The 57281-nt window shown below is 72.6% G+C and carries 51 protein-coding genes (2 of these 51 only partly in view); 36 read left to right on the top strand and 15 right to left on the bottom strand.

Annotation, left to right across the window (positions count from 1 at the left end; translation table 11 throughout):
• A protein-coding gene (locus ACFYX3_RS22270; RefSeq protein ID WP_116161740.1) for a glycosyltransferase family 4 protein crosses the window boundary here: on the top strand, positions 1-451 show its end. It extends 629 nt beyond the left edge of the window; the window shows 451 of its 1080 coding nt (coding positions 630-1080); its start codon lies off the left edge, out of view; its stop codon occupies positions 449-451.
• 52 nt (positions 452-503) lie between these two features.
• Here ACFYX3_RS22270 and ACFYX3_RS22265 read toward each other — a convergent pair whose 3' ends face one another.
• Positions 504-2126 (bottom strand): PucR family transcriptional regulator, encoded by a 1623-nt coding sequence (locus ACFYX3_RS22265; RefSeq protein WP_116161741.1) that lies wholly within the window; start codon positions 2124-2126, stop codon positions 504-506.
• Between the two features lie 161 nt (positions 2127-2287).
• On the opposite strand from ACFYX3_RS22265, the gene ACFYX3_RS22260 reads away from it, so the two are divergent.
• Together ACFYX3_RS22260 and ACFYX3_RS22255 are read left to right on the top strand one after the other, a co-directional pair.
• Positions 2288-3832, top strand: coding sequence for an APC family permease (locus ACFYX3_RS22260; protein ID WP_376593917.1), 1545 nt, complete (start codon positions 2288-2290; stop codon positions 3830-3832).
• A gap of 25 nt (positions 3833-3857) precedes the next feature.
• Positions 3858-5492, top strand: a complete 1635-nt coding sequence (locus ACFYX3_RS22255) for an FAD-dependent oxidoreductase (RefSeq protein WP_389015923.1) — start codon at positions 3858-3860, stop codon at positions 5490-5492.
• Between the two features lie 7 nt (positions 5493-5499).
• Here ACFYX3_RS22255 and ACFYX3_RS22250 read toward each other — a convergent pair whose 3' ends face one another.
• Together ACFYX3_RS22250 and ACFYX3_RS22245 are read right to left on the bottom strand one after the other, a co-directional pair.
• Positions 5500-6882: an FAD-binding oxidoreductase gene (locus tag ACFYX3_RS22250; protein WP_389015920.1), complete on the bottom strand. Its 1383-nt coding sequence runs from the start codon at positions 6880-6882 to the stop codon at positions 5500-5502.
• A gap of 69 nt (positions 6883-6951) precedes the next feature.
• Entirely contained in the window at positions 6952-8754 is a 1803-nt protein-coding gene (locus ACFYX3_RS22245; protein ID WP_376593920.1) for a glycoside hydrolase family 15 protein, read from the bottom strand.
• A gap of 435 nt (positions 8755-9189) precedes the next feature.
• Between ACFYX3_RS22245 and ACFYX3_RS22240 the strand changes: the two genes are divergently transcribed.
• The 12 genes from ACFYX3_RS22240 to ACFYX3_RS22185 all read left to right on the top strand — a co-directional run bounded on the left by ACFYX3_RS22240 (position 9190) and on the right by ACFYX3_RS22185 (position 22909).
• Positions 9190-10839 (top strand): CTP synthase, encoded by a 1650-nt coding sequence (locus tag ACFYX3_RS22240; protein WP_352024703.1) that lies wholly within the window; start codon positions 9190-9192, stop codon positions 10837-10839.
• 81 nt (positions 10840-10920) lie between these two features.
• Positions 10921-11550 carry an NUDIX domain-containing protein gene (locus tag ACFYX3_RS22235; protein ID WP_389015916.1) on the top strand — a complete coding sequence of 210 codons (630 nt, stop codon included), beginning with the start codon at positions 10921-10923 and terminating at the stop codon, positions 11548-11550.
• Between the two features lie 225 nt (positions 11551-11775).
• Positions 11776-13761 (top strand): AAA family ATPase, encoded by a 1986-nt coding sequence (locus ACFYX3_RS22230; protein ID WP_389015913.1) that lies wholly within the window; start codon positions 11776-11778, stop codon positions 13759-13761.
• Between the two features lie 146 nt (positions 13762-13907).
• Positions 13908-15023 (top strand): alanine dehydrogenase, encoded by a 1116-nt coding sequence (ald, locus tag ACFYX3_RS22225; protein ID WP_389015910.1) that lies wholly within the window; start codon positions 13908-13910, stop codon positions 15021-15023.
• A gap of 461 nt (positions 15024-15484) precedes the next feature.
• Positions 15485-16510: a ParA family protein gene (locus tag ACFYX3_RS22220; RefSeq protein WP_030212665.1), complete on the top strand. Its 1026-nt coding sequence runs from the start codon at positions 15485-15487 to the stop codon at positions 16508-16510.
• Complete coding sequence (locus ACFYX3_RS22215) at positions 16507-16995, top strand: hypothetical protein (RefSeq protein WP_389015980.1); 489 nt, start codon at positions 16507-16509, stop codon at positions 16993-16995. Before ACFYX3_RS22220 ends, ACFYX3_RS22215 begins: the two co-directional genes overlap by 4 nt.
• A 45-nt stretch (positions 16996-17040) precedes the next feature.
• Positions 17041-18132 carry a segregation/condensation protein A gene (locus ACFYX3_RS22210; RefSeq protein ID WP_389015907.1) on the top strand — a complete coding sequence of 364 codons (1092 nt, stop codon included), beginning with the start codon at positions 17041-17043 and terminating at the stop codon, positions 18130-18132.
• Between the two features lie 32 nt (positions 18133-18164).
• Positions 18165-18722 carry an SMC-Scp complex subunit ScpB gene (gene scpB, locus ACFYX3_RS22205; protein ID WP_376593934.1) on the top strand — a complete coding sequence of 186 codons (558 nt, stop codon included), beginning with the start codon at positions 18165-18167 and terminating at the stop codon, positions 18720-18722.
• The gene (locus ACFYX3_RS22200; RefSeq protein ID WP_389015904.1) at positions 18722-19939 is read left to right on the top strand and encodes a pseudouridine synthase; all 1218 of its coding nucleotides are present in this window, start codon (positions 18722-18724) and stop codon (positions 19937-19939) included. The genes scpB and ACFYX3_RS22200 overlap by 1 nt, the downstream gene beginning before the upstream one ends.
• A gap of 248 nt (positions 19940-20187) precedes the next feature.
• A complete protein-coding gene (locus ACFYX3_RS22195) occupies positions 20188-21147 on the top strand; it encodes an AAA family ATPase (RefSeq protein WP_389015902.1) in 960 nt (319 codons plus the stop codon).
• A complete protein-coding gene (locus tag ACFYX3_RS22190; RefSeq protein WP_389015899.1) occupies positions 21144-21881 on the top strand; it encodes an NUDIX domain-containing protein in 738 nt (245 codons plus the stop codon). Before ACFYX3_RS22195 ends, ACFYX3_RS22190 begins: the two co-directional genes overlap by 4 nt.
• Positions 21878-22909, top strand: coding sequence for an ADP-ribosylglycohydrolase family protein (locus ACFYX3_RS22185; protein WP_389015896.1), 1032 nt, complete (start codon positions 21878-21880; stop codon positions 22907-22909). The genes ACFYX3_RS22190 and ACFYX3_RS22185 overlap by 4 nt, the downstream gene beginning before the upstream one ends.
• 7 nt (positions 22910-22916) lie before the next feature.
• On the opposite strand, the gene ACFYX3_RS22180 is transcribed toward ACFYX3_RS22185, so the two are convergent.
• Together ACFYX3_RS22180 and ACFYX3_RS22175 are read right to left on the bottom strand one after the other, a co-directional pair.
• On the bottom strand, positions 22917-23606 hold the full coding sequence (locus tag ACFYX3_RS22180) for a DNA polymerase beta superfamily protein (protein ID WP_389015893.1): 690 nt from the start codon (positions 23604-23606) through the stop codon (positions 22917-22919).
• A 10-nt stretch (positions 23607-23616) separates the two neighbouring features.
• The gene (locus ACFYX3_RS22175) at positions 23617-24060 is read right to left on the bottom strand and encodes a Rieske (2Fe-2S) protein (protein ID WP_376593930.1); all 444 of its coding nucleotides are present in this window, start codon (positions 24058-24060) and stop codon (positions 23617-23619) included.
• Between the two features lie 210 nt (positions 24061-24270).
• Between ACFYX3_RS22175 and aroH the strand changes: the two genes are divergently transcribed.
• The 5 genes from aroH (at position 24271) to der (ending at position 28754) form a co-directional block, all read left to right on the top strand.
• A complete protein-coding gene (gene aroH, locus ACFYX3_RS22170) occupies positions 24271-24639 on the top strand; it encodes a chorismate mutase (protein ID WP_382660488.1) in 369 nt (122 codons plus the stop codon).
• Positions 24636-25724, top strand: a complete 1089-nt coding sequence (locus ACFYX3_RS22165; RefSeq protein ID WP_389015889.1) for a prephenate dehydrogenase — start codon at positions 24636-24638, stop codon at positions 25722-25724. Before aroH ends, ACFYX3_RS22165 begins: the two co-directional genes overlap by 4 nt.
• 189 nt (positions 25725-25913) lie before the next feature.
• Positions 25914-26588 (top strand): (d)CMP kinase, encoded by a 675-nt coding sequence (cmk, locus tag ACFYX3_RS22160; RefSeq protein WP_116161761.1) that lies wholly within the window; start codon positions 25914-25916, stop codon positions 26586-26588.
• Entirely contained in the window at positions 26585-27229 is a 645-nt protein-coding gene (locus tag ACFYX3_RS22155) for a lysophospholipid acyltransferase family protein (RefSeq protein ID WP_116161762.1), read from the top strand. The genes cmk and ACFYX3_RS22155 overlap by 4 nt, the downstream gene beginning before the upstream one ends.
• Before the next feature lie 76 nt (positions 27230-27305).
• On the top strand, positions 27306-28754 hold the full coding sequence (gene der / locus ACFYX3_RS22150) for a ribosome biogenesis GTPase Der (RefSeq protein ID WP_389015886.1): 1449 nt from the start codon (positions 27306-27308) through the stop codon (positions 28752-28754).
• 68 nt (positions 28755-28822) lie between these two features.
• On the opposite strand, the gene ACFYX3_RS22145 is transcribed toward der, so the two are convergent.
• Positions 28823-29143 carry a hypothetical protein gene (locus ACFYX3_RS22145; protein WP_389015883.1) on the bottom strand — a complete coding sequence of 107 codons (321 nt, stop codon included), beginning with the start codon at positions 29141-29143 and terminating at the stop codon, positions 28823-28825.
• A 146-nt stretch (positions 29144-29289) separates the two neighbouring features.
• Positions 29290-30072 carry a hypothetical protein gene (locus tag ACFYX3_RS22140; RefSeq protein ID WP_382660481.1) on the bottom strand — a complete coding sequence of 261 codons (783 nt, stop codon included), beginning with the start codon at positions 30070-30072 and terminating at the stop codon, positions 29290-29292.
• A 247-nt stretch (positions 30073-30319) separates the two neighbouring features.
• Between ACFYX3_RS22140 and ACFYX3_RS22135 the strand changes: the two genes are divergently transcribed.
• The gene (locus tag ACFYX3_RS22135) at positions 30320-30985 is read left to right on the top strand and encodes a transglycosylase family protein (RefSeq protein ID WP_389015880.1); all 666 of its coding nucleotides are present in this window, start codon (positions 30320-30322) and stop codon (positions 30983-30985) included.
• Positions 30986-31184: 199 nt separating this feature from the next.
• Here the strand turns inward: ACFYX3_RS22135 and ACFYX3_RS22130 are convergent, their stop codons facing one another.
• From ACFYX3_RS22130 to ACFYX3_RS22120, 3 genes are read right to left on the bottom strand one after another with little or no spacing between them, the layout of a single operon-like run.
• Positions 31185-31841: an ATP-binding cassette domain-containing protein gene (locus ACFYX3_RS22130; RefSeq protein ID WP_389015877.1), complete on the bottom strand. Its 657-nt coding sequence runs from the start codon at positions 31839-31841 to the stop codon at positions 31185-31187.
• Positions 31838-34471 carry an ATP-binding cassette domain-containing protein gene (locus tag ACFYX3_RS22125; RefSeq protein WP_389015874.1) on the bottom strand — a complete coding sequence of 878 codons (2634 nt, stop codon included), beginning with the start codon at positions 34469-34471 and terminating at the stop codon, positions 31838-31840. Before ACFYX3_RS22125 ends, ACFYX3_RS22130 begins: the two co-directional genes overlap by 4 nt.
• Complete coding sequence (locus ACFYX3_RS22120; protein ID WP_389015871.1) at positions 34459-34857, bottom strand: hypothetical protein; 399 nt, start codon at positions 34855-34857, stop codon at positions 34459-34461. The genes ACFYX3_RS22125 and ACFYX3_RS22120 overlap by 13 nt, the downstream gene beginning before the upstream one ends.
• 99 nt (positions 34858-34956) lie before the next feature.
• Here ACFYX3_RS22120 and ACFYX3_RS22115 point away from each other — a divergent pair, with 99 nt between their 5' ends.
• The 3 genes from ACFYX3_RS22115 (at position 34957) to ACFYX3_RS22105 (ending at position 38091) form a co-directional block, all read left to right on the top strand.
• Complete coding sequence (locus tag ACFYX3_RS22115) at positions 34957-35472, top strand: hypothetical protein (protein WP_389015868.1); 516 nt, start codon at positions 34957-34959, stop codon at positions 35470-35472.
• The gene (locus ACFYX3_RS22110) at positions 35450-36742 is read left to right on the top strand and encodes an ABC transporter substrate-binding protein (protein WP_389015865.1); all 1293 of its coding nucleotides are present in this window, start codon (positions 35450-35452) and stop codon (positions 36740-36742) included. Before ACFYX3_RS22115 ends, ACFYX3_RS22110 begins: the two co-directional genes overlap by 23 nt.
• A 74-nt stretch (positions 36743-36816) precedes the next feature.
• Complete coding sequence (locus ACFYX3_RS22105; RefSeq protein WP_376594411.1) at positions 36817-38091, top strand: glycosyltransferase family 4 protein; 1275 nt, start codon at positions 36817-36819, stop codon at positions 38089-38091.
• Between the two features lie 269 nt (positions 38092-38360).
• On the opposite strand, the gene ctaD is transcribed toward ACFYX3_RS22105, so the two are convergent.
• The gene (gene ctaD / locus ACFYX3_RS22100) at positions 38361-40037 is read right to left on the bottom strand and encodes a cytochrome c oxidase subunit I (protein ID WP_389015862.1); all 1677 of its coding nucleotides are present in this window, start codon (positions 40035-40037) and stop codon (positions 38361-38363) included.
• Between the two features lie 308 nt (positions 40038-40345).
• Here ctaD and ACFYX3_RS22095 point away from each other — a divergent pair, with 308 nt between their 5' ends.
• On the top strand, positions 40346-40561 hold the full coding sequence (locus tag ACFYX3_RS22095; protein WP_116161772.1) for an I78 family peptidase inhibitor: 216 nt from the start codon (positions 40346-40348) through the stop codon (positions 40559-40561).
• Positions 40562-40623: 62 nt separating this feature from the next.
• Here ACFYX3_RS22095 and ACFYX3_RS22090 read toward each other — a convergent pair whose 3' ends face one another.
• Complete coding sequence (locus ACFYX3_RS22090) at positions 40624-41493, bottom strand: phosphatase PAP2 family protein (protein ID WP_389015858.1); 870 nt, start codon at positions 41491-41493, stop codon at positions 40624-40626.
• Positions 41494-41899: 406 nt separating this feature from the next.
• Between ACFYX3_RS22090 and ACFYX3_RS22085 the strand changes: the two genes are divergently transcribed.
• On the top strand, positions 41900-43867 hold the full coding sequence (locus tag ACFYX3_RS22085; protein ID WP_389015855.1) for an MFS transporter: 1968 nt from the start codon (positions 41900-41902) through the stop codon (positions 43865-43867).
• Positions 43868-43910: 43 nt separating this feature from the next.
• On the opposite strand, the gene ACFYX3_RS22080 is transcribed toward ACFYX3_RS22085, so the two are convergent.
• Positions 43911-44345, bottom strand: coding sequence for a cell division protein SepF (locus tag ACFYX3_RS22080; RefSeq protein ID WP_015032577.1), 435 nt, complete (start codon positions 44343-44345; stop codon positions 43911-43913).
• A 322-nt stretch (positions 44346-44667) separates the two neighbouring features.
• On the opposite strand from ACFYX3_RS22080, the gene ACFYX3_RS22075 reads away from it, so the two are divergent.
• Entirely contained in the window at positions 44668-45939 is a 1272-nt protein-coding gene (locus ACFYX3_RS22075) for a DUF5685 family protein (RefSeq protein ID WP_389015852.1), read from the top strand.
• A 58-nt stretch (positions 45940-45997) separates the two neighbouring features.
• Here the strand turns inward: ACFYX3_RS22075 and ACFYX3_RS22070 are convergent, their stop codons facing one another.
• Both ACFYX3_RS22070 and ACFYX3_RS22065 read right to left on the bottom strand, forming a co-directional pair.
• Positions 45998-46975, bottom strand: coding sequence for an ABC transporter substrate-binding protein (locus tag ACFYX3_RS22070; protein ID WP_389015849.1), 978 nt, complete (start codon positions 46973-46975; stop codon positions 45998-46000).
• A complete protein-coding gene (locus tag ACFYX3_RS22065) occupies positions 46972-47451 on the bottom strand; it encodes a GNAT family N-acetyltransferase (RefSeq protein WP_359511236.1) in 480 nt (159 codons plus the stop codon). The genes ACFYX3_RS22070 and ACFYX3_RS22065 overlap by 4 nt, the downstream gene beginning before the upstream one ends.
• 434 nt (positions 47452-47885) lie before the next feature.
• Between ACFYX3_RS22065 and ACFYX3_RS22060 the strand changes: the two genes are divergently transcribed.
• The 9 genes from ACFYX3_RS22060 to ACFYX3_RS22020 all read left to right on the top strand — a co-directional run.
• A complete protein-coding gene (locus tag ACFYX3_RS22060; RefSeq protein ID WP_382660457.1) occupies positions 47886-48734 on the top strand; it encodes an amino acid ABC transporter permease in 849 nt (282 codons plus the stop codon).
• Entirely contained in the window at positions 48731-50536 is a 1806-nt protein-coding gene (locus ACFYX3_RS22055) for an FAD/NAD(P)-binding protein (RefSeq protein WP_389015844.1), read from the top strand. The genes ACFYX3_RS22060 and ACFYX3_RS22055 overlap by 4 nt, the downstream gene beginning before the upstream one ends.
• Positions 50537-50569: 33 nt before the next feature.
• A complete protein-coding gene (locus ACFYX3_RS22050) occupies positions 50570-51454 on the top strand; it encodes an amino acid ABC transporter permease (protein WP_389015841.1) in 885 nt (294 codons plus the stop codon).
• Positions 51451-52239 (top strand): amino acid ABC transporter ATP-binding protein, encoded by a 789-nt coding sequence (locus ACFYX3_RS22045; protein WP_376594420.1) that lies wholly within the window; start codon positions 51451-51453, stop codon positions 52237-52239. Before ACFYX3_RS22050 ends, ACFYX3_RS22045 begins: the two co-directional genes overlap by 4 nt.
• 35 nt (positions 52240-52274) lie before the next feature.
• Entirely contained in the window at positions 52275-53249 is a 975-nt protein-coding gene (locus ACFYX3_RS22040; protein WP_389015837.1) for an ABC transporter substrate-binding protein, read from the top strand.
• Positions 53250-53428: 179 nt separating this feature from the next.
• Entirely contained in the window at positions 53429-54436 is a 1008-nt protein-coding gene (locus ACFYX3_RS22035; RefSeq protein ID WP_389015834.1) for an LLM class flavin-dependent oxidoreductase, read from the top strand.
• On the top strand, positions 54433-55737 hold the full coding sequence (locus ACFYX3_RS22030) for an LLM class flavin-dependent oxidoreductase (RefSeq protein ID WP_389015831.1): 1305 nt from the start codon (positions 54433-54435) through the stop codon (positions 55735-55737). Before ACFYX3_RS22035 ends, ACFYX3_RS22030 begins: the two co-directional genes overlap by 4 nt.
• Positions 55734-56522, top strand: coding sequence for a DUF1684 domain-containing protein (locus ACFYX3_RS22025; protein ID WP_389015828.1), 789 nt, complete (start codon positions 55734-55736; stop codon positions 56520-56522). The genes ACFYX3_RS22030 and ACFYX3_RS22025 overlap by 4 nt, the downstream gene beginning before the upstream one ends.
• A gap of 202 nt (positions 56523-56724) precedes the next feature.
• Positions 56725-57281, top strand: the 5' portion of a protein-coding gene (locus tag ACFYX3_RS22020) for a S1 family peptidase (protein ID WP_389015825.1). The gene runs 298 nt beyond the window's last position; the window shows 557 of its 855 coding nt (coding positions 1-557); the start codon lies at positions 56725-56727; the stop codon falls past the right edge of the window.

The following is a 57281-nucleotide window of genomic DNA, read 5'->3' as shown; positions in this document are numbered from 1 at the left end:
GCGGGAGCTCGACCCGCAGCCGCTGCTCGTCATCGCCGGGGAAGGACGCGAACGGGCCTTCCTGCAACGGCGGATCTTCGAGGAGGGGCTCGCCGTGCGGCTCATCGGGCGCCGGGACGACGTCGCCGAGCTGCTCGCCGCCGCCGACGTCGCCGTCCTGCCGTCACGGTGGGAGGCCCGCTCCCTGCTCGCCCAGGAGGCGCTCCGGCTCGGGGTGCCGCTCGTCGCGACGGCCGTCGGCGGCGTACCGGAACTCGTCGGGAACGCGGCGGAGCTGGTGCCGTACGGGGACGCGGGGGCCCTCGCGGGGGCGGTGCGGGGGCTGCTCTCCGACGTGGACCGCCGGATGGACCTGGCGGCGGCGGGGCGGGTACAGGCGGGGTCCTGGCCCACGGAGGACGAGACGATCGCGCATGTGCTGGCGGTGTACGACGAGTTGACGGGGCGGTAGCCCTTCGTCGTGGGTGGTCGCCCCGCTCTGCGGGACGACCACCCACACCGGGTCACGGCGTGTGCCGGCGGGCTCTCAGGGCCAAGGAGAGGGCCAGGACCGTCTGGGGGTCGTCCAGGTCCGTGCCGAGGAGTTCGGAGATGCGGGCCAGGCGGTTGTAGAGCGTCTGGCGGTTGAGGTGGAGCTCGCGGGCCGTCTCCGCCTTGCGCCCCGCGTGCGCCAGGTACGTCTCCAGGGTCGGGAGCAGCGGCGGGCGGGACGCCTTGTCATGGTCCCGAAGCGGGCCGATCGCGCGGTCCACGAAGGCCGCCAGGTCCGGGTGGTCGCGCAGCCGCCACAGGAGCAGGTCGATGTCGAGGCGGCGCGCGTCGTACCAGGGCAGGTCCGACAGGCCCTGCGCCGCCGTCGCCGTCTCCGCCGCGTGCCGCAGGCCCGCCGAGGCCGCCGCCCAGCCGCCCGCGACGCCGACCACGACGACCGGCGCGTGCACCCCGGCGCGTTCCAGGCCGGCCCGTTCCACGCCCGCGCGCAGCGCCGCCGCGACCCGGTCCGCGACCGCCGTCCGTTCCGTTTCCGAGCGCAGGCCCAGGAGCAGGGGCACTCGGCCTTCTACCGGGCGGACTCCCAGGAGGGCCGGGACGCCCACCGAGGACAGTTCCTCCAGGACCGCGCGGGCCAGCAGGGCCCAGTTGCCCGAGGGCGACAGTTCCGGGGCCAGGCGCATGACCACGGGGAGCAGGGGGCCCTCGCCGGGCTTGAAGCCGAGGACGCGAGCCTGCGCGGGTGCGTCCTCCGCCGAGATGCGGCCCTCCGCGAGGTCCGTCAGGAAGTCGCCCCGGCCGCGCGCGGCCAGCTCCTCCTCCTGGCGGGCCTGCATGAGGACGACCGCGAGGAGTCCCGCCGCCCGCTCGGCCGCCATCCGGTGCACGGGGGAGAGGGCGCCGGAGACCGCCAGCAGGACGAGGCGGGCGCGCACCGAGCCCGTGCCGGGGCCGCCGCCGGGCACGTCGACGAGGACCGTGCCGGTGGGCGGGCCGGACTCGCGGGCCGCCCGCTGACCGCGCAGCCCGTCCCACACCTGGAGCGGGTCGGCGGGCGCGGACTCGGTGCCCGCCGCGTACAGCAGCTGTCCGTCGGCGGTCTCCAGGAAGACCGGGTTCGCGGCGAAGTCGGAGAGGATGCGCAGCACCTGCGGGACCCCGCCGCCGCCGAGCAGCGCCTCCGTGCACTGCCGGTGGACCTCCTCGGCCTGCCGCTGGAGGGCGTAGTGGCCGTTGACGATCTCGGTGTGGATCTCCTCCGTCACGGCGACGAAGGGAACCTCGCGGTGGAGCTGCACGAGCGGCAGGCCGGCCGCCCGCGCGGTCTCCACTATCGTCGCCGGGAGGCGGGCGAAGCGCGGGCCCAGCTCGACGACGAGCGCGGCGATGCCCCGGTCGGCGAGCCGGCGGACGAAGGCCCGCTGCTCGGCCGGGCGGGTGCCCAGGCCGAGGCCCGTCGTGAGGAGCAGTTCGCCGCCCTTGAGCAGCGACGCGATGTTCGGCACCTCGCCCGCGTGCACCCAGCGCACCGTGCGGTGCAGCCGGTCCGCGCCGGCCACGACCTCCGGGAGCCCGCCGCGCAGTCCGGGGAGTTCGAGGGCCCGCTGCACGGTGATCCCGCCCTGATTGTCCATGGAGCCGGACGCTACCCGCGTCCGTGTTTCCGCGACATCACCCCACGGTCACGGGACCGGACACTTCGTACACCAGGGCGACAACTCGTCGTCCCGTGGCGGGAATTGTGCGACCGCATGTCGATTGTGGCCTACGTCACTCACGAGGATCCTCTCGGCCCATGGCAGAGAACCCCATCCCAGGGAATCCCGCGACAGGGAACACCACCCCCGAGGTCCACCGGCTCAAGGCGAACTCGGTCGGACTCGTCGGCGTCGTCTTCATGGCCGTCGCCACCGCCGCCCCGATCACGGCGATGACCGGAAACCTCCCCATCGCCGTCGGCTTCGGCAACGGCACCGGCGCACCCGCCGGATACCTCTTCGCGACGCTCGTCCTGACCGTCTTCTCGGTCGGCTACGTCGCCATGGCCAAGCGGATCACGGCCGCCGGCGCCTTCTACGGCTACATCTCGCACGGCCTCGGCCGCATCGCCGGCATGGCCTCCGGCATGCTCGCCGTCCTCGCGTACATCGTCTTCGAGGCCTCGATCGTCGGCGTCTTCTCCTACTTCGCCAAGACCACGGTCGCCGACCAGCTCGGCGTCGACCTGCCGTGGGTGCTGTATGCGGCGGTCATGCTGGCCGTCACCGCCGTCCTGTCGTACTTCGACATCAACCTGACCGCCAAGGCGCTCGGGGTGATGCTGGTCGCGGAGATCGCCGTCCTCTTCGCGGTCGCCACCGCCGTCCTGATCGCAGGCGGCGGCCCCGACGGCATCCCGGTCGAGCCGGTCAACCCCAAGAACGCCTTCACCGGCACCTCCGCCGGGCTCGGTCTCTTCTTCGCCTTCTGGTCGTGGGTCGGCTTCGAGTCGACCGCGATGTACGGCGAGGAGTCCCGCGACCCCAAGCGGGTCATCCCGCGCGCCACCCTGATCTCCGTCATCGGCGTCGGCCTCTTCTACATCTACGTGTCGTGGATGACGATCGCCGGGAACGGGCTCGCCGGGTCCGTGAAGCTGTCCTCGTCCGCGAGCCCCCTCGACCTGTTCTTCGCTCCCACCCAGACCTTCATCGGCGCCTGGGCCGTCGACGCCTTCCAATGGCTACTGCTCACCGGCTCCTTCGCCTGCGGCATGGCCTTCCACCAGTGCGCCTCGCGCTATCTGTACGCCATCGGCCGGGAGGGCTTCCTCCACCCGGCGCTCGGCCGGACGCACGCCCGGCACGGCTCGCCGTACATCGCCTCGTACGTGCAGAGCGCGATCGCCGTCGCCCTCGTCGCCGCCTTCTGGCTCGCCGGCGAGGACCCGTACATCCACCTCTACACGCTGCTCGCGATCCTCGGCACGATGGCGATCCTCATCGTGCAGACCCTCTGCTCCTTCGCCGTCATCGGCTACTTCCGCAAGAACCACCCCGAGGACCGGCACTGGTTCAGGACCCTCACGGCCCCGCTCCTCGGAGGCATCGGCATGATCGCCGTCGTCGTCCTGCTGGTCATGAACATGGAGACCGCAGCCGGTCTCGCCGCCGACTCCCTCTTCTTCAAGGCGATCCCCTGGATCGTCGGCGCCGTCTTCTTCGGCGGCCTCGGCCTCGGCTTCTACCTCAAGGCCAAGCGGCCCGAGCGCTACGAGATCATCGGCCGGATCGTCCTGGAGGACGCCGCCGAACGCCCCGACGACACCCGCACGGAGACCGTCCCCGTACCCCAGAGCTGATCCCTTCCACCTCCAGGAGCGCCCCATGGCACGCACCAACCCGATGCACCTCCTGAAGAACCTCGCGGCCGAGCACGCCGCCGCCCGGCGGCTGAACCTCCCCGTCGACGAGCTGCGCGGCCTGAGAGCCGACGCCCTCGGGCGCCGGTCCCTCCTCAAGTACGCCACCGCCGCCGGCATCGCCGTCGGTGTCGGCTCGGCCGTGCCCGCCGCGGCCGTCACCCCGACCCCACCCGTGAAGAGCACCGCCCGGGTCGCCGTCGTCGGTGCCGGGATCTCCGGCCTCACCGCCGCCCTCACCCTCCAGGACGCCGGCCTGAGCCCGGTGCTCTACGAGGCGAACCCGTCCAGGGTCGGCGGCCGCATGTACACCCAGCGGGACCACTGGGCGTACGGCCAGACCTCCGAGATCGGCGGCGAGCTGATCGACACCAGCCACAAGAAGATCCTGGAACTCTGCCGCCGCTTCGGCCTCGTCACCGAGGACTTCCTCGGCGGCGGGCCCAACGGGGCCGAGGAGGTCCTCTGGTTCGGCGGCGCCTACTACCCGCGGGCCCAGGCCGACGCGGACTTCAACGCCGTCTACCAGGCCCTCCACCGCGACCTGCTCGACGCGGGAGAGGTGTACTGGAACCAGACCACCCCCACCGGCACCGCCCTCGACAACATGTCGCTGTACGAGTGGATCGAGAGCCGCGTACCCGGCGGACACTCCTCACCGCTCGGGAAGTTCATCGACGTCGCCTACAACGTCGAGTACGGCGCCGACACCACCGAACAGTCCTCGCTCGCCCTCGTCCTGCTCATGGGCTACCAGACCAATCCGGGCAACTTCAACGTCTGGGGCCTCTCCAATGAGCGCTACCACGTCGTCGGCGGCAACGACCTGCTCCCGAACGCCGTCGCCGGGGCGCTCGCCCCCGGCACCCTGCGCATGGGCTGGTCCCTGACCGCCGTACGGGCCAACGCCGACGGCACCCAGACGCTCACCTTCACCGAGGCGGGCGCCACCAGGACCGTCACCGCCGACCACACGATCCTGTGCGTCCCGCTGCCGATCCTCCAGCAACTCGACCTCTCCCAGGCCGGGTTCGACCCGCTCATGCGCAACCTCCTGCGGGACGCGCGCATGGGCTACTGCACCAAGCTCAACATGCAGTTCGGCACCCGCCCCTGGCGCGGCACCGGTCCCTGGCCCGGGGTCTCCGCCGGCGACTGCTTCACGGACACCGAGGTCCAGCAGACCTGGGACACCACCAAGGTCCAGGGCGGCACCGGCGGCATCCTCCTCCAGTACGGCGGCGGCAGCCTGGCCCGGAACCTGAACCCCGCCGGGCCGTTCTCCACCGAGTCCGACCCGTACGTGAGGAACCTGGTCACCCGCTACCTGGCCGGCATCGACGCCTTCTTCCCCGGCACCTCCCGGGCGTACACCGGCCGCGCCCAGCTCTCCGCCTGGCACAAGAACCCGTACTCCCTCGGCGCGTACTCCTGCTGGCCCGTCGGCTACCTCCACCGGTACGCCGGATACGAGGGCGTCGCCCAGGGCAACGTCCACATCGGCGGCGAGCACTGTTCGTACGACTTCCAGGGCTTCATGGAAGGCGGCGCGACCGAGGGCGAGCGCGCCGCCCGGGAGGTGATCACCGCGCTGCGCTGAGCCGGGGTCAGCCGGCCGGCACGATGTTCTGGTTGAAGCGGAACACGTTGTCGGGGTCGTAGGCGGCCTTCACGGTGGCGAGCCGGCGGTAGTTCCTCTCCCCGAAGGAGGAGACGATCCGCTGCTCGCCCTCGGCGCCGACGAAGTTCAGATACGTCGCGTCGAGCGCCCACGGCCGCACATCGGCCCGCACATCGCGCACCCACTGCACAGCCGGCCCGTCCAGCGCCGGGTCCTCCCAGGTCGCGAACGGGTGCACCGCCCACGGCGCGGTGCGCCACGGCTGCGGATACCCGGAGGGCCCGGCGGCCACGGCCCCGCCCATCAGGAACAGCACCTGCTGGATGGCGGTCCCCGCCGGGATCGCCGCGCCGCGCTCGCAGAAGACGTCCACGGCCTCGTCGGAGAACTCCCGCAGGTACTCGGCCGACCAGTAGTTCCGCAGCCCCGGCGGGTCGTCCATCATCGACTGCAGGTCCACGTACGGGATGTCCGTGACGATCTCCACCACGGGCTTCAGCGCGAACAGCGGCGCCGCGAACTCACGCAGCTCCTCGACCGGCCCGGTGTACGTGAACAGCGCCCCGCACACCAGCTTGCCGACCAGCTCCTCGGGTATGAACGGCTCCGGGGGCGCCGGCAGGTAGATGGCGCCGCCACCCATCTCGTCGGGCGCGCTCAGCCCGAGATCGCGGAAGGTCCGCACCACCTCGGGCGCGTTCTCGGGCAGGAAGAACAGCATCGACATGCTCATCCGGGGCAGCGGGTGCAGCCGCATCGTCAGCGCGGTCGCCACGCCGAAGTTGCCGCCGCCGCCGTGCAGCGCCCAGAACAGCTCCGGGTTCTCCTCCGCGTCCGTGTGGACGTGCTTGCCCTCGGCGGTGATCAGGTCGGCCGCGAGCAGGTTGTCGCTGGCCAGGCCGAACTTCCGCTCAAGCCAGCCCGATCCGCCGCCCAGCGTGAAGCCGCCGACGCCGGTGGTGGACACCCGCCCGCCGGTGGTCGCCACGTGGAACGGCTGGCAGGCGTGGTCCAGATGGGCCATGGTCGCCCCGCCCTCGATCCGTACCGTCATGTCCTCCGGGTCCACGACGACGCCGTGCATCCTGCGGAGGTCGACGACCAGCGCGCCGTCGATCATGGAGGTCCCGGCGACGCTGTGCCCGCCGCCGCGCACCGCGATCGGCAGGTCGGCCTCGCGGCCGAACAGGATCGCGTTCGACACGTCGGCCTGGGTGGCGCACTGGGCGATCACCGACGGGCGCCGGTCGATCATGCCGTTGTGCAGGGCACGCGCCTCGTCGTACCCCGGACCACCGGGGATGATCACCTCACCCGCCAGGTCGTCGACGAGCCCGGCCAGGGCGCTTTCGGAGATGTGGGGAGCCATGGGAGCCCCCCTTTCGCGAGGGGGGACAAGGACCCTTTCATCGTAGGTCGGGGCCCCCACGGGCGCTCCTCAGCCGCCGTACGCCCCGCTCGCCGTCAGCCGCAGCGCCGTGTCGATCAGCGGGACGTGGCTGAAGGCCTGCGGGAAGTTCCCCACCTGCCGCTGGAGCCGCGGGTCCCACTCCTCGGCGAGCAGCCCGAGGTCGTTGCGGAGCGCGAGGAGCTTCTCGAAGAGCGTGCGCGCCTCGTCGACGCGGCCGATCATCGCCAGGTCGTCCGCCAGCCAGAAGGAGCAGGCGAGGAACGCGCCCTCGTCGCCCTCCAGGCCGTCCACCCCGCACTCCTCGCCGGCCGTCGGGTAGCGCAGGACGAAGCCGTCCTCCGTGGACAGCTCGCGCTGGATCGCCTCGATCGTGCCGATGACCCGCTTGTCGTCCGGCGGCAGGAAGCCCATCTGGGGGATCAGCAGCAGCGAGGCGTCCAGCTCCTGGGAGCCGTACGACTGCGTGAACGTGTTCCGGTCCTTGTCGTAGCCCTTCTCGCAGACGTCCCGGTGGATGTCGTCGCGCAGCGCCTGCCAGCGCTCCAGCGGGCCGTCGGCGTCCCCGGACTCGATCAGCTTGATCGTGCGGTCGACGGCCACCCAGGCCATCACCTTCGAGTGGACGAAGTGGCGGCGCGGGCCGCGGACCTCCCAGATGCCCTCGTCGGGCTGGTCCCAGTGCGTCTCCAGGTAGTTGATCAGCTTGATCTGGAGCAGGGAGGCGTAGTCGTTGCGGGAGAGACCCGTCATGTGCCCGAGGTGCAGGGCCTCCGCGACCTCGCCGTAGACGTCCAGCTGGAGCTGGTTCGCCGCGCCGTTGCCGACCCGGACCGGGCCGGAGTTCTCGTACCCCGGGAGCCAGTCGAGCTCGGCCTCGCCGAGCTCCCGCTCGCCCGCGATGCCGTACATGATCTGCAGGTTCTCCGGGTCGCCCGCCACCGCGCGCAGCAGCCAGTCGCGCCAGGCGCGGGCCTCCTCCCGGTAGCCGGTGCGGAGCAGCGAGGACAGGGTGATCGCCGCGTCCCGCAGCCAGGTGTAGCGGTAGTCCCAGTTCCGGACGCCGCCGATCTCCTCCGGCAGCGAGGTCGTCGGCGCGGCGACGATTCCGCCGGTCGGCGCGTACGTCAGCGCCTTCAGAGTGATCAGCGAGCGGATCACGGCCTCCCGGTAGGGGCCGTGGTACGTGCAGTGCTCGACCCACTCGCGCCAGAAGTCGGCCGTCGCCTCGAGCGAACCCTCCGGGTCCGGCAGCGCGGGCGGCTCCTTGTGCGAGGGCTGCCAGGAGAGCGTGAACGTGATCCGCTCGCCGGGCGTCACGGTGAAGTCGGAGTACGTCGTCAGGTCCTTGCCGTGGGTCTCCGCCTCGGTGTCGATCCACACCGAGTCGGGGCCGGCGACCGCGACCGTGCGCTCCCCGACCTTGTGGACCCAGGGCACGATCCGGCCGTAGCTGAACCGCATCCGCAGCGAGGAACGCATCCGCACCCGGCCCGAGACGCCCTCGACGATCCGGATCAGCTGCGGCGCGCCGTCGCGCGGCGGCATGAAGTCCGTCACCCGGACCGTGCCGCGCGGGGTGTCCCACTCGGACTCCAGGATCAGCGAGTCGCCGCGGTAGCGGCGCCGGTCGGCGGGGGCAGGCTCGGCGTCCGCCGGACCCGCCGGGCCCACCCGCCAGAACCCGTGCTCCTCGGTGCCGAGCAACCCGGCGAAGATCGCGTGCGAGTCGAAGCGGGGGAGACACAGCCAGTCCACGCTGCCGTCCCGGCAGACCAGGGCGGCCGTCTGCATGTCTCCGATGAGTGCGTAATCCTCGATACGCCCGGCCACGTGCTTCACTCCAGTCGTACGGCCACGTCCGCCCCGTGGGGCGCTTGCTACGGATGTGCGTGATGTGCGTGATGTGCGCGAAGGGTCGACCAGGCCAGTGTGCGGGATGCGCCGACCGATCGGGCGGGCGATGTCCGAGCAGAATACGTCGCGGCCCCCTGCCCGGAGTGATCACACGGGCGGGCGCGCTGCTCCACCCGGGTGAGCTGCGGCTTCCCCCTCCCCGACGGCCCCGTCGCCGTCCGTGAACACCCGACTGCCGCGTGTGGCCGGAAGCGGTCTCCCGATGTCGCTGATACCCTGGTACCCCGTGGACCGGTGGGAAACGGCGACAGCCGAGGACACCGAAACCGCAGCGACGGCACCCCCCGATTCTTCCGGAGGGGACGCCGGTACGCACCTCCAGAACGCGACCACGGGAGCCCCCTCTTGGCGATGCCGCCCAACACCACGACGACCAAGCACATCTTCGTCACCGGGGGTGTCGCCTCCTCCCTCGGCAAGGGCCTCACCGCCTCCAGCCTGGGTGCGCTCCTCAAGGCCCGCGGACTGCGGGTCACGATGCAGAAGCTCGACCCGTACCTGAACGTCGACCCGGGCACGATGAACCCCTTCCAGCACGGTGAGGTGTTCGTCACCAACGACGGCGCCGAGACCGACCTGGACATCGGCCACTACGAGCGCTTCCTCGACGTCGACCTCGACGGCTCGGCCAACGTCACCACCGGCCAGGTCTACTCGCAGGTCATCGCCAAGGAGCGGCGCGGCGAGTACCTCGGCGACACCGTGCAGGTCATCCCGCACATCACCAACGAGATCAAGGGCCGCATCCGCCGCATGGCGACCGACGACGTCGACGTCGTCATCACCGAGGTCGGCGGCACGGTCGGCGACATCGAGTCGCTGCCCTTCCTGGAGACCGTCCGCCAGGTCCGCCACGAGGTCGGCCGCGACAACGTCTTCGTCGTGCACATCTCGCTGCTGCCCTACATCGGCCCCTCCGGCGAGCTGAAGACCAAGCCGACCCAGCACTCCGTCGCCGCCCTGCGCAACATCGGCATCCAGCCCGACGCGATCGTGCTGCGCGCCGACCGCGAGGTCCCGACCGCCATCAAGCGCAAGATCTCGCTGATGTGCGACGTCGACGAGGCCGCGGTCGTCGCCGCCATCGACGCCCCGTCGATCTACGACATCCCGAAGGTGCTGCACACCGAGGGCCTGGACGCCTACGTCGTCCGCAAGCTCGACCTGCCCTTCCGCGACGTGGACTGGACCGTCTGGGAGGACCTCCTGGACCGCGTCCACAACCCGGAGCACGAGGTCACCGTCGCGCTCGTCGGCAAGTACATCGACCTGCCCGACGCCTACCTGTCGGTCACCGAGGCCATGCGCGCCGGCGGCTTCGCCAACCGCGCCCGGGTCAAGGTCAAGTGGGTCACCTCCGACGACTGCAAGACCCCGGCGGGCGCCGCGAAGCACCTCGGCGACGTCGACGGCATCCTCATCCCCGGCGGCTTCGGCGACCGCGGTGTGTCCGGCAAGGTCGGCGCGATCCAGTACGCCCGCGAGAACAAGGTGCCGCTGCTCGGCATCTGCCTCGGCCTGCAGTGCATCGTGATCGAGGCCGCCCGGAACCTGGCCGACATCCCCGAGGCCAACTCCACCGAGTTCGACCCGGCCACCGCGCACCCCGTCGTCTCCACGATGGAGGAGCAGCTGGCGTACGTCGAGGGCGCGGGCGACCTGGGCGGAACGATGCGCCTGGGCCTCTACCCGGCGAAGCTCGCCGAGGGCTCGGTCGTCCGCGAGACCTACGGCGACGAGCCGTACGTCGAGGAGCGCCACCGTCACCGCTACGAGGTGAACAACGCGTACCGCGCGGAGCTGGAGAAGAAGGCCGGCCTGGTCTTCTCCGGCACGTCCCCGGACAACAAGCTCGTCGAGTTCGTCGAGTACCCGAAGGACGTCCACCCCTACCTGGTCGCCACGCAGGCGCACCCGGAGCTCAAGTCCCGCCCGACCCGCCCGCACCCGCTCTTCGCGGGCCTGGTGAAGGCGGCCGTGGAGCGCAAGACGGGCAAGTAGTCCTCTGGCGTTAACGTTGCCGGGGTACGAGTCCCTTTCCGGGACCCGTACCCCGGTTTTCGTACGAGAGGACTACTGCTGATGCGCGTGCAGGACACCCCCGAGGAATGGCAGGTCGTCGCCACCGCCACCCCCTTCAAGGGCAACAAGACGAGTGTCCGCACGGACGACGTGGTCATGCCCGACGGCTCGGTCCACCGCCGTGACTACCAGGTCCACCCCGGCTCGGTCGCCGTCCTCGCCCTCGACGAGGAGGACCGCGTCGTCGTCCTCCGCCAGTACCGGCACCCCGTGCGGCAGAAGCTCTGGGAGATCCCCGCCGGACTCCTCGACGTGCCCGGCGAGAACCCGCTGCACGCCGCCCAGCGCGAGCTGTACGAGGAGGCGCACGTCAAGGCGGAGGACTGGCGGGTCCTGACGGACGTCTACACCACGCCCGGCGGCTGCGACGAGGCCGTACGGATCTTCCTGGCGCGGGGCCTCGCGGAGGCGGAGGGCGAGCGGTTCGAGGTCTCCGAGGAGGAGGCGGACATGGAGCTCGCGCGGGTGCCGGTGGGCGAGCTCGTGCGCGGCGTCCTCGCGGGCGAGCTGCACAACAACTGCCTGGTGGTGGGGGTGCTTTCGCTGGCGGCGGCGCGGGCGGCCGCGGGCGGCCTGGAGGCCCTCCGCCCGGCGGACGCCCCGTGGCCGGCAAGGCCCTTCGAGGGCTAGGCCCTCGGCCCCCCCGTGTGGGCAATCGCCCCGGCGGAACGCATGCCCACAACGGCGGGGCGCGGGACCGCAACGGGTGGCGGTGTGACGATCTGCTGATCCGATCGGGGGAAAGCTTCGTCGTGCTCCGCCGGGAGCGCCTCCTGGGCTGAACTACGCTCGGAATCGCCCGTGCGGAGTCCCCCGCGGGATCGGCTCGTGCGCAGGTGGACGGGAGCGTGGCCCGTGACGGATCAGGCTGTGGCGGCGGCCGGCAGCCGGCGGTTCTTCGGTCGGCAGCGGGAGTTGAAGGCCCTGCGCGCCGACATCGAGCGGACCGGCCTCGACACCCTCACCGGCCGCAAGGCGCCCCGCGCCCGGGTCCTGCTCATCGCCGGCAAGCCCGGCTCCGGACGGACGGCTCTCGCCGAGGAGCTGGCCGCCGGGCTCGCCGACCGCTACCCCGACGGGGTCTTCCGCGCCCGGCTCACCGAGCCCGGCGGCGACCCCGTCCCCACCGCCCGGGTCGCGCAGGAGCTCCTCGCCGCGCTGGGGGTCGCCGAACCCCCGGGGGCGGGGGAGGACGAGCTGACGGAGCTGGTCCGGAACGCCCTCGCCGACCGTCGCGCCGTCCTCGTCCTCGACGACGCCGTCGACGCCGAGCAGGCCGATCCGTTGATCCCCGACAATCCCGACGCCCTGGTCGTCGGGGTCGCCCGTGGGCCGCTCACCGGCATCCCCGACGTGCGGCCCTGCACTCTCGGCGGGCTCGACCCCAAGTCGGCCATCGAGCTGCTGACCTCCTTCACCGGCTCCGTCCGCATCACCGTCGACCCGCAGGCCGCCGAGACCCTCGTCGAGGAGTGCGGAGGACTGCCCGCCGCGGTCGTCCTCGCCGGCGGCTGGCTGTCCGTACAGCCGAAGGCCTCCGTCGCCGACCTCGCCAAGCGGCTGCGCGGACTGAGCGGCGATCCCCTCACCCGGGCCTTCCTGCTCGCGCACGAGGCGCTGCCCGCCACCGCCGCCCGGATACTGCGATTCCTCGCCCTCGCCCCGCTGGGCCGGGCCGACGCCCACACCGCCTCCGCCCTGGCCGGCTGCTCGGTCTCGGCGGCCGCGACGACCCTCGCCGACTTCGCCGCCCTGGGGCTGGTCTCGGGCGGCGAGGACGGACAGTACGAGGTGCGCGCGCACCTCGTCCCCCTCCTTCGTGCTCAGCTGGAGGAGCACGACCGGCCCGCCGAGGTGCAGCTCGCCCGGGCCCGGATGCTGGAGCGGACCGTACGGCTCCTCCAGTCCTGCCGTGCGGTCACCGAACCAGAGGGCTCGCCCGCCCGCCGGAAACTGGCCGGCCTGCCGCGCGCCCTGCGTTTCCCGGGCGTGGCGGCGGCCGCGGCCTGGCTGGACTCCCGGCAGGCCGTGCTCCTCGCCTCCGCCCGGCTCGCCGTCGCCGACGGGGAGCTCGACACGCTGGCCCGCCGGCTCGTCGCCTCGCTCGTCCGGGCGCTCGCCGCGCACCGGGGCGCCGAGGCCGCCGCCCCCGAGCTGTACGGCCTGCACCGGCTGGTCCTGGACGTGGCCGAGCGGCGCGGGCTGCACCGTGAGCGGGCCGCCGCCCTGCTCAACCTGGCCGATCTGGATGCGAGGACCGGCAGGACGAAGGACGCCCTGCTGCGATATCGGTCGGCCTTGGATGCCGGACGCAAAGCAAATGACCCGTATGCAACCGGTCGCGCAATGGAATCCGTAGGTGGCTCGTATCAGGAGCTGGGGGACTGGCAGCGGGCCGGCGACTGGTACGGGCGGGCGCTCGCCCAGCGCCTCGCCCGGGACGAGCGCGCCGACCAGGCCCGGCTGTACGCCCGCCTGGGAGCCGTGCAGACCTATGCGGGGCGGTACGGGGAGGCCCTGCGGAGCTGGCGCGCCGCCGCGGCCGGCTATCGGAGGCTCTCCGATCTCCCGGGCTACGCACGGGCGTTGAGCGAGGCGGCCCGGGTCCAGGAGTACGCCGGACGACCCGAGGAGTCCCTGCGGACCTGCGAGGAAGCGGTGGAGTGGGCCCGCCGCGCCCAGGACACCCGGCTCCAGGCCGCCCTCCAGCTGCGTCTCGCCGACACCCTCGACCGGCTCGGGGACCCCGCGGCCGCCGGGCTGCACCGGTCGGTGGCCGAGAGACTGCTGGAAACGGAATCGGAAACCTACGAAATCCGCAGTGGGTCGATCAAAGATTAGTACTTTGAAAGGCTAGACAGGGGGAACTCCTTCATTAGACTGGGTGAGCCGCGTTCGGACGTGGTCTGCCCCGGTGTGCCGCAGCGCATCCGGGTATGTATCGCATTGCCCCAGTTATCCCCCCGATTCAAGGACCGTGATCGACGATGAAGGTCGGCATCCCCCGCGAGGTCAAGAACAACGAGTTCCGCGTGGCCATCACCCCCGCCGGTGTCCACGAGCTCGTCCGCAACGGCCACCAGGTCTTCGTCGAGCAGAACGCCGGTGTCGGCTCCTCGATCACGGACGGGGAGTACGTCGCCGCCGGCGCCGAGATCCTCGCCACCGCCGACGAGGTCTGGGCCACGGCCGACCTGCTGCTCAAGGTCAAGGAGCCCATCGCGGAGGAGTACCACCGCCTCCGCAAGGACCAGACCCTCTTCACCTACCTGCACCTCGCCGCCTCCAAGGAGTGCACGGACGCCCTCCTGGAGTCCGGCACCACCGCCATCGCGTACGAGACCGTCGAGACCGCCAACCGCGCGCTCCCGCTGCTCGCCCCGATGTCCGAGGTCGCGGGCCGCCTGGCCCCGCAGGTCGGCGCCTACCACCTGATGCGCTCGGCCGGCGGCCGCGGCGTCCTCCCCGGCGGCGTCCCCGGCACCCACGCCGGCGAGTGCGTCGTCATCGGCGGCGGCGTCTCCGGCTGGAACGCCGTGCAGATCGCCATCGGCCTGGGCTTCCACGTGACCCTGCTCGACAAGGACATCAACAAGCTCCGCGAGGCCGACAAGATCTTCGGCACGAAGGTCAAGACGATCGTCTCCAACGCCTTCGAGCTGGAGAAGGCCGTCATCGAGGCCGACCTCGTCGTCGGTGCCGTCCTCATCCCCGGCGCCAAGGCCCCGAAGCTGGTCACCAACGAGCTCGTCGCCAAGATGAAGCCCGGAAGTGTCCTTGTCGACATTGCGATCGACCAGGGCGGCTGCTTCGAGGACTCGCACCCGACCACCCACGCCGAGCCGACCTTCCAGGTCCACAACTCGATCTTCTACTGCGTGGCGAACATGCCGGGCGCCGTCCCGAACACCTCCACCTACGCCCTCACCAACGCCACGCTGCCCTACATCGTGTCGCTGGCGAACAACGGCTGGGTCGAGGCGCTGCGCCGCGACGCCGCCCTCGCCCTGGGCCTCAACACCCATGACGGCAAGGTGGTTTACAAGGAGGTCGCCGAGGCGCACGGCCTCGAGCACGTCGAGCTGGCCAGCCTCCTGGCCTGACCCCCGAGGGCCCGTTGACGCCGTCTCCGTCAACGCGTGCCGTCAATATCACGCACCCGGCCGGACCTTGTTCGACAAGGTCCGGCCGGTCGTGTCTGCGGGCCCGCCGAAACGTTCGGGCAACTCGCCTCGAACGTAACCCTTTAACCGTTTCGCACACCCCTGAAACGTGTGGATGCATGCCTGCGCACCCTTGACAGAGAGGTGTTCGGTTGCCGACACATCGGGCCGGGTCCGGCGGATTGTGTTGCTGCGGACCGGTGACACGCCATAGAGTCGCCAACCGTCGGCATGGTGCCACGCTGACCTATCGATAAATGTTCCTGGTCACATCCAAGGAGGTAAGACGACTTGTGAATGAGTCGACATTTACTCCCGGGAGCGGTGCGCCAGGTGCCCCGATCGGCTCCGTCGCGGTGCGGACCTTCGCGACGCACCAGCCCATGACGAGTGCCCACACGATGAAGACGATGGACGGCCTACACGTGAACGCCACGGCCGGCAACGAGATGGGCCGAGAGTCCACCCACTTCGCCGCCTACGACGAGGTGCCCGAGGGGCACTTCTACGACCCCGACGCCGAGTACGAGCCCGATCCGGAGTACGCGGCCACCCTCGCACCCGACGCTGCCCGCCAGCGCCGCGAGCGGATCGGCCCCACCGGACGGCCCCTGCCGTACTTCCCGATCCCGGGTCCGCTGACCGACCACGGACCCGCGAAGATCATCGCGATGTGCAACCAGAAGGGCGGCGTCGGCAAGACCACGTCGACCATCAACCTGGGCGCCGCGCTCGCCGAGTACGGACGACGGGTGCTGCTCGTCGACTTCGACCCGCAGGGAGCCCTGTCGGTCGGCCTCGGCGTGAACCCGATGGAGCTCGACCTCACCGTCTACAACCTGCTCATGGAGCGGGGCATGTCGGCGGACGAGGTGCTCCTCAAGACCGCCGTGCCCAACATGGACCTGCTGCCGAGCAACATCGACCTCTCGGCCGCCGAAGTCCAGCTGGTCAGCGAGGTCGCGCGCGAGTCCACGCTCCAGCGCGCCCTGAAGCCGCTGATGAACGACTACGACTACATCGTGATCGACTGTCAGCCCTCCCTCGGCCTGCTGACCGTGAACGCCCTGACGGCCGCTCACAAGGTCATCGTGCCGCTGGAGTGCGAGTTCTTCGCGCTGCGCGGAGTCGCGCTGCTCACCGAGACCATCGAGAAGGTCCAGGAGCGGCTCAACCCCGAGCTGGAGCTCGACGGCATCCTCGCCACGATGTACGACTCCCGGACCGTGCACAGCCGTGAGGTCCTCGCGCGCGTCGTCGAGGCCTTCGACGACCACGTGTACCACACGGTCATCGGGCGGACCGTGCGCTTCCCGGAGACCACGGTCGCCGGCGAGCCCATCACCACGTACGCCTCCAACTCCGTGGGCGCCGCCGCCTACCGTCAGCTCGCCAGGGAGGTGCTCGCCCGGTGTCACGCCGAGTGAGTCTGCCCGGAGCCGACGAACTCTTCCGTACGACCGGGGGGACGGCGCTCCAGGCGTCCGCACCCCGCCGGGCGGTCCCGGCACCGGCCGCCGAGAGCGACACGGCGGCCGAGGGCTCCGCGGAGCACACCGCGGCGGACTCCGAGGCCGCGGAACCGCGGGCCCGGACGGCCGAGCCCGAGGGACCGGCCTCCAAGGCCGCGCCCGGCGCCCCGGTGCCCGCCCAGGCGGCGGCCCGGCGACGCGGCGGCCGCACCGCGAACCGGCGGCCCAGCGGCCGCGAGCGCCACGACGAGAAGATCACGGTCTACGTCTCCGCCGAGGAGCTGATGGACCTGGAGCACGCCCGGCTCGTGCTGCGGGGCGAGCACGGTCTCGCCGTCGACCGGGGGCGGATCGTCCGGGAGGCCGTCGCGGTCGTCCTGGCGGACCTGGAGTCCCGCGGCGACGCGAGCATCCTCGTCCGCCGCCTGCGCGGCCGCTGACGGTAGCCTGCGGGCTGCCGTTCTCCTCGTTCCCCCTGGACCCCCATGCACCACGCCTCTGACGAAACGTCCCGCCCGCCGGGCCGCCGCCCCCTGGGCCGCGGCCCGGGCGAGACGGCGGACCCGGCGACGCCGGCCGCGCCGGCCCCGGAGGTCCTGGAGGCCCCTGAGCCGCCCGCGCTTCCGGAGGTGTCCCGGGCCCCTGAGGCTCCCGAGGCCCTGGAGGTGCCCGCGGTCCCGGAGGCCCCCGAGGCGGCCGAGGTCCTGGAGGTGCCCGACGCCCCCGAGGCGGGTGAGGCCCCGGATACGGGCGAGGCCCCTGAGGCGGCCGACGCTCCCGACGGCGGGGACGGCCGGTTCACCGTGCGGCTGGCCAACTTCGAGGGGCCCTTCGATCTGCTCCTCCAGCTGATCACCAAGCACAAGCTCGACGTCACCGAGGTCGCCCTCTCCCGGGTCACCGACGAGTTCATGGCGCACCTGAAGGCCCTCGGGCCCGACGGGGACCTCGACCAGACCACCGAGTTCCTCGTCGTCGCCGCCACCCTGCTCGACCTGAAGGCCGCCCGGCTGCTCCCCGCCGCCGAGGTGGAGGACGAGGCCGACCTCGCCCTCCTGGAGGCCCGGGACCTGCTCTTCGCCCGCCTCCTCCAGTACCGCGCGTACAAACGCATCGCGGAGATCTTCGAGGAGCGCTGGGAGGCCGAGAGCCACCGCCACCCCCGTACCGTCGGACTCGAACCGCACCACGCCGAGCTGCTCCCCGAGGTCGTCATCTCCATCGGCGCCGAGGGCTTCGCCAGGCTCGCCGCCAAGGCCATGCAGCCCAAGGCCGAGCCCCAGGTGTACGTGGACCACATCCACGCCCCGCTCGTCAGCGTCCGGGACCAGGCCGCGGTGGTCGTCGCGCTGCTCCGCGAGCGCGGGTCGGCCGTCTTCCGGGAGCTGATCGAGGACGCCGGCGACACCCTCACCGTCGTGGCCCGCTTCCTCGCCCTCCTGGAGCTCTACCGGGAGAAGGCCGTCGCCCTCGACCAGGAGACCGCCCTCGGGGACCTCACGGTCTCCTGGACCGGCGGCGAGAGCGACCCGTCCGCGGCCGTGACCGACGAATTCGACCAGGAGGCCCTCGCGTGAGCGACCTCAAGCCCGCCCTCGAAGCCGTCCTCATGGTCGTCGACGAGCCCGCCACCGAGGCCCACCTCGCCAAGGTCCTGGAGCGCACCCCGAGCGAGGTCGCCGACGCCCTGCACGAGCTGGCCGACGAGTACACCGCCCAGGGCCGCGGCTTCGAGCTGCGCCGGGTGGCCGGCGGCTGGCGCTACTACACCCGCGCCGCCTTCGCCCCGGCCGTCGAGGCCTTCGTCCTGGAGGGCCAGCAGGCCCGGCTCACCCAGGCGGCCCTCGAGACCCTCGCGGTCGTCGCGTACCGCCAGCCCGTCAGCCGCTCCCGGGTCTCGGCCGTCCGCGGAGTCAACTGCGACGGCGTGATGCGGACCCTCCTCCAGCGGGGTCTCGTGGAGGAGGCGGGCGCGGAACCCGAAACAGGTGCGATCCTGTACAGGACGACGAACTACTTCCTGGAGCGGATGGGCCTGCGCGGCCTGGACGAACTCCCCGAGCTAGCCCCCTTCCTCCCCGAGGCCGAGGCGGTCGAGCCGGACTCCCTGGAAGGCGTCCCGTCGTTCGACCCGGACGCAGACGTAGACGACAAGACGGAACTTTGATGCGAAGCAGCAGCGGCAGGAACAGCAGCGGAAACAACGGCGGGAGCCGTGGTGGCAACAGCGGCGGCCGCGGCGGCAGCGGCGGCGGCCGCGGCAACAGCGGCGGTGGCGGCGGGCGCGGGAACTACCGCGGCGCCGGCAACAGCCGCGACGACCGGCAGGGCCAGGGCGGACGTCCGGGCCAGGGCGGCGGGCGTCCCGGCCAGGGCGGCGGCCGGCCGACCGGCGCCGGCTCGCGCAAGGCGCGCCCGGAGGAGCGCACCTACGACGAGCGCTACAGCCCCGGCGGCTCCTCCGAGGGCCCCAAGCGCGGCCGGGGCACGGCCGCGCGCGGTGGCGCCAAGGGCGGCCCCCGGCAGTCCCCGCAGCGCGGCGGCGGCCGTACGGCGCCCGCCCGCTCGCGCGAGTACGACGCCCGCACGGAGGAGCGCAACCGGGAGCGGTACGCCGGCAAGCCCGAGATCAAGCTCCCCAAGACCTTCCCCGGCGCCGAGCAGGAGGGCGAGCGGCTGCAGAAGGTCCTCGCCCGCGCCGGCATGGGTTCGCGGCGCGCCTGCGAGGAGCTCATCGAGCAGGCCCGCGTCGAGGTCAACGGCGAGATCGTCCTCGAGCAGGGCATGCGCGTCGACCCGGAGAAGGACGAGATCAAGGTGGACGGCCTGACCGTCGCCACCCAGTCGTACCTGTTCTTCGCGCTGAACAAGCCCTCCGGCGTCGTCTCCACCATGGAGGACCCGGACGGCCGCCAGTGCCTCGGCGACTACGTCACCAACCGCGAGACCCGGCTCTTCCACGTCGGCCGGCTCGACACGGAGACCGAGGGCATCATCCTGCTCACCAACCACGGCGAGCTGGCCCACCGCCTCACGCACCCGAAGTACGGCGTGAAGAAGACCTACCTCGCCGCCATCACCGGCCCGCTGCCCCGCGAGGTCGGCCGGCGCCTCAAGGACGGCATCGAGCTGGAGGACGGGTACGCCCGCGCCGACCACTTCCGCGTCGTCGAGCAGACCGGCAAGAACTACCTCGTCGAGGTCACCCTGCACGAGGGCCGCAAGCACATCGTGCGCCGGATGCTCGCCGAGGCGGGCTTCCCGGTCGAGAAGCTGGTCCGCACCGCCTTCGGCCCGATCGCCCTGGGCGACCAGAAGTCGGGCTGGCTGCGCCGCCTGACCAACACGGAGGTCGGCATGCTGATGAAGGAAGTCGGCATGTAAGGCCCCCTGCCGTACGACGAAGCCCGTGACCGCCCGGCGGTCACGGGCTTCGTCGCGTCCGGGCCTTGTGGCCGACCGTCCGACCGCTTTATAGTCAAGGTGACTCTTAAAGAGAGATCGGAGGTGAGCCCCGCCGTGTACAGCCGGTGGACCTGGACCCACGGGGGTGGATCAGGTCTCGACGTCCTCCCGGTGCGCCGCACGACGCGCGCCGGAGGGACGGGGCCGTCCACGGCGGGGGGCACCACATGAAGCGCTACGGCCACGGGCTCGTCCCCGGCAGGTTCCACCCGCCGCACGCCGGCCACCACCACCTCGTCCGCACCGCACGCGACCGCTGCGAACGCCTCACCGTGCTGGTCCGCGGCTCCTCGACGGAGCCCCTCCCGCTGGAGGACCGGGTCGACTGGATGCGCGAGATCCACCCGGACGTCCTCGTGGTCGGCGGCGAGGAGTACGCCGGCCCCGAACAGGTCGACGCCGTCTTCACCTCGGAGCCGTACGGGGACGAACTCGGCCGCCGCCTCGGCGCCGAGACCGTCCGCGTCGACCGGGTGCACCCCCTTTCCGACACCGCCGTCCGCGAGGACCCCGCCGCCTTCTGGGGCTTCCTGGAGCCGCCCGTCCGGGCCGCGCTCACCCGGCGCGTCGTCGTCCTCGGTGCCGAGTCCACCGGCGCCACCACCATGGCCCTCGCCCTCGCCGACCACTACCGGCGGCGCGGCGGCGTCTGGGCCCGCACGCGTTACGTCCCGGATCACGCGCGCGCGTACCGGGCACTCAAGCCCGCCGAGCTCCGCTCCGCCGACTTCCCCGTCATCGCCCAGCGCCAGGCCGAACTGGAGGAGGAGGCCGCCCGCGACGGCTCACCCGTCCTCTTCTGCGACACCGACGCCTTCGCCGCCACCATCCGGCACGAGCGGTACCTGGGCACCACCAGCCGCGCCACCGGCGAGATCGCCGCCCTCGGCCGCCAGCACCTCTGGCTGCTCACCGACCACAGGGGCGTCGACGCCGCGGACGACGGACCGCGCGGCGGGGAGCACCTGCGGCCCTGGATGACCGCGCGTCTCCTCACCCGGCTCGCCCACACCGGCCGCCGCACGGCCGTCCTCACCGGCCCCCACGAGGAGCGGCTCGCGGCCGCCGTCGCCGCCGTCGACGCGCTGCTCGCCGAGGGCCTGCACCTCACGGAGGAACCCCGATGACCGCCCACCGGGCCCCCGAGGGCTACGACCCGCACGCCTTCGAGCCGTTCGCCGTCACCGTCGACCTCGCCGTCCTCACCGTCCGCGAGGAACGCCTCCACGTCCTGCTCGTCGAGCGCGGCCAGGAGCCGTACGCGGGAGCCTGGGCCCTGCCCGGCGGGTTCGTACTGCCCCACGAGTCCGCCGAGACGGCCGCCCGCCGCGAACTCGCCGAGGAGACCGGACTCTCCGAGGCCACCGTCGCCGGCCTCCACCTCGAACAGCTCCGCACCTACACCGAACCGGGCCGCGACCCGAGGATGCGGGTCGTCTCCGTCGCCTTCACCGCGCTCGTCCCCGACCCGCCCGAACCACGCGGCGGCGGCGACGCGGCCCAGGCCCGCTGGATGCCGTACGGGACGCACGGCCGGCTCGCCTTCGACCACGACCGGATCCTCGCCGACGCCCACGAACGGGTCGGCGCCAAGCTCGAGTACACCTGCCTCGCCACCGCCTTCTGCCCGCCCGAGTTCACCCTCGGCGAGCTGCGGCAGGTCTACGAGACGGTCTGGGGCGTCGAACTCGACCGCCCCAACTTCCGGCGCAAGGTCCTCACCACGCCCGGCTTCGTCCAGGCCGTGGAAGGGCCGCCGCGCCTCACCGGCGGACGGGGGAAACCGGCCGCCCTCTACCGGGCGGGCGAGGCCACCACCCTCCACCCGCCCCTCCTGCGACCGGAAGGACGCCCCGCATGAACCTCACCCGCCCCGCCACCAAGCAGGCCGCGACCGGCTCCCTGATCGGGCTCGCGCTCGGGGACGCGCTGGGATTCCCTACGGAGTTCAACGACGTGCCGTCGATCCTCGCCAAGGTCGGCCCGTGGCGTGAGATGGCGCTGCCCGTCAGGAACGGCAAGGCGTACGTCACCGACGACACCCAGATGACCCTCGCCTTCGCCCGCGGTATCCGCACGGCGATGGATCGGGGGGTGCTCGCCCCCCTGCGGCTCGTGAGGCCCGTCCGCGAGGAGTTCGTCGACTGGTACCACTCCCCGGAGAACAACCGCGCCCCCGGCAACACCTGCCTCCGCGCCTGCATGCTCCTCGACGGCGACCGGCCCTGGCAGGACGCCAGCCAGATCCACTCCAAGGGCTGCGGCGCCAACATGCGCGTCGCCCCCATCGGGCTCGTCCCCGGGCTGAGCGAGGAGCAGCGGGCCGGGGCCGCGCAGCTCCAGTCGGGTCTCACGCACGGTCACCCCACCGCGCTCGCCGCCTCCGACCTCACCGCCCGCGCCGTGTACCTGCTCGCGCAGGGCGTGGACCCGGCCGGGCTCGTCGGACAGCTGCGCTCGTACGCGCTCGACAACCGCTCCCGCTACCACGAGCACTGGCTCGGCGACCTGTGGACCCGCTCCCAGGACCCCAGCGCGCTCCACTTCGTCCAGCGCGGCTGGGACGAGTGCCTGGCGGTCCTGGAGCGTCTGGACGCCGTCCAGCGCACGGCCGACCCGGAGCTCGACCCCTGCGAGTACACCGGCGACGGCTGGATCGCCGAGGAGGCCCTCGCGACCGGGCTCCTCTGCTTCCTGCTCTTCCCCGACGAGCCGCTCACCGCCCTGCGCCGCGCCGCCTGCACGCGCGGCGACTCCGACTCGATCGCCGCCCTCGCGGGCGCCTTCGCCGGTGCCCACCTCGGCGCGGACGCCTGGCCGAAGGAGTGGGCCGAGAACATCGAGTACCGCAGCGACCTGCTGACCTTCGGCGCGCTCTGGGACGTGTGAGCCCGCCCTAGAGCTCGCTCAGGGCCGAGGCGCGGCGGGCGCGGATCAGGAAGTCCTGGATGCGGGGTTCGTCCGGGGCGGCGGGGAGCGGGGTCCTGTCGTGGGCCCGGTCGGCCTCCTCCTGGAGGCGGTCCATCCACGACTCGACCTCGGGCCACGTCACCTCGCCGCGCTTGACCGCGAGGAGGCGGTCCCGCTCCTCGCCGACGTCGATGCGGAGCTCGCCCGTGCGCAGCAGGTCACGGCAGCTGGTCAGGAGCCGCAGCAGGTGCATGGCGTGCTTCCAGCGCGGCCCGCCGTACTGGCGGACGTCCGCGTCGAGCTTGCGGCGCTGGCCCGCCGCGTACCGGACGAAGGTCTGGTGCGCCCGACGGGACAGGAACGCGCCGCGCAGCGAGAGGAGCTCGCGGCCCCAGTCGTCGACGTGCTCGACCACGGGGGAGTGGAGGCACTCCAGGACGTTCGGGTTGTTGCGCAGGGCGAGCTCGCAGAAGCGTTCCAGCTCCCAGCTGAACTGCTCCTCGGCCGGACCCTCCACGTGCGCCGGGGGCTTGTCGAAGTGCCAGAAGAGGGGCGTCGGGGCCAGGTACACGCCCCGTACGTCCGTGTCGCTGTCCTCGGTCGCCAGACCGAAGGCGCGCGAGCCCATCACGCAGGAGTAGATCGTGTGCTCGCGCACCAGCTCGTCCGGAGTCATGCGGGGCAGATTACGCGAGGGTGATCGTTTCTCCCGAGACATTGATCTGCTCGGCCGGCAGGGCCCGGGGCGCCGGTCCCGCCGCCACCGACCCGTCGGCGATGCGGTACTTGGAACCGTGGCAGGGGCAGTCGATCGTGCCGTCCGCGACCTTGTTCACCGTGCAGCCCTGATGGGTGCAGATCGCCGAGAACGCCTTGAACTCGCCCGCCGCCGGCTGCGTCACGACCACCTTCTCCTTCGCGAAGACCGTGCCGCCGCCGACCGGGATCTCGGAGGTCCTGGCCAGGGGGGTGCCGCCGCTCGGCGCGGCCGTGGTGGCCGGGGCCGGTTCGCTGGCGGCCGGCGTGCTCGTGCTCGTACCGCCGTCACCCCCGCCGTCCGAGCCGCAGCCCGTCGTCAGAGCCGCCGCGGCGAACAGGACGGTACGGCGTGGGGCCGTGTGTGAGGTCATGCAGCCAGCCTGGCCGTGCACCAGCCGCCGGGTCCCGCAACACGCCTGCACCCGGTGCCCGGCTCCCTCGCACGGCCGTCCCGCCCGCCGCCTCCCCCCGAGTGGCGGAACATTTCCGCCCCGCCCGTCTCGGAGGGCGGGCGGCGCCGCGCGCCGGCCCCGCCGCTGACTAGGCTGAACGGAGCACTGACGCAGGCGAAGGAGCACGACGTGGCGGTACGAGCGGTCCGAGGAGCCGTCCAGCTGGAACGGGACGAGGCCGGGCACATGCGCGAGCAGGTCGAGGAACTGCTCACCGCCGTCCTCGAACGCAACGGGCTCACCACCGACGACCTCATCAGCATCTGGTTCACGGCCACGCCCGATCTGCACAGCGACTTCCCCGCCGCCGCGGCCCGGCACATCGGGATCGGCATGGCCGACGTACCCCTGCTCTGCGCACAGGAGCTCGACATCGAGGGCGCGATGCCGAGGGTCGTCCGGCTCCTCGCCCACGTCGAGACCGAACTGCCCAAGTCGTCGATCGCGCACGTCTACCTCGGTGCCGCGGCCGCCCTGCGCAAGGACATCGCCCAGTGAGAACAGCGCTCGTCATCGGAACCGGCCTGATCGGCACCTCCGCCGCCCTCACCCTCGCGGGCCGCGGCGTCACCGTCCACCTGCGCGACCACGACCCGGCCCGGGCCCGTACGGCCGCCGCGCTCGGCGCGGGCACCGACGAGGCGCCCGAGGGCCCCGTGGACCTCGCGATCGTCGCCGTGCCCCCGGCGCACGTCGCCACCACCCTCGCCGAGGCCATGAAGGCGGGCGTGGCCCGCGGCTACCTCGACGTGGCGAGCGTCAAGGGCGGACCGAAGCGGGAGCTGGAGGCCCTCGGCCTCGACCTCAGCGCGTACATCGGCAGCCACCCCATGTCCGGCAAGGAGCGCTCCGGACCGCTCGCCGCCACCGCCGACCTCTTCGAGGGCCGCCCCTGGGTCCTCACCCCGACCCGGGACACCGACACCGAGGTCCTCAACCTCGCCCTGGAACTCGTCGCCCTCTGCCGGGCCGTCCCCGTCGTCATGGACGCCGACGCCCACGACCGGGCCGTCGCCCTCGTCTCCCACACCCCGCAGCTGGTGTCCTCGATGGTCGCCGCGCGCCTGGAGGAGGCCGAGGAGTCCGCCGTACGCCTCTGTGGGCAGGGCATCCGCGACGTCACCCGGATCGCGGCGTCCGACCCGCGCATGTGGGTCGAGATCCTGTCCGCCAACCCCGGGCCGGTCGCCGACGTCCTCTCCGGCGTCGCCGCGGACCTCGACGAGACGGTCCGCGCGCTGCGGGCCCTGCAGTCCGCCTCCGAGGACGACCGCCGCGACGGCGCCACGGGCGTCGAGGACGTCCTGCGGCGCGGCAACGCCGGCCGCGCGCGCGTCCCCGGCAAGCACGGTGCCGCCCCCACGGCCTACGAGACCGTCGCCGTCCTCATCAGCGACCAGCCGGGCGAACTCGCCCGCATCTTCGCCGACGCGGGCCGGGCGGGCGTCAACATCGAGGACGTCCGCATCGAACACGCGACGGGCCAGCAGGCGGGTCTGGTCCAGCTGATGGTCGAGCCGTCGGCGGCGTCGGCCCTGGGCACGGCCCTCCAGGAACGCGGCTGGTCCTTGCGCACGAGCTGACGCGCCCCGTCGTGCCCGCCCGTCCCGCGGCCGCGGGACGGGCGGGCACACGGCGGCGGGGGCGCCGTCCCGCGGCCGCGGGCGTCGCCCCGTGGGCTGGGCCGAACGGGGGCCGGGGACTCGGTAACCTTGTGGGGGTCCCCGCACACCGCCGGGCCTACCGCTCACCCCCAGGAAGGTGTTCCCACCGTGGAATCCGTGATCGTCGCCATCGACGGGCCCTCCGGCACGGGCAAGTCCAGCACCTCGAAGGCGGTCGCCGCCAAGCTGGGGCTGAGCTACCTGGACACCGGCGCCCAGTACCGGGCGATCACCTGGTGGATGATCAGCAACGGTGTGGACGTCACCGACGCCGAGGCCGTCGCCAACGCGGCGTCCAAGCCGGTCATCGTCTCCGGCACCGACCCGGCCCGGCCGACGATCACCGTCGACGGTGCCGACGCCTCCGGTCCCATCCGGACCGAGGAGGTCACCTCCAAGGTCAGCGCCGTCAGCGCCGTCCCCGAGGTGCGGAGCCTGATCACGGAGCTCCAGCGGTCCATCGCCAAGGGCGCCGAGAACGGCATCGTCGTCGAGGGCCGGGACATCGGCACCACCGTCCTGCCCGACGCCGACCTGAAGATCTTCCTCACCGCCTCGCCCGAGGCCCGCGCCGCCCGCCGCTCCGGCGAGCTCAAGGGCGTCGACGTGCACGCGACGAAGGAAGCCCTGATCAAGCGGGACGCGGCCGACTCCAGCCGCAAGACCTCCCCGCTCGCCAAGGCCGACGACGCCGTCGAGGTCGACACCACCGAGCTGACCCTGGACCAGGTCATCGAGTGCGTCGTCACCCTGGTGGACGAGAAGCGGACGGCCGCCAAGTGACCCTGCCCTCCGAGAAGGGCGCCGCCGTCGGCCGTCGCATCGGCATCGGACTGATGTACGGCTTCTGGAAGCCGCGCGTCCTCGGCGCCTGGCGGGTGCCGGCCTCCGGCCCCGTCATCCTCGCCGTCAACCACGCGCACAACATCGACGGCCCCATGCTCATGGGCACCGCCCCGCGTCCCGTGCACTTCCTCATCAAGAAGGAGGCGTTCGTCGGACCGCTCGGCAGCTTCCTCGAGGGCATCGGGCAGGTCAAGGTGGACCGGGAGAGCACCGACCGCAACGCGATAGGCAACGCCCTGGGCATCCTGGAGCAGGGCGGCGTCCTCGGGATCTTCCCCGAGGGCACCCGCGGCGACGGCGACTTCGCCTCGCTCCGCGCGGGCCTGGCGTACTTCGCCGTCCGCAGCGGCGCGCCGATCGTCCCGGTCGCCGTCCTGGGAAGCACCGAGCGCCGCGGACGGTTGGTCAAGGCACTGCCTCCGCTGCGCGGCCGCGTCGACGTCGTCTTCGGCGACGCCTTCGAGGCGGGCGACGGTTCCGGCCGCCGCACCCGCAAGGCCCTCGACGAGGCCACCGTACGGATCCAGGGTCAGCTCACCGCCCACCTGGAAAACGCCAGGCGCCTCACCGGGCGCTGAGCGACACTCTCAGTAGTGGCCCCACGGCTCCGGCCGTCCGGGACCACCGACCACGAATGATCAAGGAACGGACTTCATGAACGACCAGCACGACCACGGGGCACTTGGCGACGCCGAGTACGCGGAGTTCATGGAGCTCGCCGCGGAAGAGGGCTTCGACGTCGAGGACGTCGAGGGCGCGATCGAGGAGGCCGGCCACGGCCCGCTCCCCGTCCTCGCCGTCGTCGGCCGCCCGAACGTCGGCAAGTCGACCCTGGTGAACCGCATCATCGGCCGCCGCGAGGCCGTCGTCGAGGACAAGCCGGGCGTCACCCGCGACCGCGTCACCTACGAGGCCGAGTGGGCCGGCCGCCGCTTCAAGGTCGTCGACACCGGCGGCTGGGAGCAGGACGTCCTCGGCATCGACGCCTCCGTCGCCGCCCAGGCCGAGTACGCCATCGAGGCCGCCGACGCCTGCCTCTTCGTCGTGGACGCCACCGTCGGCGCCACCGACACCGACGAGGCCGTCGTCAAGCTGCTCCGCCGCGCCGGGAAGCCGGTCGTCCTCGCCGCGAACAAGGTCGACGGCCAGTCCGGCGAGGCCGACGCGGCCATGCTGTGGTCCCTGGGCCTCGGCGAGCCGTTCCCCGTCTCCTCGCTGCACGGCCGCGGCACCGGCGACCTCCTCGACGAGGTCCTGAAGAAGCTGCCCGAGGCCCCCGAGCAGCGCTTCGGCAACGCGGTCGGCGGCCCCCGCCGCATCGCCCTCATCGGCCGCCCGAACGTCGGCAAGTCCTCCCTGCTCAACAAGGTGGCGGGCGAGGACCGGGTCGTCGTCAACGAGCTGGCCGGCACCACCCGTGACCCGGTCGACGAGCTGATCGAGCTCGGCGGCGTGACGTGGAAGTTCGTCGACACCGCCGGCATCCGCAAGAAGGTCCACCTCCAGGCGGGCGCGGACTACTACGCCTCCCTGCGGACCGCCGCCGCCATCGAGAAGGCGGAGGTGGCCGTCATCCTCATCGACACCACCGACAACATCTCGGTCCAGGACCAGCGCATCATCACGATGGCGGTCGAGTCGGGCCGCGCCATCGTCATCGCCTACAACAAGTGGGACGAGCTCGACGAGGAGCGCCGCTACTACCTCGAGCGCGAGATCGAGACCGAGATGCAGCAGGTCGCCTGGGCGCCCCGGGTCAACGTCTCCGCCCTGACCGGCCGCCACATGGAGAAGCTGGTCCCGGCCATCGAGACCGCCCTCGCCGGCTGGGAGACCCGTATCCCCACCGGCCGGCTCAACGCGTTCCTGGGCGAGATCGTCGCCGCCCACCCGCACCCGGTCCGCGGCGGCAAGCAGCCCCGCATCCTCTTCGGCACGCAGGCCGGTACCAAGCCGCCGCGCTTCGTGCTCTTCGCCTCCGGCTTCCTGGAGGCCGGCTACCGCCGCTTCATCGAGCGCCGGCTGCGCGAGGAGTTCGGCTTCGAGGGCACCCCGATCCACATCTCGGTCCGGGTGCGCGAGAAGCGCGGCCGCAAGAAGTAGCAGCGGGGAAGTGACGTACGGCTGAGGGCCGGGGCTCGACATGGAGCCCCGGCCCTCAGCCGTACGTCCTAGAGACCTCTGCGCGGCCCCGGTGGCAGCGCCGGCTGCGTGTGGGGGGGCTGCTGTCCCGTCCACACCGTCGGGTGCGGCGCCGCGTGCCGGTGCATCTGCCTGTGGACGCCCGTGCTCAGGACCGTGCCGAAGGCCCGGAAGCCCAGCTCCTCCTCGCCGCTGCGGTCGCCCGGCAGCGTACGGAACGACCTGCGGTACTCCGAGTACAGGGCGTCGTAGATCGGCGTGGGCGAAGGGCCCGCCGTGACGTCCCGCGCGGGGCGCATCGCGGGGATCGGGCTCGGATACGGCTGGGTGAAGGGGTCGTATGGGTGCACATAGGTGCCAACGACACCGACGCCCGTCGGATGCGGGCGGCTCTCCGAAAGGGGAGCGCCCCGGGGTCGCGGCACGGTCGGAAACCCCGGTCCCGCCCCCGCCCCGGGGAGCCTCGACCGCCCTATGCCGGGCCGGCCGTCCTCCATCAGGTGCCGGCCAGCGGCATGGCGGCGGCCACCAGGCGGCCGTTCGCGGCGGCCTTCTCCAGGGCGTCGCGCAGCAGGTCCTCGCGCGGCTGCTGGCCGATCGAGCCCACCGGAGCGGCGAAGACCAGGACCGTGTGCGACTTGTTGGCCGCCGCGCGCCAGCCTTCGGTGACCTGGAGCGGCTGGTGCGCCTGCCACCAGGCGGCCTGACCGGCGCCGCCCGGACCCGGCTGGAGCACGGAGTGCAGCTGGCCCATCGCGACCAGGACCGACCAGCCCGGCAGCACCGCCGGCTTCTCGCCCAGGTCCATGACCTGCTGGAAGCCCTGCTCGGCCAGGAGCGGCAGGAACTCGTCGATGAGGCCGTCCGACCCCGGACGGGCCACCGGCGCGGTGGGCTCCACGACCAGCGCCGGGTGCAGCTCGCCGTCGATCAGGACGAGCCCGCTGGTGACGCCGAGCACGGCCTGCTCGGGATGGGCGGCCGTGAGCGCGTCGGCGGCGTCGGCGGCGGTGATGGAGGCGACGGCGCCCTGGAGCTGGTCCTCGGAGACCCGGACCACCTGCGACGGGATGCAGCTGGCGTGGGCGAACGCGAGGACCGCGGTCTCCTCGCCGACGAACAGCACCGTGGAGGTGCGCTCCTGCTCGGAGTCGCCCGGCGTGCGGCAGGAGGTGCAGTCGTAGCTGCCCGGGGCATTGTCGCCGGCGAGCAGCCGGGCGGCTTCTTCGTCGCCGATCTCGGCGCGTACGTCCTCGCTGACGTCGAGCATGCGCGGCACGGGGGGCTCCCTGGACTCGGTACGGGGGGACGCCGGGCCGTTCCCGGGCGTCTCATGCCGAGTTCAACGGGTCAGACTCGGCCGGGGTCACGCGCGGAAGCGAGGCAACTTGCCCCCGGCTCGTGCGGCCGGGGGCCTCCGTGGACGTTCGGCGAGGTCCGGGGCCGTGCCTCCGACCGGGTGGGGTGTGAACACTGTTCCGCGCGGCACGGGCCGGGGGTGCCGGGGCGCTGCCTAGCCTTCCCCGATGTCGAAGATCCGATTTTGGACGGCCGGTTCCCTCGTGGCGGCGTCCGCGGCCGTGCTCCTGACCCTGGCCCCGGCGTCCGCGCAGGCCCGGGACACGCCCGCCGGGCCCGCCACGGGCGCGGTGGCGGGCGTGGCCGAGGGGGCGATCGCCGGGGTGCGGGACGTGCCGGACGCGGCGCGGGAGGCCTCCGCCGTGCTCCTGGGCGTGTCGGACGCGCTCCGGGAGGCCGCCTCCGTGCCCGCGTACGCCTGCGCGCAGGACCAGTGGCCGTGGGGGTGCGTCGCCGACTGCGAGAGCACCGGACGCTGGCACCTCAACACCGGCAACGGCTTCTACGGCGGGCTCCAGTTCTGGCACCCCACCTGGATCGAGCACGGCGGGCTCAAGTACGCCCGGCGCGCCGACCTGGCGACCCGGCAGCAGCAGATCACCGTCGCCGAGGAGGTGCTGCGCACCCAGGGATGGGGGGCCTGGCCCGTCTGCTCCAAGCGGTACGGCCTGTACGGGCGCGTCCACACCGTCCAGGCCGGCGACACGCTCGCCTCGATCGCCCGCCGCTTCGGGATCAAGGGCGGCTGGGCGGCGCTGTACGCGGCGAACCGCAGCCTCATCGGGCCCGACCCGAACCGGATCGTCGTCGGCACCATGCTGCGGATCGGCTAGGGCCTGGCTTTCGGATCAGGCCGGATCAGGGAGCGGGGCCTGGTGCGCGCGATCGCAAGGCGGAGGAGGGAGTCGACGCGGCGGGGGCACCTCCCGTGCCCGAAGGGCTACGGGGGAGTTGCCGACCGACGACGACGCGGCGAGCGCGCGTGCCAGGCCCCGCGAGCCCGGCATGATCCGAAAAGACAGGCCCTAGGGGTCAGCGGTACTCGGCCGGCTCCCCGCTCGACGCTCGGGAGCCGCGCCGCAGCTCGTGCACGACCGAGCCGGGCGGCAGCCCGTCCGGTACGCGCTGCTCGGCCAGGACCACGGCCGCCCCGCCGTCCACGGCGAGCTCCACGAGCATCCGGTACGTACGGGCCGCGACCGGCGGGGCCATGCCGAGCGACGGCTCGTCGACGAGCACCACGCGCGCGCGTGGTGCCAGGAACGCGCGGGACAGCGCCAGCATCCGGCGCTCCCCGCCGGACAGCGTCCCCGCCGTGCGGGACAGGAGGGGGACGAGTTCCGGGTACGGGGCGGTGGCGTCGTTCCGGGCCCGGCTCTCCGCGAGGGCGAGGTTCTCGGCGACGGTGAGGCCCGCGTACACGGCCCTCAGATCCGGTACGAAGCACAGCCCTCGGCGCGCCCGTACGTGCGCCGGGAGACGGGTCACGTCCGCCCCGCGCCACTCCACCCGGCCCGCCGAGAGGCCCACCGTCCCGGCCAGGGCCCGCAGGGCGGTCGTACGGCCCGCGCCGTTGCGGCCCAGGAGAACCGTCACCGTCCCGGCCGGTACGGGCAGGTCCAGACCGTGCAGGGCCTCCAGGGGGCCGTAGCGGACCCGGGCTGCGCGCAGGGCGATCTCGACGGTCACGACAGGATCCGGCCCCCCTCCATGGTGTGCACCGTGTCCGCGATCCCGGCGACGAGATCCGGGTCGTGCTCGACGACGAGGACGGTCAGGCCGTCCGCCGCGAGCGCCGACAGGATCCGGGCCAGCGCTTCCGTCTCGCCGGCGTCGAGTCCGGCCGCCGGCTCGTCCAGGAGCAGCGTGTGCGGCCGCCCGGCCAGCGCGCGGGCCAGCTCGACCCGGCGCAGCGTGCCGGTGGGCAGGTCCGCCGCCGCCCGGTGCCGTACGGGCCCGGCGAGCCCGAGCAGCCGCAGGCTCCGCTCCACGGCGGCCGGGTCCTTGCGGCCCCTGCTCTGCTCGTCGCCGAGGCGGACGTTCTCCTCGACGGTGAGCGACGGGAACACGGCGAGCTGCTGGAAGGTCCGCGCGATGCCGAGACGGGCCCGGGCGTGGGCGGACCGCCCCGTGATGTCGGTGCCGTCGAGCGTGATCCGGCCCTGACCGCGGCGGGGCCGGAGGGTCCCGGCGAGACAGTCGAAGAGGGTGCTCTTGCCGGCGCCGTTGGGACCGACGAGGGCGGTGACGCGGGCGGGGGCGAGGGAGAGGGTGACGTGGGAGAGGGCGGTGACCCCTCCGGGGTAGGTGAGGGTGAGGTCCGCGGCGCGGAGGCCGGCGCGGTGGCTCGTGCGGGGCGGGGCTTCGTCGGCGGCCGCCGCCCGGCCGTGGGAACGCGTCCAGCTCTCGGCCGGACGCGGGCTCCCGTCCGCACCGCCCGTGCGGGTGGTCGGCAGAGGTGCCGGTTTTCCGGCGGGTGGTTGCCCGCCGGCGGCGGCCGCCCGGTCGTGCGCGTTTCTCCGGCCTCCGGCCGGGCCTGCGTAGGGGGCCCCGACCCGGCTCTGGTCCGGCAGGAGGGTCAGGAGGGCCGGGAGGCGGCCCGTCAGGGCGGCCAGGAGGCCTATCAGGGCCGCTGCCGTGCCTGCCTGGGGGCCCGCGTCCAGGGTGGTCAGGAGGGCCGCCGCCGCCAGGGGGGTGAGGAGGCTGTCCGCGCCCAGGACGAGGACCGCGGCGAACCAGAGCAGGCCCCGTACCGGGTCGTACTGGTCGGGGTCGAAGGCGCGCAGGCCCATGCCCAGGAGGCCGCCGCCCAGGGCCGCCAGGGCCGCGCCCAGGACGAAGGCGAGGAGCTTGAGGCGGGGGACGGGGACGCCCGCCGCCTCGGCGCCCGGTTCGTGGTCGCGCAGGGCCGCCAGCGCGCGGCCCGTGCGGCCTCGCCGGAGGGCCGCCACCAGGGCGAGGCAGCCGGCCAGGACGACCAGCTCCAGGGCGTAGAACGCGCGGTCGTCGGAGAAGCCCCCCGGGCGGCCGAGGGACAGGCCGGCCGTCGCGTACGGCTGCGTGAGGACGAAGCGGCTCACCGCCACCCCCACGGCCAGGGTCGCCAGGGCGAGGGCCAGGCCGTGCCGCCGGATCGCCGGCCGTGCCGTCACCAGGCCCGCCACCGCCACCATCGGCACCGAGAGAGCCAGGGAGAGGAGGGTGGGGATTCCTGCTGCTGCCAGGAGTGCCGTGAACAAGGCGCCCAGGCCCGCGTACGCCGCCTGGCCCAGGGCGATCTGGCCGCCTCGGCCCGCCACCACGACCAGCGACAGGAGGATCACGGCCAGCGCGGGGACCTGGACCGCCGTGTGCAGGTCGGAGCCCGCCAGGCCCAGGGGGAGGAGGAGCAGGACGCCGACCACCAGCCACAGGGCGGGCGGGACACGCGGGGCGCGCGTCGGCGGGGGCAGGGCGTCGCGGCCCTTGCCGCCCACGCCCGGCAGGACCAGCGCCGCCACCAGGAGCGCCACCACGAACAGGTTCGCCCCGACGGCCTGGAGCAGGGGGCCCGCCCAGCCCTCCGGGTGCAGCCGGGTCAGCTGCGCCTGGGCGACCCCGATGGCGAGCGCCGCCCCGACGGCCACCGGCAGCGACCGCATCCGGGCGATGACCGCGACCGCGATCACCTCGACGACGAGCAGCGGCATCCCATACGGGTCGAGCCGTACGTACGGAGCGAGCAGCACGCCCGTGAGCCCGGCCGTGAACGAGCCGAACGCCCAGCCCGCCGCCGCGACCCGGTCCGCGTCGATCCCCGCCAGGACGGCGAGCGGGCGGTTGTCCACGACCGCCCGCAGCTCCCGGCCGAACCGCGTCCACCGGGTCACCGCCCCCACCAGACAGGCGAGCGCCAGCACGGCCGCGAGCTGCGCCCATGGGTCGTCGCCGAGGATCACGGGCGCGTCGTCCCGGGCACCCGGGCCCCACAGCAGCACCGCCCCGCCCACCAGGAGGACGAAGACGCCGATCGTCGCGACCAGGGTCTGCGCCGGGTTCGAACCACGCAGCGCGAGGGGGCGGAAGACACCCCGGTCGAGCACCAGGCCGAGGGCGGGGGCGACGAGCAGGAGCGTGACCAGGGCGCCCAGGGGCAGCGGCCAGCCCCAGACGACCACCAGCTGGCGGAGCACGTACGCACAGATCATGGCGACGGCCCCGTGTGCCAGGTTCAGGACCCCGGTCGCCCGGTAGGTGACGACCAGGCCGATGCCGGTGAGCGCGGCGGCGCTGCCGACCGCGAGGCCGGCCAGCGTCAGCTCGTACGTCAGGGAGTCCACGGCTCACACACCGGGCAGGGGGCGAGCTCGGCGTCCCCCACCTCCACGGCCTCCGCCCTGCCCGCCACCAGCGGGCAGTCGGGGCGGTGTGCGAGGGTCCCGCCGGGGACCCGCAGGAGGGGGCCGTCCGAGGAGGGAGGCGGAGGCTCCTCCGGTGCCGGGGAGCGCGGCCGCGGAGGGCTCGCGGGAAGCAGCGCCGCCGCACCGACGAGTACCGCGCCCGCCACGAGGAGCGCGGCCCCCGGCACCGTGCACGAGGCCAGATAGGGCAGCTGGCGCTCCGCGAAGCGCTCGCCGGAGACCCCGTACCAGCCGAGCGCGCAGAGCACCGCGCCCCCGGCGGCCGCCGCGAGACCGCTCCAGAGCAGGATCCGGGATGTCGGCACGCGGGCCTCCCTCGTCTCTTCCTTGCACTATGCCCCGATCCGTCCCACCCTGGAAACACCAGCCGCTCCGGACTGGCGGGACACCCGGTGGTGAGCCAGATGGTCGACGTACGACGCGGTGGACGCTCCCGTCTCGCGGTCCTCGGGGTCGTCGCCGTCCTCGCCCTGGCACCCGCCGTCGCGGCCTGCTCGGACAACGGCGGCGGGAAGAGCAACGGCACGGTCTCGCCCTCCCCGTCCTCCCCGTCGATGACCGCGCCCGCCGACCCGGCCGCCGCGAAGGCGGAGATCACCAGGAACTGGACGGCGTTCTTCGACCCGAAGACCCCCGTCGCCGAGAAGGTGAAGCTCCTGGAGAACGGCGAGCAGATGCGGCCCGTGCTCGGCGCCTTCGCCGGCGACAAGAACGCGGCCATGACCTCCGCGAAGGTCACCGGAATCGAGTTCACCTCGGCCACCGGCGCCAACGTCACCTACGACCTGCTGGTCGGCGGGGCCCCCGCCCTGACCGGCTCCCAGGGCACCTCCATCCTCCAGAACGACACCTGGAAGGTCTCCGTGAAGACCCTGTGCGGCCTGGTCGAGCTCAGCGGTGTCACCGTTCCGGGCTGCTGAGGCGGTCGCGGCGCTGCTCCTGGCCGTGCTGCTCACCCTCGTCGCGGGATGCGGCAGCCGGCTCCCCGAGCGCGCCTTCGAGACGCGGCCCACCGCCACCCCCTCCGGCGGTGAGCCGCTCCGCGTCGGGATCATCACCAGCACCACCAGCCCCGTCGGCGGGCAGACCTTCACCGGCCCGCGCGACGGAGCCCGCGCCTATTTCGACGCCCTCAACGCGCGCGGTGGCCTCGACGGACGCCGCGTCGAGGTCGAGACCTGCGACGACGGCGGCAGCGGCGTCGGCAACAACGCGTGCGTGCACCGTCTGATCGACGAGCGAGGCGTCTTCGCCCTCGTCGCCACCACCGCCCTGAACTACGCCGGCGCGCCCCTCGTCGCCCGCGCCGGAGTCCCCGACATCGGCGGCCAGCCCCTCACCCCCGCCTACGACACCTCCCCGCACCTCTACGGCATCTACGGCAGCTCCGCCCCGCGCACCGGCCGCGCACCCGGCTGGGACGGCACGCTGTACGGCGGGACCGAGGTCTACCGTTACTTCCGCGAGAAGCTGGGCGCGCGGACCGCCGCCGTCGTCTCCTACAACCAGGCCGCCTCCGCCGCGTACGCCCGGCTGGTCACCCGCGGACTGCGTGCCGAGGGCTACCGCGTCGTCGAGGAACAGGTCGACTTCGCCCTCCCCAACTTCCGCGCCGTCGCGGCCGATCTGCGGGCCGAGCACGCCGACGTCCTCTTCGACGCCATGGACACCCACGGCAACGTCCGCCTGTGCGAGGCGATGCAGTCGCTCGGGGTCCGCGTCGCCGCCAAGGTCACCAACGTGCAGAACTGGTCCTCCGCCGTCCCCCGCGACTACGCCCGGGCCCCCGGCTGCCGGGCCTCGCTGTGGGTGACCGGCTCCAGCCGCAACTACGAGGACACCGGGCAGCCGGCGGTCCGCGCGTTCCGCACGGCCATGGGCGACCGCCCCCTGTCGCAGTGGCAGCTCGAAGGATGGGCGGCGGCCATGTGGTTCACCGACGCCGCCCGCTCCTGCCTCGCCCGGGGCGCGCTCACCCGCGGCTGCGTCGAGGACTTCATGAACCGTCCGGAGCCGTACACCGCGAGCGGACTGCTGCTCCCCGTGCGCTTCGAGCACCTGGCCCGGCCGCCCGCCACCCGGAACACCTGTCTGTCCGTGGCCCGTTGGCAGGACGGGCGGGGCTGGGTCAGCCAGGGCGAGATGACGCAGAACTGCGCGACCGTCCCCCAGCTCGGCTACCGGCCGTGAACGGGACCCCCGCACCGGCAGTACAGTCGGGCACCGACCGACTGACCGAACTGACCGGGGGGAACCGGCAGTAGATGCGTATCTCCTTTCTGCTCCACAACGGCTACCACTACGGCGGCACGATCCGGACCACGTTCACGCTCGCCGAGGAACTGGCGGAACGCCACGAGGTCGAGATCGTCTCGGTGTTCCGCCACCGTGACCGTCCGTGGCTCGGCCTGCCGGCGGGGGTGACCCTGCGCCACCTCGTCGACCTGCGCAAGGACAGCCCCGGATACGACGGCGACCACCCCGACTTCCACCGCCCCGCCGAGGTCTTCCCGCGCGGCGACGGCCGCTGGAAGCAGTACAGCGCGCTCACCGACGCGCGGATCGGGGAGTACCTGCGCGGCGTGGAGGCCGACGTCCTCGTCGCCACCCGCCCCGGGCTCAACGTGCACCTCGCCCGGCAGGCCCGGCGCGGTCCCGTCCTCGTCGGCCAGGAACACCTGATACTGACCGGCCACAGCTACCGGCTGCGCCGGGACATCGGCCACGAGTACGCGCTGCTCGACGCCGTCACCACGGTCACCGAGGCCGACGCCCGCGCCTACCGGAAGCTCCGCCTGCCCGGCGTACGCGTCGAGGCCGTGCCCAACAGCGTGCCCGCGCCCGCCGTCGGGCCCGCAGACCCCGCGGCGAGGACGGTCGTGGCGGCGGGCCGGCTGACCCACGTCAAGCGGTACGACGTGCTGATCGACGCCTTCGCGTCCGTGGCCGCCGACCACCCCGACTGGAAGCTGCGGATCTACGGCTCCGGCGACGCCGTCCAGGACCTCAAGGCCCCGCTCGCCCGGCAGATCAAGGCCCTCGGGCTCGACGAGCAGGTCTTCCTCATGGGGACGGTCGGCTCGATGGAACCCGAATGGGTCAAGGGCTCGATCGCCGCGGTCACCTCGCAGCGCGAGTCCTTCGGCATGACCATCGTCGAGGCGATGCGCTGCGGGCTGCCGGTGGTCTCCACCGACTGCCCCCACGGGCCGCGCGAGATCATCGAGGACGGGGTCGACGGGCGGCTCGTACCGGTCGACGACGTGGCCGCGGTCGCGGCCGCGCTGCGGGCGTACGTCGAGTCCGAGGAACTCCGCGCCAAGGCGGGGCGCGCGGCCCTCACCGCCTCGGAACGCTTCGACCCCGCACGGGTCGCGGCACGCCACGAGGCCCTCTGGACGGACCTCGTCACCCAGGGCGCGAGCCGCCGCACGCACTCGCCGGGGCGGGTGCGGGTGCATCGGGCTGTGGGGCGGGTGGTGGACGCGGTGTACACGGAGAAGGCGAGGGCGGGGAGGCTGGTGCGACGCTTCCGCTGACGGGCCCGGTCCACCTCCGTGTGGGCAATCGTCCCGCAGGGCGGGACGGGTGGGCACACGGGACGGCGCCCCTAGCGGCGCCTCCGCGTTCCGCGCCTGGACCCGCACCACCAGGGACCGTCACTCGTGGTGCGGGGCAGGGCACCGGAGCCTCTGGCGCCGGCAAGGGCGCCGTCCGTCGTGCCCACCCTCCCCCAAGCTCTCGGCTTCGCTCGAGCAGGGGGGACCCCCTCGCCCCAGCGGAACGCATGCCCACAACGGGCGCCGTGTCAGGGGGCGTCGGGGGGCGTCCTGAGGCGGGTTCGTTCGTACGCCGCGAATTCCGGGTGGTGGAGGTCGAACGCCGGCGCCTCCGACCGGATCCGCGGAACCCGCTCGAAGTTGTGACGCGGTGGCGGGCACGACGTCGCCCATTCGAGGGAGCGCCCGTACCCCCAGGGGTCGTCGACCTCGACCTTCTCCCCGTACCGCCACGTCCGCCACACGTTGTAGAGGAACGGCAGCGTGGACATGCCGAGCAGGAAGGCCCCGATGGTGGACACCGTGTTGAGCGCGGTGAAGCCGTCGGCCTCCAGGTAGTCGGCGTACCGGCGGGGCATGCCCTCCGCGCCGAGCCAGTGCTGGACGAGGAACGTCAGGTGGAAGCCGATGAAGAGGGTCCAGAAGTGGATCTTCCCGAGCCGCTCGTCGAGCATCCGGCCGGTGAACTTGGGCCACCAGAAGTGGAAGCCCGCGAAGGTCGCGAAGACGACGGTGCCGAAGACCGTGTAGTGGAAGTGGGCGACGACGAAGTACGAGTCGGTGACCTGGAAGTCCATCGGCGGCGAGGCGAGGATGACGCCGGTGAGCCCGCCGAAGAGGAAGGACACCAGGAAGCCGACGGACCAGAGCATCGGGGTCTCGAAGGACAGCGAGCCGCGCAGCATCGTCCCGGTCCAGTTGAAGAACTTCACTCCGGTGGGCACCGCGATGAGGAACGAGAGCATCGAGAAGAAGGGGAGCAGCACCGCGCCGGTCGCGAACATGTGGTGTGCCCAGACCACCACGGACAGGCCCGTGATCGCCATGGTCGCGCCGACGAGCGTCACGTAGCCGAAGATCGGCTTGCGGGAGAAGACCGGGATGATCTCGCTGACGATCCCGAAGAACGGCAGCGCGATGATGTAGACCTCGGGGTGGCCGAAGAACCAGAAGAGGTGCTGCCAGAGCAGCGCGCCGCCGTTCTGGGGCTGGAAGACCAGGGTGCCGAGGCGCCGGTCGGCCTCCAGGACGAGGAGCGCCGCCGCGAGGACGGGGAAGGCGGCGAGCACCAGGATCGTGGTGAAGAGGACGTTCCAGGTGAAGATCGGCATCCGGAACATGGTCATGCCGGGCGCCCGCATGCCGACGATGGTGGCGAGGAAGTTCACCGAGGTGAGGATCGTGCCGAAGCCGGAGAGCGCGAGCCCCATGATCCACAGGTCGGTGCCGACGCCCGGCATCCGTTCCAGGCTGTTCAGCGGGGCGTAGGCGGTCCAGCCGAAGGCGGCGGGTCCGGTGGGGGTGAAGAGGGAGCCGAGCACCATCAGGCCGCCGAAGAGGAACAGCCAGTACGAGAACATGTTCAGCCGCGGGAAGGCGACGTCGGGGGAGCCGATCTGCAGTGGCACGAGCTCGTTCGCGAAGCCGGCGAAGGTCGGTGTGGCGAAGAGCAGCAGCATGATCGTGCCGTGCAGGGTGAAGGCCTGGTTGAACTCCTGGTTCGTGATCAGCTGCAGCCCGGGGCGGGCCAGCTCGGCCCGCATCAGCATCGCCAGGAGCCCGGCGAACAGGAAGAAGACGAACGAGGTGGCCAGATACAGGTGGCCGATCTTCTTGTGGTCGGTGGTGGTGAGCCAGTCGATCAGGATGCGGCCGTGCCGTTGCCGGGCCGATTCGGCGGCCGCGGTCGCTGTCCCGTTGCTCATCCTGCCTCCGCCTCGCCGTCGTCCCGGCTCCGCGTCTCCGGGCGTTCGGACAGCGTAAGCATTCTGTAAGGGAAGAGTGCGTGGCTCGCGTGCGCGTCGCCGACGCAATTCGGGACGGGGCGCCGGAAGAAGGGAATTGAACGGGCCTTCGCGGCGCTTCTGCGGACTTCGTGTGAACGGATGGGAGGCCTTCTCAATTACTGGAGAAACGGCCGGATACCGGGCCCGCGACTGACGGTCGGACAGGTCAAACATATGTCGAGAACTTGTGACACAAGCGTGACCGCGGAGGGACTAACGTGAGGTTCATGTCACCCACTTCGCGCACTCCCGAACCGCCCCGCGACGCTCCCGAGTCCTATGTGGGCCTGGCCGCCGAGGGGGCCGAGCAGCTCGCCAGGACCCGTGGCTGGAGCGTCGTCCGGTGCCTGCCGCCCGGCTCGATCATCACCATGGAGTACCTGTCCGGTCGCATCAACTTCGAGGTCGAGGACGGCACCGTCACCCGCTGCTGGCTCGGCTGAGGGGCCGGACCGCACGCGAAAGGGCCCCGGCCGTACCGGCCGGGGCCCTTCTGCGCTGCGTGTCAGCCGCGGGTCGCCGGGGCGCGCCGCCCGCCGGCCACCCCCACGGGCTCCCGTACGGGCTCGCGTACGGGCTCGCGGACCGGGCGCGGACCTCCCGAGGCCACGGGCAGCGAGGGCACGAGCCGGCGACGGTCCCGCAGCCGCTCCCTGACCCGGTCGCGCGCGGCGAGGATCCAGGCCTCGGAGACGGCCAGGACCGGCTCGCACCAGGGCAGCGCGAGCAGGACGAGCAGCCCGGCGGCCCAGCCGAGCAGCACGTCGCTCAGCCAGTGCGTGCCCAGGTAGACGGTGGTGAGGCCGACGCCGAGAGCGACCACCGCGGAGAGGGCCGACAGATAGCGCCGGGCTCTCGGGGTGGTCGCCAGGTAGGCGAGGATGCCCCAGGTCACGACCGCGTTGGCGGTGTGCCCCGAGGGGAATATGTCGCCGCCCCCGAAGAGCTCGGGGGAGCCGATCTGGGTCGCGTAGTGGGGCCCGAGGCGGCCGAGCCCGATCTTGACCGCACCCACCGAGACGTTGAGCAGCAGAAGTGCGGCGCCGAGGCACAGCAGGGGCCGCAGGGTGTGCTGGCGCCAGGAGCGCCAGCCCAGCCAGGCGGCCACCATGACGGCCGTCGGGCCGCGCTGGCCGAGGACGACGTAGTAGTCGAGGAAGCCGTGGATCTCGGGCCACTGCTGGTACGGCCGGAAGAGCATGATCTTCCAGTCGAGGGTCACCAGTCCCGTCGACAGCAGGACGGCCACGACGATGGCGAGATAGAACGCCGACGTCCCGCCGAAGAGGGCGAGACGCGTGCGGGTCATCCGCGGGACCTCTATCTTCGGCGGTTCCGGCTCCCGGTCCAGCCGGGCAAAGATGTCGGTACGCACCCAATCGACGTTACAGGGAGTGAGAAGCAGACCCGGTCGTTCCGCTCCCTTCGTGATGACCATGTGATGTGGAGTAGGTCTCAGCGACCGGTCCATTCCGGGCACCGGTCGGGAAATCAGATGACCTTCGGCACTAATGTCGGACGGGGTGATTCCGGAAGCTTGTTTGAGTGTGCGGGAATTTCCTCAAACAGACGTCCGTGCGGAATTCCATGCGACGCACGGCCCCCGTCGAGTGGCGTACGCCACACCACGAGCCCCGCCGAGGTGAGAGCTGCACCACGCGCTCGGGCCTTGAACTCGCGTACGCTGACGGCTCACTCGCCCGTCGATGCCGGGCCGCCCCCGGGGCATAAGCCCTGGTCACAGCCCACCGAGCGCGAGAGCTTCACTGGGAGGTACGTACATGTCGCGGACGAACACGGCCCAAGAACGACCGCGTTCCCCCGTCGGCGGCGGCGCCAACCGCTGGGTCGTCCTCGTCGTCCTCTGCGTCAGTCTTCTCCTGGTCGCCCTCGACGCGACCATCCTTCACGTCGCCGTCCCCTCGCTGACCGAGGACCTGCGCCCCAGTTCCACCGCGCTGCTCTGGATCGTCGACGCCTACCCCCTGGTCTGCGCGTCGCTGCTGATCCTCTTCGGCACCCTCGGCGACCGGGTCGGCAGACGGAGAGTGCTCCTCCTCGGCTACGCGCTCTTCGGGATCGCCTCGGCGGTCGCCGCGCTCGCCACCGAGCCCTCCGTCCTCATCGGGGCCCGCGCGCTGCTCGGCGTCGGCGGCGCGATGATCATGCCGGCCACGCTCTCCATCCTCCGGACGGTCTTCCCCGACCGGAGGGAGCGCGCCACCGCCATCGGCATCTGGACGGCCACCGCCGCGATCGGGGCCGCCACCGGGCCGGTGCTCGGCGGCTTCCTCGTCGAGAACTACTGGTGGGGCTCCGTCTTCCTCATCAACATCCCGCTGATGGCGCTGATCCTTCCGCTCGGCCGACGGCTCCTCCCCGAGTCCCGGGGCGCCGCCGACGGCCCCTGGGACGTGCTCGGCGCGCTCATGGCCGCGGCCGGAGTGCTCGGCTGCGTCCTCGGCGTCAAGCGTGCCGGGGCCGGCGACCCGCTGCTCACCCTGGAGACCGCCGGGCCGCTGCTGCTCGGCGCCACGCTCCTCGTCCTCTTCGTGCGGAGGCAGAAGCGGCGCCCGCACCCGCTGATCGACCTGCGGCTCTTCTCCCGGGCGGCCTTCACCACCTCGGTCGGCTGCATCGTCATCGGCATGCTGGCCCTGGTCGGCCTGGAGCTCATCGCCATCCAGTACCTCCAGCTGGTCCTCGGCCTCAGCCCCCTGGAGACCGGGCTCCGGCTCCTCCCGCTGACCTTCGCCGCCATGGCCGCCGGCGCGACCGGCTCGTACACCCTGCGCAGGATCGGGCCGCGCCGGATGGTCGGCTGGGGCTTCCTGCTCACCGCCGCCGCGGTGCTGCTGCTCACGTTCATGGGGCAGCACGATCGGCCGGCGCTGCTCACGGTGGGCTTCGTGCTGCTCGGCTTCGGCCTGCAGACCACGCTCTTCTCGGCGTACGAGTCGATGCTCAGCGAGGCGCCGCAGGGGAGCGCGGGCGGCGCGGCGGCGATCGGCGAGACCTCGTACCAGCTCGGCGCGGGCATGGGCATCGCGCTGCTCGGCAGTGTGATGAACGCGGCGTACGCCCCCGGGCTCGCCTCGGTGCCCGGAGTGCCCGCGGAGGCGAGCAGGGCCGCCGCGAACTCGCTCGGCGAGGCGTACAAGGTCGCCGATCAGCTCGGCGGCACGGCAGGTGTGGCCCTGCACCAGGCCGCGCGGCACTCCTTCGTGAACGGTCTGCACGTCACGCTCTTCGTGAGCGCCGGCCTGCTGCTCGTCGGCGCGCTGATGGCCCAGCGGTTGCCGCGGGTCATGGAATGCCCGGTGGACCCGGAAGAGGCCTTCGACGCCAGGGAGGCCGAGGGGGTGCGTGCGGCCGCAGGGGGCCCGGAGGGCCTGGACCGGGGCGCGGAGCCGGCCGGGGCCGGGGCCGTACTCGGGGCGGCGGGGGCGCCGGAAGCGGCGCCCGCCGATCCGTCGGAGCGGACCGGTGTCTCGGGAGTGCCCGGTCCCTCGGAGCGGTCCGGGTCGGCGGGGTGGGCCGGTGTCTCGGGAGTGCCCGGTCTTCCGGAGCGGTCCGGGTCGCCGGAGCGGCCTGGTGTCTCGGGGCAGCCCGGTTCCTCGGGGACGCCCGGCATCTCGGAGCGGGCCGGTGTCCCGGAGCCGTCCGGTTGTCCGGAGGGCGTCGAGCCGCGGGTGCCCGCGACTCGGGAAGCGATCGAGCCCGCCGGCTCGGGGCGTCCGGCGCACTGACCCGACCGCGTCGGGAGGTGCCCGGCCGGGCCGGCGGACCCGCTCAGCTCTGGTTGAAGAAACCGTCCTGCTGACGTCGGCCCGTCTCGCCGGTGACGATCTGGGTGTCGGCGGGGGTCAGCAGGAAGACCCGCGTCGCCACGCGCTCGATCGAGCCGCGCAGGCCGAAGGCGAGACCGGCGGCGAAGTCGACGACGCGCTTGGCGTCGTTCGGCTCCATCGCGGTCAGGTTCACGATCACCGGAACCCCGTCCCGGAAGAGCTCGCCGATGCCCCGGGCGTCCCGGAAGCCGTCCGGGGAGACGGTGGCGATCCGGCGGCCCCGCTCCTCGGCGGTGTCCGTGGCCACCCGGACCCGGGGGTCCGTCACCCAGGCGTCGCCGCCCTCGGCACCGTCGGCGTACTCGTCGTCGTAGTAACGCTCGTCGTTGTCCTCGACGAGTCCCAGCCAGGCACTCGCCTTGCGCACCGATCCCATGGACGCCTCCTTTCAGCGCGGTCACTTGTGGTTCCGCAATCCCTATCGTCGTCCATGATGCGGATCGCGCGCCAAGTGGATAGGCGCCGCGCAGAGGATTCGTGACGGTACTGGTGCAGAACGTGAGGGCCGTTTCCTGGCGATTCGTCAGGAAACCTGCGGTATGGGGGGCCTGATGGAGGGCCATGCAGCTGAAAATATGAAAGTCGGGTCACAAGGGTGACGATGGGCGCGTACGGGTGAACGTCCCCACTCGCTACGATGCCGCGGGGCCGCCCGGCGGACCTCCGCCCGCCACCGCCCACGACTCACGGGGGAGTCCTTGTTCGGCATCGTCAGACCCTGCACCCATCGCCTCACCGACGGGCTCAAGACCGAGTGGATGGCCCACCTCTGCGGCCTCTGCCTGGCGCTCCGCGCCGACCACGGGCAGTTCGCCCGGGTCGTCACCAACTACGACGGCCTCATCGTCTCCGTCCTGACGGAGGCTCAGACCGGCGTCACCGAGGCGGGCCGCCGCACCGCGGGCCCCTGCGCCCTGCGCGCCATGAAGACCGCCCCCGTCGCCCGCGGCGAGGGCGCCAGGCTCGCCGCCGCCGTCTCCCTCGTCCTCGCCTCGGCGAAGGTACGGGACCACGTCGCCGACCGGGACGGCCTGTTGGCCCGCCGGCCCGTCGCCGCCGCGGCCCGCCGCGTCGCCCGCTCCTGGGACCGGGCGGGCGCCAGGACCGGGCGGGACCTCGGCTTCGACACCGCCGTCCTCGTCGACGCCGTCGACCGCCAGACCGGCATCGAGGCCCTTGCCGGACCCGGCACCCCCCTGCTCGCCGTCACCGAGCCGACCGAGACGGCGACCGCCGCCGCTTTCGCGCACACCGCCGTCCTCGCGGGACGGCCGGGGAACGCGGAACCGCTCGCCGAGGCCGGCCGCCTCTTCGGCCGCCTCGCCCACCTCCTCGACGCCGTCGAGGACCAGGCCGCCGATGCCGCGAGCGGCGCGTGGAACCCGCTCACCGCCACCGGCACCTCCCGCGAGGAGGCCCGCCGGCTCGCCGACGACGCCCTCCGCGGCATCCGTCTCGCGCTGAAGGACGCCGAGTTCGCCGACGGCAAGCTCGCCCACGTCCTCCTCGCCCACGAGCTGCGCACCTCCGTCGACCGCGCCTTCGGCACGACCAGCTGTTCGCACGGCGCGCCGGGGGCGGCGCACGGCCCGGTGCCGGGGAACCCGTACGCCACCCCGAACGGGCCGGTGCCCGGCAACCCGTACGCCCCCGGCGGACCCGGCGGCCCGGGCGGGCCCTACGTCCCCGGCCCCGGCGGCCCGGGCGGCCCCGGCGGGCCGCTCCCGCCCGAGCCGCCGAACCGGCGCGGTCTGATAGCCGGCTGCGCCCTCTGGATCGGCATGGCCTGCACCTGCCAGATGTGCTGCGGGACCTTCGAGGACCCCTGGAGCCGTCGGCGGCGCGAGGGGCTCTGCCAGCAGTGCGATTGCGGAGACTGCTGCGACTGCTGTGACTGCTGCAGCAACTGCTCCTCCTGCTGCGAAGGGGACTGCTGCTGCGGGGACTGCAACTGCGGCTGCGACTGCTGACGTACCGTCGGAATTCCGCAGCCCCAACCGGACTCCCGTCGGGTCCCGCGCGCCGCCGCTACTTCTTCGGCGCCGGGATCTCCGGCGGGGAGATCCGCGACCGCTCGATGCCCGAGCCGGTCACCCCCCACTTCCTCAGGATCCGGTCGTACGTCCCGTCGGCCTTCAGGCCGTTCACCGCCGCCTGGAAGGCCGGCGCGAGCGGGGTGCCCTTCTTGAAGGCGAAGCCGACGTCGAGCCGCCGGTACTCGTTCAGGAACTTCACGTTCTTCTGCTGCGTCACCGCGTACCGCACGCCGTTGATCGTGTTCATCACGACATCGCTGCGCCCCTGCTGGAGCGACATCCAGATCGCCCCGGCCTCGCTGTAGACGTTCACCTCGTACGCCGGCTTCCCGGCCTGCGCGCACCGGTCCTTGTTCTTCTCCAGGGTCCGCTCGAAGGTCGTACCGGCGTTCACGGCCACCTTCAGGCCGCACAGCCGGGTGAGGTCGGTGACCGCCTTCAGGGTGCTGTCCGCCCGGGCGGCGAAGCCCTGCCCGTCGTTGATGTACGTCACGAAGTCGATGGTCTTGCGCCGCTCCTCGGTCACGCCGAAGTTCCCGGTGCCGACGTCGTACTTGCCGCTGTCGAGCGCCGGCAGGATCGCCTCGAAGCCGACCACCTCGCGCTTCAGCTCCAGGCCGAGGGCCTTCGCCACGGCGGCCGAGAAGTCGGCGTCCACCCCGACGACGGTCCTGCCGTCCGGCAGGTAGGCCGAGCTGGGCGGCGTCGCCACCGAGGAGGCGAGCGTCAGGCTTCCGCGCTGCCGCACATCGGCGGGGAGCAGCTTCACCGCCGCCTCGTTCTTCTTCACCGCGGAGACCACGTCCTCGGTCGGGAGCGCGCCCTTCGCGGCACCCTGTGCTCCCGTGGCCCCGGCCGGGGCGGTCGCGGGCTCGCCGCCCGAGCAGGCGGTGAGGCCGAGCGCGGCCGCGGTGATCAGGGCGAAGACGAGGGTGGTGCGTGCGGTGCCGGAACTCGTGCGCGTACTCATGGCTTCGGGTTCTCCAGGAATTTCTCGAACGGCAGCGGGCCGATCGACTCGGGATCGGCGGACACGTCGAAGAGCGGGCGGTAGCCGCTCGCCAGGTAGAGGCCCTTGGCCTCGGGCTGACGCGGCCCCGTCGTGAGGTAGACGCGGGAGTAGCCGCGGGCGGCGGCCTCCCGTTCGAGCACGGTGAGGACCCGGCGGGCGAGACCGCGTCTGCGGTGCGCCGAGTGCGTCCAGATCCTCTTCAGCTCGGCGGTGTCGTCGTCGTAGCGGCGGTACGCGCCGCCCGCGACGGGCCGGCCCTGCTCCAGGAGGAGCAGGAAGGCACCGTGCGGAGGGGCGAACTCCGCCGCCGGGTAACGGCTCAGATCGTGCGCGGAGCCGTACCGGGTCGTGTACTCGTACGCCAGCTCGTCGAGGAGCGGGCGGGCCAGGGGATCGGTGGTCGTGGTCCGGTGCACGGACAACGCGAAGGTCATGACGGTCCTTCAGGGCGAAGGAGGGCGAAGGAGAAGAGAAGTGCGCGAGGGGAGGGGAGAGCTCAGGCGCTCACGTGGGGCCCGGGTGTGGAGGCGCCACGGCAGCAGGGTGTGAAGACGCCGCGGAAAACAGCACGCGGGCGGGGAGAAGCAGAGGGTCGGCTCAACAGGAAGAGGACCACACGCGACCGAAGTCGATGTGGGAGCGCGTGACCAGCTGCTGCGGATGCATGGCCACAGTTGAACAGGCATCCGGTCCCGCGTCAACCGCGATGAGACGTACGGCTCACAGTGCGGACACCCTTGACAGCAGGCCGTGTTGACCGCATAGCCTCGAAGGGCGGATCGGGCTGAGGGGCCCGGATCCGCGGCTCAGCGCGTGTGAAGGCGCATCCCGTGTTCGATCCGCCCTCTGGCATCCACGGAGCCCTCGCATGTCCGCGACCCTCGTCAAAAGCCCTTCCACGGCCCCGCCGGCCGAACCGCCCCCGCGCGTCGTCCCCGCCCGCCGCACCGGCCAGTGGACCGCGGCCGCCGCCGTCCTCGCCCTGCTCGCGCTCGCCCTCGTCTCGGTCGTCCGCAACAAGGCCTTCCAGTGGGACGTCGTCGCCGAGTACTTCACCTCCGCGTCCGTCCTGCGCGGCCTCGGCCTCACCCTGTGGCTGACCGCCCTCGTCATGGCCCTCGGCTTCGTCCTGGGCACCCTGCTCGCCGTCCTCAGGCTCTCCGCCAACCCCGTGCTCCGCGCGGTCAGCTGGGGCTACGTCTGGTTCTTCAGGTCCACCCCGATCCTGGTCCAGCTGCTCTTCTGGTTCAACATCGGCGTGCTCTACCCGCAGATCCTCGGGGTGAACACGGTCAACCTCCTCGGCCCCGTCGCCGTCGCCGTCATCGGCCTCACTCTGCACGAGGCCGCCTACGCCGCCGAGGTCGTCCGCGGCGGCATCCTCTCCGTCGACCGGGGCCAGATCGAGGCCGCCCAGTCCCTCGGCCTCGGCCGCCGGCGCCGGCTCACCCGGATCGTGCTGCCGCAGGCCATGCGCGCGATCGTCCCGCCCGCCGGAAACATGCTGATCGGCACCCTCAAGGGCACCTCCATCGTCTCCGTCATCGCCGTCCAGGACCTGCTCTACTCGACCCAGCTCGTCTACCACCGCACGTACGAGATCATCCCGCTGCTGCTCGTCGCCACGCTCTGGTACGTCGCCGTCACCTCGATCCTCGGCATCGGCCAGTACTACGTCGAGCGGCACTACGCCCGCGGAACGGCCGGTGCCCGATGAGCCCGCGTCCGTCGATCGTGGTCGTGGGCGCCGGGCCGCGGGGGACCGGCTTCCTGGAGCGGCTCGCCGCCAACCTGCCCGAGCTGTACGGCGACGAGCCCCTCGACGTCCACCTCGTCGACCCGCACCCGCCGGGACCCGGCCGGATCTGGCGCACCGAACAGTCCCCGCTGCTCTGGATGAACTCCCAGGCCGAGGACGTCACGATGTTCACCGACGAGACCGTCGACCTCGAAGGACCCGTCCGCCCCGGCCCCACCCTCGCCGAATGGGCCGGCATCGAAGGGCGCACCTTCCCCACCCGCCCCCAGCAGGGCGCCTATCTCCGCTGGGTGTACGAGCGGGCCCGCGACGCCCTGCCCGCCTCCGTAACCGTCCACGAGCACCGCACCACCGCCCTGCGGATCAGCGGGCCCCGCGACGGACGCCAGCGGGTCCGGCTCGAAGGCGCCTCCGCCCCCCTCCTCGCCGACCTCGTCGTCCTCACCGTCGGCCACGTCGGCGCCGAACCCGACCCGGAGCAGCGGCGGCTCGCCGGCTTCGCCGACCGCCACGGGCTCGTCCACCTCCCGCCCGACTTCACCGCCGACGCCGACCTCTCCGCCCTCCCCGCCGGCGAACCCGTCCTCGTCCGCGGCTTCGGCCTCGCCTTCGTCGACCTGATGGTGCTGCTCACCGAGGGCCGCGGCGGACGGTACGAGGGCGAGGGCGACGAGCTCGTCTACGTCCCCTCCGGCAAGGAACCGGTGCTGCACGTCGGATCGCGCCGGGGCGTCCCGTACCACTCGAAGATCGGCTACGTCCTCGACGGCGAACGGCCCCCGCTACCCCGCTTCTTCGGCCCCGACCAGACCGACGCCCTGCTCCGGCGCACCGGGACGCTCGACTTCCGGCGCGACGTCTGGCCGCTCATCGACAAGGAACTCGGCTGGGCCCACTACCACCGGCTCTTCTCCACCCACCCCGAGCGGACCTCGCTCGACTGGAGCGACTTCGAGAAGGCCTACGAGGAGGCACCGCCGCGCGGGGCCGAACTCGCCGCGGTCGTCGCCGCCGCCGTCCCCGACCCCGCCGACCGGCTCGACCTCGACGCCCTCGACCACCCCCTGGACGGCATCCGCTACGACTCCGCCGAAGCCCTCCAGCACGGCCTGCGCGGCTACGTCACCGACGATCTGACCCGCCGCCACGACCCCGCCCACAGCCCCGATGCCGCCGTCTTCGCCGGCCTGCTCTCCGTCTACGGCCAGCTCCTGCGCCTCGGCCGCCGCGTCGACCCCGACGGCTGGTGGCACGGCTTCTTCAGCTACCTCGCCTCCGGGCCGCCCGGACCCCGGCTCCGGCAGCTCCTCGCGCTCTCCCGCGCCGGCGTCGTCCGCTTCCTCGGCCCGCAGGTCACCGTCGAGACCGACGAGGAACACGGCCTCTTCCGGGCCGCGTCCGCCGCCCTGCCGGGGGAGTGGACCGAGGCCCGCGCCCTCGTCGAGGCCCGCATCCCCGAACCCGTCCCGGAGCACACCGCCAGCCCGCTGCTCCGCGCCCTGTACGAGGAGGGGGCCAGGGTCACCCCCGGCGGCCTCCTCGTCGTCGACCCCGGCGACGGGCGCCTCCTGGACCACGACGGGCGCCCGCACCCGCGCCGCTTCGCCCTCGGCCCGCACACCACCGCCCGCACCGGGGCGGGCTTCACCCGGCCCCGTACCGGCGGGGCCGGATTCCGGCAGAACGACGCCACAGCGCGGGCCGCCCTGGCCCTCCTGCGGGACCGGGTGTGTCGGCGCCCCGCCCCGCTGAGCGCCTGAAACCCGCTGCCCGACCGTCTCCGAGGAACCGCCATGTCTCTCACCAGCGATCCGCCCGTCACGAAGGAACCCGTCACCACGCCGCCGGCCTCCGGCGGACTCGTCGTCGTGCCGGTGCGCCACCCCTGGCGCTGGGTGGCCGTCGCCGTCACCGCCGTCCTGCTCGTCCAGTTCGCCCACGGCCTCGCCACCAACCCCGGCTGGGAATGGGACGTCTTCGCCGCCTTCTTCACCACCGAGACGATCCTGCGGGCCGTCTGGGTCACCCTCCAGCTCACCTTCTACGGCACCGCGCTCGGCTTCGCGATCGGCATCGTGCTCGCCTTCATGCGGCTGTCCGCCAGCCCGTTCCTGCGGTCGGTCGCCTTCGGCTACATCTGGGCCTTCCGCTCCATCCCGCTCATCGTCCAGCTGCTCTTCTGGTTCAACCTGGCCTACCTCTACAAGGAACTGAGCATCGGGATCCCGTTCGGGCCGAGCTTCCTCTCCTTCGACACCATGGGCCTCGTCGGCGAGATGAGCGCCGCCGTCCTCGGGCTCGCCCTGCACCAGGCGGCCTACGCGGCGGAGATCGTCCGGGGCGGCGTACTCGCCGTGGACGAGGGCCAGTTGGAGGCCGCCGCCTCCCTCGGCATCCCCAGGCTCCGGCAGGTGCGGCGGATCGTGCTGCCGCAGGCGATGCGCTCGATCCTGCCCAACGCCGCCAACGAGATCATCTCGCTCTTCAAGGGCACCTCGATCGTCTCCGTTATGGCGATCGGCGAACTCTTCTACCAGGTCCAGGTCGTCTACGGGCGCAACGGACGCGTCGTCCCGCTCCTGATGGTCGCCACCGCCTGGTACGTCCTGCTCACCACCGCGCTCTCCGTCGTCCAGCACTACGTCGAACGCCACTATGCGAAGGGGAGCACCCGATGAGCTCCGTCACCGCTTCCGTCGATGCCACCGCCAAGGTCGAGATCCGCTCCGTCCACAAGCGCTTCGGTGCCCTCCACGTCCTGCGCGGCATCGACCTCGACGTCCGGGCGGGCGAGGTCACCGTCGTCCTCGGCCCCTCGGGCTCCGGCAAGTCCACCCTGCTGCGGACCATCAACCACCTGGAGAAGGTCGACAGCGGCACGGTCGGCGTCGACGGTGTCCTCGTCGGCTACCGCCGCTCCGGGAACAAGCTCTACGAGCTGCGCGAGCGCGAGATCCTCAAACAGCGCACCCGGATCGGCTTCGTCTTCCAGAACTTCCACCTCTTCCCGCACCTCACCGTCCTGGAGAACATCGTCGAGGCGCCCGTCTCGGCCCTGAAGCGCCCCCGCAAGGACGCCGAGGCCACGGCCCGCGCGCTGCTCGAACGCGTCGGACTCGCCGACAAGGCCGAGGCCTACCCCAAGCAGCTCTCCGGCGGACAGCAGCAGCGCGTCGCCATCGCCCGCGCGCTCGCCCTCGAACCGAGCCTGCTCCTCTTCGACGAGCCGACCTCCGCGCTCGACCCCGAACTCGTCGGCGAGGTCCTCGACGTCATCAAGGACCTGGCCGCCTCCGGCACCACCATGATCGTCGTCACCCACGAGATCGGCTTCGCCCGTGAGGTCGCCGACACCGTGGTCTTCATGGACGAGGGCCGGATCGTCGAGCAGGGCTCGCCGGCCGAGGTGCTCGACAACCCGCGCCACGAGCGGACCCGGGCCTTTCTCTCCAAGGTCCTCTGACCCTTCCTTTCTCTCGTACAACAGGAGTCACTGCCATGCAGACCCGTCGCACCCTCCTCACCGCCCTCGCCTCGCTCACCGCCCTCGGGGTCCTCACCGCCTGCGGCTCGGGCGACGCCGCCGTCGGCGAGATCAAGCCCGAGGGGCAGAAGAACACCGGCATCAACGTCGGCCCGAACCAGAACCGCGTCCACACCGCCAAGGTCGACGCGATCGCCGGCAAGCTGCCCGAGGCCGTCCGCAAGAGAGGCACCCTGATCCTCGGCGTCTCCGCCAAGAGCAACCCGCCGCTCGCCTTCCGCGCCACCGACGACACGACGCTGATCGGCGTCGAGCTCGACCTCGCCACCCTCGTCGCCGACACCCTCGGTCTGAAGCCCGAGTTCGACCCGGTCTCCTGGGAGAACCTCTTCGTCGGCCTGGACAGCGGCAAGTACGACGGCGTCTTCTCCAACGTGACCGTCACCGAGGAGCGCAAGGACAAGTACGACTTCGCGACCTACCGGCTCGACGACCTCGCCTTCGAGGCGAAGAAGGGGTCCGGCTGGACGGTGAAGGGCCCCGAGGACGTGTCCGGCAAGCGGATCGCCGTCGGCAGCGGCACCAACCAGGAGAAGATCCTCGTCGACTGGTCCCGGCAGAACGAGAAGGCCGGCCGCAAGGGCGTCGACATCAAGTACTACGACAACACGACCGACTACTACCTCGCGCTCCAGTCCGGTCGGATCGACGGCTACCTCGGGCCCAACCCCACCGTCGCCTACCACGTGGCCTCCGCCGGCCAGACCGAGTCCGTCGGCAAGTTCTCCGGGGCGGGCGCGGGACTCCAGGGCAAGATCGCGGCCACCACGAAGAAGGGCAGCGGCCTCGTCTCCGCGTACGCGGCCGCGATCGACCACATCGTCGAGAACGGCACCTACGCGCAGGTCCTCAAGCGGTGGGGGCTGAGCAACGAGGCCGTGCAGAAGTCGGAGATCAACCCGCCCGGCCTGCCCCGCACCAAGAACTGACCCCCGGGCCGGGTCCGCCGGGGCCGGGGCCTCCGTGGAGGAGGCGGGGTCCGGACCGCGTCTCACCGCGCTTCGCGCGAGTTCAAGACGCTTCTACGTCCGGGCACCACCTCCCCCGCCCCGGCCCTCCCGCCGTTGTCGTCTTCCGGGCCCGTTCCCCCGTACCGAGAGAGACCCGCATGACCAGTGACCGACCGCTTCATCTCGCCGCCGAGATCGCCTCGGGCGCCGGGCCCGACGCCGCCCGTCGTACGCTCGCGCTCGCCCGGCTCGCCGAGGCCGCCGCGCTCGACTTCCTCACCCACGACGACACCTTCGCCGGGCCCGGCCTCGACGCGCTCGCCGTCCTCGCCCGGATCGCCCCCGAGACCCGCTCCGTCGGCCTCGTGCCGACCGTCACCACCACCCACACCGAGCCGTTCCACGTCCAGGCCGCCGTCGCCACCCTCGACTGGGTGAGCCGGGGCCGGGCGGGCTGGCGGATCGCGGTCTCCCCGACCGGTGCCGAGGCCCGGCTCGTCGGCCGCCGCCCCGCGCCGCCCACCGCCGAGCTCTGGCAGGAGGCCGGCGAGGTCGCCGAGGTCTCCCGGAAGCTGTGGGACAGCTGGGAGGACGACGCCGAGATACGGGACGTGACGACCGGGCGGTTCGTCGACCGCCGCAAGCTGCACCACGTCGATTTCCAGGGCGCGACCTTCTCGGTCAAGGGGCCCTCCATCGTGCCCCGGCCCCCGCAGGGCAACCCGGTGACCGTCGTCGACGCCACCCGCCCGGCCGCCCGCGACACCGCGGCCCACCACGCCGACGTGGCCCTGATCAGCGCCGCCTCCGCCGAGGAGGCCGCCGCGCTGCGCGCCGAACTGCACCGGGGGGCCCGCGCCCACGGCCGGGACCCCGGGCAGCTGTGTGTCCTGCTCTCGTCGACCGTCGATCTCGACGTGTACGAGGGCGGGGCCGGGGCGCTCGCCGAGTTGATCGCCGGTTGGCACGGGGGCGGGGCGGTCGACGGCTTTCATCTCGTGCCGGCCGTGGGGGAGCGGGATCTGGAGCGGTTCACCTCGGAGACCGTGGCCCGGCTCAGGGAGCGCGGGCTGTTCCGTACGGACTACGAGGGGACCACCCTCCGCGATCACCTGGGGCTCGCCCGGCCGGTCAGTCAGTACGCGAAGGCGGGGGCCTCCGCATGAGCCGGAAGCAGATCCGTCTCGCCGCGCACTTCCCCGGCGTCAACTCGACGACCGTATGGGCCGATCCGCGCTCCGGTTCGCAGATCGACTTCTCCTCCTTCGAGCATCTGGCCAGGACCGCCGAGCGCGGGCTCTTCGACTTCTTCTTCCTCGCCGAGGGGCTGCGGCTGCGCGAGCACGCGGGGCGCATCCACGACCTGGACGTCGTCGGCCGGCCCGAGTCGATCACCGTCCTGAACGCGCTCGCGGCCGTCACCGACCGGCTCGGCCTCGCCGCCACGGTGAACGCCACCTTCAACGAGCCGTACGAACTGGCCCGGCGGCTCGCCTCGCTCGACCACCTCAGCGCGGGCCGGGCCGCCTGGAACGTGGTCACCTCTTCCGACGCCTTCACCGGTGAGAACTTCCGGCGCGGCGGCTATCTGGACCGTGCCGACCGGTATGCGCGGGCGGCCGAGTTCCTCGGTGCGGTACGGGAGTTGTGGGATTCCCGGTCCCCGGGCGGGGAGCCGGGGGCCTTCGCCCACAGCGGGCCACAGTTCCGGATCGAGGGCTCGTTCCCCGTGCCGCGTTCCCCGCAGGGGCAGCCGGTCGTCATCCAGGCCGGGGACTCCGCCGAGGGGCGGGAGTTCGCGGCCTCCGCCGCCGATGTGATCTTCACCCGGCACTCGACCCTGGAGGCCGGCCGGGAGTTCTACGCCGACGTCAAGGGGCGGCTCGCCCGGTACGGGAGGGAGCCCGGTGACCTGAAGATCATGCCGGGGGTGACGTACGTCCTCGGCGACAGCGATGCAGACGCGCAGGAGCGGGCGGCCGGGATCCGGCGGCAGCAGGTCTCCCCGCAGAACGCGATCCTCGCGCTCGAACAGGTCTGGGGACGCGACCTCTCCGGCTACGATCCCGACGGGCCGCTTCCGGACATCGACCCCGACCCGGACTCGACGCTCGTCCAGGGGCGGGTGCGGGTCGCCGACCCCGTCGCGGTGGCGAGGAAGTGGCGGGCGCTGTCCGAGGCGAAGGGGCTCTCGATCCGTCAGACGGTCATCGAGTCCACCGGCCGGCAGTCCTTCGTGGGCTCCCCGGCGACGGTCGCGGCGGCCCTGGAGGAGTTCGTCGCCACCGACGCCGCCGACGGCTTCATCCTCGTCCCGCACCTCACCCCGGGCGGCCTCGACGACTTCGTCGACCAGGTCGTTCCGCTGCTCCAGGAGCGCGGGGTCTTCCGTACGGAGTACACGGGCACGACGTTGCGCTCGCACCTCGGCCTTCCCGATCCCGTATGGAAAGGTGGCACACCATGAGCACGGATCCACAGCAGGACTGGCAGCACTGGCACGAGCAGCGCGAGGCCGCGGTCGCCTCCTCGTACGGCCCGCTCTCCCTCACGGGCACCCACTGGCTCGCGGACTTCCCCGAGGGTCGGATTCCGGCCATTCCCGGTGAGTGGCGGGAGGACGGCGACGAGGTCCTCCTGACAGCCGTCGCCGAGGACGGGATCACCGTCGACGGCAAGCCCTTCACGGGCACGGTCCGGCTCACCGCCGACCACGCCCCGATCCACGAGTCCCGGGTCGAGTCGGCGGGCCGGCGGCTCGTGGTGCTGCGGCGCGAAGGGCTCTGGGCCGTACGGGACTTCGATCCCGGCTCGGAGGCGCGCAGCGCCTTCCGGGGCATCGAGGCCACCCCGTACGACGAGCGCTGGGTGGTGCCCGGTGTCTTCCGTCCGTACGGGGAGACGCGCAGCGTACGGGTGGAGAACGCCGACGGCCGGGAGCGCGGTCTCGGCCTCGCCGGGGAGCTGGTCTTCGAGCTGCACGGAGGGGAGCACGTCCTCCAGGCGGCCGTCGAGGACGACGGCTCCCTGTGGGCGGTCTTCGCGGACGCCACCAGCGGGCGGGACAGCTACCGCTTCCGTTTCCTGCGGCCCGAGGCACCGGCCGAGGACGGCTCGGTGACGGTCGACCTCAACCGCGCCCTGCTGCCGCCGTGCGCCTTCGCGGACCACTTCATCTGCCCCTTCCCGCCGCCCGGGAACACGCTCGACACCGCGGTGGCGGCGGGGGAGAGGCGACTGAACCCGGCCTGAGCAGGCCTTCTCCGAGAGAACCGCGGATGACGGGCGCCCCCGGCCGGGACGGCCGGGGGCGCCCGTCCGTGCGGCGGTCTTGTGCGTCCGCTCCGGGAGGGCCACTATCACTGGCGGTGCATGTCAGGAACACGTCACCTGATGGCATCTCACGGGCCCGACATCCACGGGCCCTCCGCTTTTTCCGAGAAGGAGGAGCACAGTGAGGAAAACCCGCACCCGCCTGCTCGCCGTCGCCGCCGGTCTCGCCGCCGCGACCGCCCTCGGACTTCCCGGCGCCCAGGCCGCCCCCGCGCCCGGTCCCGCAGGAGCCGCCCAGCTCGCCCGCGCCGACGCCGCCGTCGAGGCCGCCGGGGTCGGCGGCACCGCCTGGTACGTCGACCAGGCGTCGGGCCGGGTCGTGGTCACCGCCGACTCCACCGTCACCGACGCCGGCCTCGCCAAGATCCGGAGAGCGGCCGGCGCCGACGCCGCGGCCCTCCGCGTCCAGCGCACCCCCGGCGTCCTCAAGCCCCTGCTCGCCGCCGGCGACGCCATCTACGGCGGCGGCTACCGCTGTTCGCTCGGCTTCAACGTGCGCAGCGGCTCCACGTACTACTTCCTGACCGCCGGCCACTGCGGCAACGTCGCCAACACCTGGTACACCAACTCGGCGCAGTCGACCCTCATCGGCGCCACCGTCGGCTCCAGTTTCCCGGGCAACGACTACGCCCTCGTCCGCTACGACAACACCTCGCTCGCCCACACCGGCGGCTTCAC

The organism is Streptomyces sp. NPDC002463, from assembly GCF_042889835.1.
GTDB classification, from domain to species: domain Bacteria; phylum Actinomycetota; class Actinomycetes; order Streptomycetales; family Streptomycetaceae; genus Streptomyces; species Streptomyces nymphaeiformis.
The sequence above is the reverse complement of the archived record's forward strand: the minus strand, read 5'-3'. Positions and strand labels throughout refer to the sequence as shown.

Bases quoted from the DNA above. Each gene is read 5' to 3' on its own strand.
- ACFYX3_RS22265 (WP_116161741.1), bottom strand. From the start codon at position 2,126: ATGGACAATCAGGGCGGGATCACCGTGCAGCGGGCCCTCGAACTCCCC.
- ACFYX3_RS22260 (WP_376593917.1), top strand. From the start codon at position 2,288: ATGGCAGAGAACCCCATCCCAGGGAATCCCGCGACAGGGAACACCACC.
- ACFYX3_RS22255 (WP_389015923.1), top strand. From the start codon at position 3,858: ATGGCACGCACCAACCCGATGCACCTCCTGAAGAACCTCGCGGCCGAG.
- ACFYX3_RS22250 (WP_389015920.1), bottom strand. From the start codon at position 6,882: ATGGCTCCCCACATCTCCGAAAGCGCCCTGGCCGGGCTCGTCGACGAC.
- ACFYX3_RS22240 (WP_352024703.1), top strand. From the start codon at position 9,190: ATGCCGCCCAACACCACGACGACCAAGCACATCTTCGTCACCGGGGGT.
- ACFYX3_RS22235 (WP_389015916.1), top strand. From the start codon at position 10,921: ATGCGCGTGCAGGACACCCCCGAGGAATGGCAGGTCGTCGCCACCGCC.
- ald (WP_389015910.1), top strand. From the start codon at position 13,908: ATGAAGGTCGGCATCCCCCGCGAGGTCAAGAACAACGAGTTCCGCGTG.
- ACFYX3_RS22220 (WP_030212665.1), top strand. From the start codon at position 15,485: ATGAAGACGATGGACGGCCTACACGTGAACGCCACGGCCGGCAACGAG.
- ACFYX3_RS22210 (WP_389015907.1), top strand. From the start codon at position 17,041: ATGCACCACGCCTCTGACGAAACGTCCCGCCCGCCGGGCCGCCGCCCC.
- scpB (WP_376593934.1), top strand. From the start codon at position 18,165: ATGGTCGTCGACGAGCCCGCCACCGAGGCCCACCTCGCCAAGGTCCTG.
- ACFYX3_RS22200 (WP_389015904.1), top strand. From the start codon at position 18,722: ATGCGAAGCAGCAGCGGCAGGAACAGCAGCGGAAACAACGGCGGGAGC.
- ACFYX3_RS22195 (WP_389015902.1), top strand. From the start codon at position 20,188: ATGAAGCGCTACGGCCACGGGCTCGTCCCCGGCAGGTTCCACCCGCCG.
- ACFYX3_RS22190 (WP_389015899.1), top strand. From the start codon at position 21,144: ATGACCGCCCACCGGGCCCCCGAGGGCTACGACCCGCACGCCTTCGAG.
- ACFYX3_RS22185 (WP_389015896.1), top strand. From the start codon at position 21,878: ATGAACCTCACCCGCCCCGCCACCAAGCAGGCCGCGACCGGCTCCCTG.
- ACFYX3_RS22180 (WP_389015893.1), bottom strand. From the start codon at position 23,606: ATGACTCCGGACGAGCTGGTGCGCGAGCACACGATCTACTCCTGCGTG.
- ACFYX3_RS22175 (WP_376593930.1), bottom strand. From the start codon at position 24,060: ATGACCTCACACACGGCCCCACGCCGTACCGTCCTGTTCGCCGCGGCG.
- der (WP_389015886.1), top strand. From the start codon at position 27,306: ATGAACGACCAGCACGACCACGGGGCACTTGGCGACGCCGAGTACGCG.
- ACFYX3_RS22135 (WP_389015880.1), top strand. From the start codon at position 30,320: ATGTCGAAGATCCGATTTTGGACGGCCGGTTCCCTCGTGGCGGCGTCC.
- ACFYX3_RS22115 (WP_389015868.1), top strand. From the start codon at position 34,957: ATGGTCGACGTACGACGCGGTGGACGCTCCCGTCTCGCGGTCCTCGGG.
- ACFYX3_RS22105 (WP_376594411.1), top strand. From the start codon at position 36,817: ATGCGTATCTCCTTTCTGCTCCACAACGGCTACCACTACGGCGGCACG.
- ctaD (WP_389015862.1), bottom strand. From the start codon at position 40,037: ATGAGCAACGGGACAGCGACCGCGGCCGCCGAATCGGCCCGGCAACGG.
- ACFYX3_RS22095 (WP_116161772.1), top strand. From the start codon at position 40,346: ATGTCACCCACTTCGCGCACTCCCGAACCGCCCCGCGACGCTCCCGAG.
- ACFYX3_RS22085 (WP_389015855.1), top strand. From the start codon at position 41,900: ATGTCGCGGACGAACACGGCCCAAGAACGACCGCGTTCCCCCGTCGGC.
- ACFYX3_RS22080 (WP_015032577.1), bottom strand. From the start codon at position 44,345: ATGGGATCGGTGCGCAAGGCGAGTGCCTGGCTGGGACTCGTCGAGGAC.
- ACFYX3_RS22070 (WP_389015849.1), bottom strand. From the start codon at position 46,975: ATGAGTACGCGCACGAGTTCCGGCACCGCACGCACCACCCTCGTCTTC.
- ACFYX3_RS22065 (WP_359511236.1), bottom strand. From the start codon at position 47,451: ATGACCTTCGCGTTGTCCGTGCACCGGACCACGACCACCGATCCCCTG.
- ACFYX3_RS22060 (WP_382660457.1), top strand. From the start codon at position 47,886: ATGTCCGCGACCCTCGTCAAAAGCCCTTCCACGGCCCCGCCGGCCGAA.
- ACFYX3_RS22055 (WP_389015844.1), top strand. From the start codon at position 48,731: ATGAGCCCGCGTCCGTCGATCGTGGTCGTGGGCGCCGGGCCGCGGGGG.
- ACFYX3_RS22050 (WP_389015841.1), top strand. From the start codon at position 50,570: ATGTCTCTCACCAGCGATCCGCCCGTCACGAAGGAACCCGTCACCACG.
- ACFYX3_RS22045 (WP_376594420.1), top strand. From the start codon at position 51,451: ATGAGCTCCGTCACCGCTTCCGTCGATGCCACCGCCAAGGTCGAGATC.
- ACFYX3_RS22040 (WP_389015837.1), top strand. From the start codon at position 52,275: ATGCAGACCCGTCGCACCCTCCTCACCGCCCTCGCCTCGCTCACCGCC.
- ACFYX3_RS22035 (WP_389015834.1), top strand. From the start codon at position 53,429: ATGACCAGTGACCGACCGCTTCATCTCGCCGCCGAGATCGCCTCGGGC.
- ACFYX3_RS22030 (WP_389015831.1), top strand. From the start codon at position 54,433: ATGAGCCGGAAGCAGATCCGTCTCGCCGCGCACTTCCCCGGCGTCAAC.
- ACFYX3_RS22025 (WP_389015828.1), top strand. From the start codon at position 55,734: ATGAGCACGGATCCACAGCAGGACTGGCAGCACTGGCACGAGCAGCGC.